At 48.9% G+C, this 57,671-nt stretch carries 52 protein-coding genes (1 of these 52 running past the window's edge); 31 read left to right on the forward strand and 21 right to left on the reverse strand.

Going from position 1 to position 57,671, the window contains the following annotated elements; all coding sequences use genetic code 11:
• From VC28_RS19445 to lolA, 4 genes are all read left to right on the forward strand, one after another.
• Positions 1 to 4,794 (forward strand): putative Ig domain-containing protein (locus tag VC28_RS19445; protein ID WP_197085473.1); only part of this gene is annotated, 4,794 nt, incomplete at its 5' end.
• A 62-nt stretch (positions 4,795 to 4,856) separates the two neighbouring features.
• Entirely contained in the window at positions 4,857 to 6,365 is a 1,509-nt protein-coding gene (locus tag VC28_RS01650) for a sensor domain-containing diguanylate cyclase (protein WP_049629124.1), read from the forward strand.
• A gap of 125 nt (positions 6,366 to 6,490) precedes the next feature.
• Positions 6,491 to 8,860 carry a DNA translocase FtsK gene (locus VC28_RS01655; protein ID WP_369799053.1) on the forward strand — a complete coding sequence of 790 codons (2,370 nt, stop codon included), beginning with the start codon at positions 6,491 to 6,493 and terminating at the stop codon, positions 8,858 to 8,860.
• A 111-nt stretch (positions 8,861 to 8,971) separates the two neighbouring features.
• Positions 8,972 to 9,604 carry an outer membrane lipoprotein periplasmic chaperone LolA gene (gene lolA, locus VC28_RS01660; RefSeq protein ID WP_049629126.1) on the forward strand — a complete coding sequence of 211 codons (633 nt, stop codon included), beginning with the start codon at positions 8,972 to 8,974 and terminating at the stop codon, positions 9,602 to 9,604.
• 74 nt (positions 9,605 to 9,678) lie between these two features.
• Here lolA and VC28_RS01665 read toward each other — a convergent pair whose 3' ends face one another.
• Both VC28_RS01665 and VC28_RS01670 read right to left on the reverse strand, forming a co-directional pair.
• Positions 9,679 to 10,296 carry a hypothetical protein gene (locus tag VC28_RS01665; protein WP_049629127.1) on the reverse strand — a complete coding sequence of 206 codons (618 nt, stop codon included), beginning with the start codon at positions 10,294 to 10,296 and terminating at the stop codon, positions 9,679 to 9,681.
• Positions 10,293 to 14,951 carry an Ig-like domain-containing protein gene (locus VC28_RS01670; protein ID WP_049629128.1) on the reverse strand — a complete coding sequence of 1,553 codons (4,659 nt, stop codon included), beginning with the start codon at positions 14,949 to 14,951 and terminating at the stop codon, positions 10,293 to 10,295. The genes VC28_RS01665 and VC28_RS01670 overlap by 4 nt, the downstream gene beginning before the upstream one ends.
• A 255-nt stretch (positions 14,952 to 15,206) precedes the next feature.
• Between VC28_RS01670 and VC28_RS01675 the strand changes: the two genes are divergently transcribed.
• The 7 genes from VC28_RS01675 (at position 15,207) to cysG (ending at position 20,923) form a co-directional block, all read left to right on the forward strand.
• Positions 15,207 to 16,547 carry a replication-associated recombination protein A gene (locus tag VC28_RS01675; protein ID WP_049629129.1) on the forward strand — a complete coding sequence of 447 codons (1,341 nt, stop codon included), beginning with the start codon at positions 15,207 to 15,209 and terminating at the stop codon, positions 16,545 to 16,547.
• A gap of 14 nt (positions 16,548 to 16,561) precedes the next feature.
• Positions 16,562 to 16,936, forward strand: a complete 375-nt coding sequence (crcB, locus tag VC28_RS01680) for a fluoride efflux transporter CrcB (RefSeq protein WP_049629130.1) — start codon at positions 16,562 to 16,564, stop codon at positions 16,934 to 16,936.
• Between the two features lie 32 nt (positions 16,937 to 16,968).
• The gene (gene serS / locus VC28_RS01685; protein WP_049629131.1) at positions 16,969 to 18,255 is read left to right on the forward strand and encodes a serine--tRNA ligase; all 1,287 of its coding nucleotides are present in this window, start codon (positions 16,969 to 16,971) and stop codon (positions 18,253 to 18,255) included.
• A gap of 30 nt (positions 18,256 to 18,285) precedes the next feature.
• On the forward strand, positions 18,286 to 18,900 hold the full coding sequence (locus VC28_RS01690; protein ID WP_156184262.1) for a hypothetical protein: 615 nt from the start codon (positions 18,286 to 18,288) through the stop codon (positions 18,898 to 18,900).
• 94 nt (positions 18,901 to 18,994) lie between these two features.
• Positions 18,995 to 19,267, forward strand: a complete 273-nt coding sequence (locus VC28_RS01695) for a type II toxin-antitoxin system Phd/YefM family antitoxin (protein ID WP_049629133.1) — start codon at positions 18,995 to 18,997, stop codon at positions 19,265 to 19,267.
• A complete protein-coding gene (locus VC28_RS01700) occupies positions 19,248 to 19,517 on the forward strand; it encodes a Txe/YoeB family addiction module toxin (RefSeq protein ID WP_049629134.1) in 270 nt (89 codons plus the stop codon). The genes VC28_RS01695 and VC28_RS01700 overlap by 20 nt, the downstream gene beginning before the upstream one ends.
• An 8-nt stretch (positions 19,518 to 19,525) precedes the next feature.
• Entirely contained in the window at positions 19,526 to 20,923 is a 1,398-nt protein-coding gene (gene cysG, locus VC28_RS01705) for a siroheme synthase CysG (protein WP_049629135.1), read from the forward strand.
• A gap of 42 nt (positions 20,924 to 20,965) precedes the next feature.
• Here cysG and VC28_RS01710 read toward each other — a convergent pair whose 3' ends face one another.
• Complete coding sequence (locus VC28_RS01710) at positions 20,966 to 22,003, reverse strand: TerC family protein (RefSeq protein WP_082191360.1); 1,038 nt, start codon at positions 22,001 to 22,003, stop codon at positions 20,966 to 20,968.
• A gap of 374 nt (positions 22,004 to 22,377) precedes the next feature.
• On the opposite strand from VC28_RS01710, the gene VC28_RS01715 reads away from it, so the two are divergent.
• On the forward strand, positions 22,378 to 22,644 hold the full coding sequence (locus tag VC28_RS01715) for a hypothetical protein (protein WP_049629136.1): 267 nt from the start codon (positions 22,378 to 22,380) through the stop codon (positions 22,642 to 22,644).
• On the opposite strand, the gene VC28_RS01720 is transcribed toward VC28_RS01715, so the two are convergent.
• Positions 22,637 to 24,844 carry an FdhF/YdeP family oxidoreductase gene (locus tag VC28_RS01720; protein WP_049632084.1) on the reverse strand — a complete coding sequence of 736 codons (2,208 nt, stop codon included), beginning with the start codon at positions 24,842 to 24,844 and terminating at the stop codon, positions 22,637 to 22,639. The two genes, VC28_RS01715 and VC28_RS01720, sit on opposite strands and share 8 nt — an antisense overlap.
• A gap of 191 nt (positions 24,845 to 25,035) precedes the next feature.
• Here VC28_RS01720 and VC28_RS01725 point away from each other — a divergent pair, with 191 nt between their 5' ends.
• Positions 25,036 to 25,638 (forward strand): hypothetical protein, encoded by a 603-nt coding sequence (locus VC28_RS01725; protein WP_049629137.1) that lies wholly within the window; start codon positions 25,036 to 25,038, stop codon positions 25,636 to 25,638.
• A gap of 84 nt (positions 25,639 to 25,722) precedes the next feature.
• Here the strand turns inward: VC28_RS01725 and mgrA are convergent, their stop codons facing one another.
• The 3 genes from mgrA to VC28_RS01740 all read right to left on the reverse strand — a co-directional run bounded on the left by mgrA (position 25,723) and on the right by VC28_RS01740 (position 27,876).
• Positions 25,723 to 26,736, reverse strand: a complete 1,014-nt coding sequence (gene mgrA / locus VC28_RS01730; RefSeq protein WP_049629138.1) for an L-glyceraldehyde 3-phosphate reductase — start codon at positions 26,734 to 26,736, stop codon at positions 25,723 to 25,725.
• 209 nt (positions 26,737 to 26,945) lie between these two features.
• Entirely contained in the window at positions 26,946 to 27,371 is a 426-nt protein-coding gene (locus VC28_RS19250) for a hypothetical protein (RefSeq protein WP_053094141.1), read from the reverse strand.
• 100 nt (positions 27,372 to 27,471) lie between these two features.
• Positions 27,472 to 27,876 (reverse strand): MAPEG family protein, encoded by a 405-nt coding sequence (locus VC28_RS01740; protein ID WP_049629139.1) that lies wholly within the window; start codon positions 27,874 to 27,876, stop codon positions 27,472 to 27,474.
• 183 nt (positions 27,877 to 28,059) lie between these two features.
• Here VC28_RS01740 and fabV point away from each other — a divergent pair, with 183 nt between their 5' ends.
• Both fabV and VC28_RS01750 read left to right on the forward strand, forming a co-directional pair.
• Positions 28,060 to 29,235, forward strand: coding sequence for an enoyl-ACP reductase FabV (gene fabV / locus VC28_RS01745; protein ID WP_049629140.1), 1,176 nt, complete (start codon positions 28,060 to 28,062; stop codon positions 29,233 to 29,235).
• 87 nt (positions 29,236 to 29,322) lie between these two features.
• Positions 29,323 to 29,853, forward strand: a complete 531-nt coding sequence (locus tag VC28_RS01750) for a 5' nucleotidase, NT5C type (RefSeq protein ID WP_049629141.1) — start codon at positions 29,323 to 29,325, stop codon at positions 29,851 to 29,853.
• A gap of 21 nt (positions 29,854 to 29,874) precedes the next feature.
• Here VC28_RS01750 and lepB read toward each other — a convergent pair whose 3' ends face one another.
• Positions 29,875 to 30,504 carry a signal peptidase I gene (lepB, locus tag VC28_RS01755; protein WP_049629142.1) on the reverse strand — a complete coding sequence of 210 codons (630 nt, stop codon included), beginning with the start codon at positions 30,502 to 30,504 and terminating at the stop codon, positions 29,875 to 29,877.
• A 145-nt stretch (positions 30,505 to 30,649) separates the two neighbouring features.
• Here lepB and VC28_RS01760 point away from each other — a divergent pair, with 145 nt between their 5' ends.
• The 4 genes from VC28_RS01760 (at position 30,650) to lpxL (ending at position 33,777) form a co-directional block, all read left to right on the forward strand.
• Positions 30,650 to 31,558, forward strand: a complete 909-nt coding sequence (locus VC28_RS01760) for an acyltransferase (RefSeq protein ID WP_049629143.1) — start codon at positions 30,650 to 30,652, stop codon at positions 31,556 to 31,558.
• Positions 31,559 to 31,645: 87 nt separating this feature from the next.
• Complete coding sequence (locus VC28_RS01765; RefSeq protein ID WP_049629144.1) at positions 31,646 to 31,870, forward strand: DUF2789 domain-containing protein; 225 nt, start codon at positions 31,646 to 31,648, stop codon at positions 31,868 to 31,870.
• Between the two features lie 114 nt (positions 31,871 to 31,984).
• A complete protein-coding gene (locus VC28_RS01770; RefSeq protein WP_049629145.1) occupies positions 31,985 to 32,752 on the forward strand; it encodes a DUF481 domain-containing protein in 768 nt (255 codons plus the stop codon).
• A 107-nt stretch (positions 32,753 to 32,859) separates the two neighbouring features.
• On the forward strand, positions 32,860 to 33,777 hold the full coding sequence (lpxL, locus tag VC28_RS01775) for an LpxL/LpxP family Kdo(2)-lipid IV(A) lauroyl/palmitoleoyl acyltransferase (RefSeq protein ID WP_049632086.1): 918 nt from the start codon (positions 32,860 to 32,862) through the stop codon (positions 33,775 to 33,777).
• Between the two features lies 1 nt (position 33,778).
• On the opposite strand, the gene VC28_RS01780 is transcribed toward lpxL, so the two are convergent.
• Positions 33,779 to 34,969, reverse strand: coding sequence for a CvpA family protein (locus VC28_RS01780; protein WP_049629146.1), 1,191 nt, complete (start codon positions 34,967 to 34,969; stop codon positions 33,779 to 33,781).
• 534 nt (positions 34,970 to 35,503) lie between these two features.
• On the opposite strand from VC28_RS01780, the gene VC28_RS01785 reads away from it, so the two are divergent.
• The 9 genes from VC28_RS01785 (at position 35,504) to VC28_RS01825 (ending at position 45,237) form a co-directional block, all read left to right on the forward strand.
• A complete protein-coding gene (locus VC28_RS01785) occupies positions 35,504 to 36,619 on the forward strand; it encodes a phosphoserine transaminase (RefSeq protein WP_049629147.1) in 1,116 nt (371 codons plus the stop codon).
• Between the two features lie 71 nt (positions 36,620 to 36,690).
• A complete protein-coding gene (locus VC28_RS01790; protein WP_049629148.1) occupies positions 36,691 to 37,866 on the forward strand; it encodes a phosphoglycerate dehydrogenase in 1,176 nt (391 codons plus the stop codon).
• A gap of 31 nt (positions 37,867 to 37,897) precedes the next feature.
• Positions 37,898 to 38,224 carry a YqfO family protein gene (locus VC28_RS01795; protein ID WP_049629149.1) on the forward strand — a complete coding sequence of 109 codons (327 nt, stop codon included), beginning with the start codon at positions 37,898 to 37,900 and terminating at the stop codon, positions 38,222 to 38,224.
• Positions 38,225 to 38,304: 80 nt separating this feature from the next.
• Positions 38,305 to 38,859 (forward strand): NUDIX hydrolase, encoded by a 555-nt coding sequence (locus VC28_RS01800; protein WP_049629150.1) that lies wholly within the window; start codon positions 38,305 to 38,307, stop codon positions 38,857 to 38,859.
• A 189-nt stretch (positions 38,860 to 39,048) separates the two neighbouring features.
• Complete coding sequence (locus VC28_RS01805) at positions 39,049 to 40,836, forward strand: acyl-CoA dehydrogenase C-terminal domain-containing protein (RefSeq protein WP_049629151.1); 1,788 nt, start codon at positions 39,049 to 39,051, stop codon at positions 40,834 to 40,836.
• Between the two features lie 32 nt (positions 40,837 to 40,868).
• Positions 40,869 to 42,500, forward strand: coding sequence for an AMP-binding protein (locus VC28_RS01810; RefSeq protein WP_049629152.1), 1,632 nt, complete (start codon positions 40,869 to 40,871; stop codon positions 42,498 to 42,500).
• Between the two features lie 50 nt (positions 42,501 to 42,550).
• Positions 42,551 to 43,537, forward strand: coding sequence for an SPFH domain-containing protein (locus tag VC28_RS01815; RefSeq protein ID WP_049629153.1), 987 nt, complete (start codon positions 42,551 to 42,553; stop codon positions 43,535 to 43,537).
• 16 nt (positions 43,538 to 43,553) lie between these two features.
• Positions 43,554 to 44,021, forward strand: coding sequence for an NfeD family protein (locus VC28_RS01820; RefSeq protein ID WP_049629154.1), 468 nt, complete (start codon positions 43,554 to 43,556; stop codon positions 44,019 to 44,021).
• Between the two features lie 34 nt (positions 44,022 to 44,055).
• Positions 44,056 to 45,237 carry a patatin-like phospholipase family protein gene (locus tag VC28_RS01825; protein ID WP_049629155.1) on the forward strand — a complete coding sequence of 394 codons (1,182 nt, stop codon included), beginning with the start codon at positions 44,056 to 44,058 and terminating at the stop codon, positions 45,235 to 45,237.
• 80 nt (positions 45,238 to 45,317) lie between these two features.
• Here VC28_RS01825 and VC28_RS01830 read toward each other — a convergent pair whose 3' ends face one another.
• On the reverse strand, positions 45,318 to 45,821 hold the full coding sequence (locus VC28_RS01830; RefSeq protein WP_049629156.1) for a DUF934 domain-containing protein: 504 nt from the start codon (positions 45,819 to 45,821) through the stop codon (positions 45,318 to 45,320).
• Complete coding sequence (locus tag VC28_RS01835; RefSeq protein WP_049629157.1) at positions 45,805 to 47,469, reverse strand: nitrite/sulfite reductase; 1,665 nt, start codon at positions 47,467 to 47,469, stop codon at positions 45,805 to 45,807. Before VC28_RS01835 ends, VC28_RS01830 begins: the two co-directional genes overlap by 17 nt.
• 281 nt (positions 47,470 to 47,750) lie before the next feature.
• Here VC28_RS01835 and VC28_RS01840 point away from each other — a divergent pair, with 281 nt between their 5' ends.
• The 3 genes from VC28_RS01840 (at position 47,751) to VC28_RS01850 (ending at position 50,875) form a co-directional block, all read left to right on the forward strand.
• Positions 47,751 to 48,416: a pseudouridine synthase gene (locus VC28_RS01840; protein WP_049632087.1), complete on the forward strand. Its 666-nt coding sequence runs from the start codon at positions 47,751 to 47,753 to the stop codon at positions 48,414 to 48,416.
• Positions 48,417 to 48,620: 204 nt separating this feature from the next.
• Positions 48,621 to 49,649 (forward strand): glycoside hydrolase family 16 protein, encoded by a 1,029-nt coding sequence (locus tag VC28_RS01845; RefSeq protein WP_231591620.1) that lies wholly within the window; start codon positions 48,621 to 48,623, stop codon positions 49,647 to 49,649.
• A 158-nt stretch (positions 49,650 to 49,807) separates the two neighbouring features.
• Entirely contained in the window at positions 49,808 to 50,875 is a 1,068-nt protein-coding gene (locus tag VC28_RS01850; RefSeq protein ID WP_049629158.1) for a GGDEF domain-containing protein, read from the forward strand.
• A 41-nt stretch (positions 50,876 to 50,916) separates the two neighbouring features.
• Here VC28_RS01850 and VC28_RS01855 read toward each other — a convergent pair whose 3' ends face one another.
• The 10 genes from VC28_RS01855 to VC28_RS01900 all read right to left on the reverse strand — a co-directional run.
• Positions 50,917 to 52,557, reverse strand: coding sequence for a cation acetate symporter (locus VC28_RS01855; RefSeq protein ID WP_156184263.1), 1,641 nt, complete (start codon positions 52,555 to 52,557; stop codon positions 50,917 to 50,919).
• A complete protein-coding gene (locus VC28_RS01860; RefSeq protein ID WP_082191361.1) occupies positions 52,554 to 52,859 on the reverse strand; it encodes a DUF485 domain-containing protein in 306 nt (101 codons plus the stop codon). The genes VC28_RS01855 and VC28_RS01860 overlap by 4 nt, the downstream gene beginning before the upstream one ends.
• Before the next feature lie 102 nt (positions 52,860 to 52,961).
• A complete protein-coding gene (locus VC28_RS01865; protein ID WP_049629159.1) occupies positions 52,962 to 53,558 on the reverse strand; it encodes a response regulator transcription factor in 597 nt (198 codons plus the stop codon).
• Between the two features lie 4 nt (positions 53,559 to 53,562).
• Positions 53,563 to 54,663 carry a sensor histidine kinase gene (locus VC28_RS01870; RefSeq protein WP_082191362.1) on the reverse strand — a complete coding sequence of 367 codons (1,101 nt, stop codon included), beginning with the start codon at positions 54,661 to 54,663 and terminating at the stop codon, positions 53,563 to 53,565.
• A 164-nt stretch (positions 54,664 to 54,827) separates the two neighbouring features.
• Positions 54,828 to 55,442, reverse strand: coding sequence for a DUF2238 domain-containing protein (locus VC28_RS01875; protein ID WP_049629160.1), 615 nt, complete (start codon positions 55,440 to 55,442; stop codon positions 54,828 to 54,830).
• A gap of 46 nt (positions 55,443 to 55,488) precedes the next feature.
• On the reverse strand, positions 55,489 to 56,163 hold the full coding sequence (locus VC28_RS01880; RefSeq protein ID WP_049629161.1) for a hypothetical protein: 675 nt from the start codon (positions 56,161 to 56,163) through the stop codon (positions 55,489 to 55,491).
• Positions 56,164 to 56,211: 48 nt separating this feature from the next.
• Entirely contained in the window at positions 56,212 to 56,742 is a 531-nt protein-coding gene (locus VC28_RS01885; protein WP_049629162.1) for a DUF6942 family protein, read from the reverse strand.
• Positions 56,739 to 57,212, reverse strand: coding sequence for a heme-degrading domain-containing protein (locus VC28_RS01890; RefSeq protein WP_049629163.1), 474 nt, complete (start codon positions 57,210 to 57,212; stop codon positions 56,739 to 56,741). Before VC28_RS01890 ends, VC28_RS01885 begins: the two co-directional genes overlap by 4 nt.
• 92 nt (positions 57,213 to 57,304) lie before the next feature.
• A complete protein-coding gene (locus VC28_RS01895) occupies positions 57,305 to 57,526 on the reverse strand; it encodes a hypothetical protein (protein ID WP_049632092.1) in 222 nt (73 codons plus the stop codon).
• 94 nt (positions 57,527 to 57,620) lie between these two features.
• On the reverse strand, positions 57,621 to 57,671 hold the final stretch of the coding sequence (locus VC28_RS01900; protein WP_156184264.1) for a hypothetical protein. 231 nt of this gene lie beyond the right edge of the window; only the last 51 of its 282 coding nucleotides appear in the window; the start codon falls outside the window, past its right edge; the stop codon is at positions 57,621 to 57,623.

A 57,671-nucleotide genomic window follows, 5' to 3' on the forward strand; every position in this document is an offset into this window, starting at 1 on the left:
TTGGAAGTTACGCTGTCAGTAACCAATGGCACACTGACTCTGGGTGGCACGGGCGGATTGGCATTTACTACCGGCGATGGCACTGCCGATACTACGATGGTATTCACAGGCACACTCGCAGACATCAACACCGCGCTGAATAACCTGACCTTCAACCCGACTGCCAACTTCAATGGCGGGGCGGTCTTGAGTATCACCACCAGTGACCAGGGTAATACCGGTAGTGGCGGCACATTGACCGATACCGATACCGTCAATATCACCGTCAATGCTGCGAATGATGCGCCCACCGTTGCGAACATCATTCCAGACCAAAATGCGACAGAAGATGCTGCGTTTAATTTTCAATTTGCATCCAATACATTTGCGGATGCTGAGCTTGATTCGCTGACATATTCCGCGCAATTAAATGGCGGCGGCGGTTTACCAGCGTGGTTGAGTTTTGATTCCGCTACTCGCACATTCAGCGGCACACCTGCTAATGGTGATGTAGGCACGCTCACAATTGATGTAACCGCGAATGATGGCAACGGTGGAACTGTCACCGATACCTTCACGCTTACTGTCGCAAATGTGAATGACGCGCCCACGGTTGCGAACATCATTCCAGACCAAAATGCGACAGAAGATGTTGCGTTTAATTTTCAATTTGCCGCCAATACGTTTGCCGATGTGGATGCGGGAGCAACACTGACGTACTCAGCACAATTAAACGGTGGCGGTGGTTTACCGGCGTGGCTGAGTTTTGATCCTGTTACACGCACATTCAGCGGTACACCTGCCAACAGTGATGTAGGTACTCTCACGATTGATGTGACCGCCGATGATGGCAACGGTGGAACTGTCACCGACACCTTCACAATTACCGTCGCAAATGTGAATGATGCACCCACCGTTGCGAACATCATTCCCAACCAAAATGCGACAGAAGATGCCGCGTTTAATTTTCAATTTGCATCCAATACATTTGCGGATGCTGAGCTTGATTCGCTGACATATTCCGCGCAATTAAATGGCGGCGGTGGTTTACCTGCGTGGTTGAGTTTTGATTCCGCTACTCGCACATTCAGCGGCACTCCTGCTAACGGTGATGTCGGCACACTCACGATTGATGTAACCGCGAACGATGGCAACGGTGGAACTGTCACCGATACCTTCACAATTACTGTCGCAAATGTGAATGATGCGCCCACGGTTGCGATTCCACTCCCTGATCGTACCGCCACTGAAGCGTCTGCATTTAATTTCCAATTTAATGCGGGCACGTTTGTTGATGCAGATGCAGGCGATACGCTCACCTATTCTGCGCAATTAAATGGTGGCGGTGGCTTGCCTGCGTGGCTGAGTTTTGATCCTGTCACCCGCACCTTTAGCGGTGTTCCGGGTGTGGGCGACATAGGCACCTTAACGATCGATGTGACGGCAGAAGATTCGACTGGCGCAACCGTAACTGACACCTTTACCCTCACCGTCAATCCGGTAGGTGATCTCGAATACATAGACACAGGCGATGGCACCACCCAGCTGCCGCTATCGCCAACGCCGATTGGCCAAAGCTTTTTCTACAACAGCGTGGGCGCGACTTACACCGTCAATGAAGTCGGTTTGTATTTGGCGCGTTTTGCAGATGCTGCAGTGCAAACGATCACGGTAGAGCTGCGCGATGGATGGAATGGTGCGGTACTGGGCACTGCCTCTATTTCATCAACCCAAATCAGTGGGGATGGTTTTGGTTGGCATACCTTCAGTTTTGCCAATGTCTCACTCAATGGCTCCCAGACCTATGTCATTCAGGTAAGCAGTAGCGGCACCGACGACAAAGTGCTGTTCTCGCGCTTACCGGGCAATGTCTTCCCCGATGGAACATTTATCGATAACGGTGTGCCCGATGCAGGGGGCTGGGATCTGGCATTTAAAATCGCCAAAGATGATGGCAGCAATACCGCACCGGTAGTGGATTACCCGATTACCGACCAAACAATCGATGCGGAAGATCCTTTTAATCTGGTGGTTCCGCTCAATACCTTTTCCGACCCCGACCCGAATGACACCATTACTTATCGCGCGCAATTGGCGGGCGGCGGCAGTATGGGCTGGCTGCAGTTTAATGAGGCCACCAGAACCTTCTGGGGAACACCGCATTGGCATCAGGCGGGCACCATCACGGTTGAATTGATTGCCACCGATAACCACGGTGCATCCACCTCTGATTTCTTTGATATCACGGTGATCAACACCAACATCGCGCCAACGGTAAACCAGGCAATTCCTAACCAGACAGTCAACGAAGACTCTGCCTGGAGTTTCCAATTTGATATCAACACCTTTGCCGATGTGGATGCTGGCCAAACTTTTACCTACACCGCTGAGCTCGCCACCTTGGGTGGCATGCCGCCCTGGTTAAGTTTTGATGCCGCAACACGCACCTTTTCCGGCACACCTGCCAATGGTGATGTAGGTACCTGGACGGTTGAAGTGACAGCCAATGACGGGTTTGGCGGTGAAGTGGTTGAGACGTTTGACATTGTGGTCGCCAACACTAACGACGCACCTCTTGTCGCCAATCCCTTGCCTGACCAAAGTGCGACCGAGACTACAGCCTTCACGTTCACATTCAATAGCAACACGTTCAGTGATGAAGATGTAGGCGATGTGCTGACTTACACCGCAACATCCAATTCCGGTGCTTTGCCTGCCTGGCTTAACTTTAACAGCGCTACTCGCACCTTCAGCGGCACTCCGCCTGTAGGTACGGCTGGAACCCTGAATATTGAAATCGCGGCTGATGATGGTGCCGGAGGCTTAATAAGCGATAGTTTTGTTATCACCATCGCCCCGCAACCACCTAACGTATTGCCTGTGGTGCAGAGCCCGATTGCCGATCAGTCAGTGGAAGAGAATCAGGCATTTGGTTTTACGATCCCGGCATCTACCTTTGTTGATCCGGATGGCGATACCCTGAGCTTAAGTGCGCAACTGAGTGGCGGTGGGGCCTTGCCCTCCTGGCTGGTGTTTGATGCGGCCACGGGTAGGTTTAGCGGTACACCCGCGGCGAGCGATATCGGCAGCATCACCGTGCAAGTCACCGCAACCGATAGCCGTAACGGCAGTGTGAGTGACAGTTTTGTCATTACCATCAACAACCTGAATGACGCACCGGTAGTGGCGATTGCGCCTGCCGACCAAACTGCCGTGGCTAACAGCCCATTTAGCGTGACCTTTCCCGCAAATATGTTTACCGATGCCGATGCGGGTACGGTGCTGACCTACACCGCAACCAGAGCGGATGGTTCACCCTTGCCCGATTGGTTGCGATTTAATTCATCGACCTTGAGTTTCAGTGGCACTCCCACCAATGCCGATGCTGGCACCATTGCAATCCATATTGTTGCCAGCGACGGCATTGCCACGGCAACCGCCAGCTTCCAGTTGGGGGTGACCGCTGTTAACGAAGCGCCCCAAACATCGGGCACTGTGGTGATTAACAATCTTGAAGATGCAGCGGGCGATCAGGTTGATTTGTGGGCAGTGTTTAGCGATACCGAAACCGCCAGTAGCGATCTGGTGTATACCGTCATCAGCAACAGCAATCCCTCATTGGTTATCAACGCCAGTATCGATCCTGCTACCGGTAAATTGCAGCTGAACTACGGTGCCAATCAGTTCGGTGTTAGCGAGTTGGTCGTGCGCGCGCAGGACGAGCAGGGTGCCTGGGTGGATAATCTGGTGCGGATCACTCTTGAACCCGTGAATGACACACCCGTATCCACGGGTATTGCTGATATGAAGGTCAATGCGGGCAGTGCACCCCAGCAGATGAATCTGCACAATATCGCCAGCGATATTGAAAACGGCACAAACCTTGTCTGGTCGTTGATCGGTAATACCAACAACAACGTGGCTACCAGCGTTCAGATTGATCCGGCGACCGGGATGATGACCATTTCGTTTGCCTCAGCAACGGGAGGTGAGTCCACTATCACCTTGCGTGCCCAGGATGCAGACGGCGCATGGGTAGATACCCGTTTTAAAGTCACGGTTGCTGCATCAACCGTTGTTCCGCCAGTCGTTCCTCCCGTGACACCACCGGTGGTTGAACCGCCGGTTTCGCCTCCTACAACGCCACCGGTTGTGACACCGCCAACGACACCTCCGACAACTCCCCCTGGGACAGAGGTACCGGGTACTGATCCAGTGCCTGATGGTGGCGGTTCAACAGGGGATGGAGATACCACAATCATCACCCCGCCAGTATTGCCCGATACTGGTCAGGCACCCATCGTGGATTCCGGTGACGAAAGCCTGCGCCCCGATGCCAACCTCAACGACAAATCCAGCCGCGATATAGAGCGCGCGCAGGACATGTTAAAAGCCGATGCCAAACCCCTCACTACCCTGACGGCCTCAACCGCACTGGCGGGTTTGATATCACCGGATTCAGGTTTTGCTCCCTGGGAAGAAGCCGATTTTGATAGTGAAGTCCGCCGCCTGCGCGCGCAGATGGATGAAGCGATGGAAGAAGAGCAAGATCGCCGTGCCATAGTGGCAGGGATTACCTTTTCCATCACAACCGGTTTGCTGGTTTGGTCTTTGCGCGCGAGCAGTCTATTGTTAACCATGATGTCGATGCTGCCGCTCTGGCGTGGGCTTGACCCACTGCCGATTCTGGATGAGGTCAATAAACGCAAAAAAGAATTGGAGCAGCAGCGCAAAGACCGCGAGCGTGAAGACAAGAGTTCCAAAGAAGTGGGCTATTTGTTTGACCATGCCCAACGCAAAGAGCCAGGCCCCTGATCTACCAGCAGGTGTTGTTATGGGTTGTGTGTAGCTAATTATTTAAGGAATCCAGCGAGATAATGTTTGGTTTTACTCCTGCAGTCAGGTTGAGTTTGGGCTTGGTGGTGTTGACGGTGTCTATCCTGATCCTCGCGCAAGCGATAGGTCTAACACCCGGTGCCGAGCGCCAACAACTGGATGTGCGCAAGCGCCTGACAGAAACACTCGCATCGCAAGTGACGGTGGCCATCATGCGTGGCGATGATGTGTTGCTGCAGTATCTGCTGGAATCGACGGTAGAACGCAATCCCGAGATTGAATCGGCCGGTGTGCGCCGTAACGACGGTATTATCGTTACGCAAACCAAATTGCATGCGCAAAAATGGGCAAAGGCAAAACCGCACGAATCCACGCCGACCCATGTGCGTTTTCCACTCATGATCAACGGTGCCAAGCGCGCTGATTTTGAAATCACTTTTGAACCCCTGATGAGCGACAGTCATCCTATTTTCGGGATTCCCACGTTCATCCTGCTGGTTATCTTTGTCTCGCTTAGTGGCTTTGTGGGGTTTTGGTATTACATCAAGCGCGCCTTGAAGCACCTGGACCCCAGTGCGGTCGTACCCGCACGGGTGCGCAATGCATTGAATATTTTGGCGGAAGGCGTGTTGATTCTGGACAGGCGTGAACAAATCGTGCTGGCCAATACCGCGCTGATCGAACATTTAGGGCGCAGCGAGCAGTCGGTTATGGCGAAAAAGGCCAGCAATCTTGGTTGGTTTATCGACCCCAAACAAGAAACACGCGAATATCCCTGGATTACGGCAGTCAGCACTGGCGTGAAACAAACCGGTGTGCGGGTGCTGTTACCGCAGGCCGATGGCAATGAAAAAATCTTCCATGTGAATGCAGTGCCCATTTTGGATGCCAAAGGCTCAAGCCAGGGCACTATTGCTGTATTTGAAGATATTACCGAGCTGGAATCCAAAAGCCGTTTGTTGGAAAACATGATTCAGGAATTGGCGGCGAGTCAGGCAGCAATTGAATCCAAAAACAAAGAGCTGACTTATCTCGCCACGCGCGATCCACTGACTAACTGCTTCAATCGCCGTGCACTGTATGAACATCTCAACGGGAAATTTGATGGCGCGCGCGCGGGCGATACCGAGTTCAGTTGCATCATGGCGGATATCGACTTCTTCAAAAAAGTAAACGATACCTACGGTCATGCGGCGGGTGATGAGGTGATTAAAATGGCCGCCAACAGCCTGCGCGAAGTGGTGCGCGATATGGATATGGTGGCGCGTTTTGGGGGCGAGGAATTCTGCGTCATCCTGCCCGGTGCACCGCTTGAACAGGCGCGCATGATTGCCGAACGTTGCCGCGAAAAAATTGCCCAGGCCGAAACCAACGGCATTAAAGTGACCGGCAGTTTTGGCGTGACCTCCATCCGCATGGGGGCGACTACGCCCAACCAATTAGTCCAACAAGCGGATGAAGCTCTGTACTACTCCAAGCAACACGGCCGCAATCAGGTCACTTGTTGGGCTCCGGGTATGGAATCCATCATTGCTGAAACCCAGCATTAAGCGGTTAATTACCTGTCTATTCCTCACGAGACGATCTTGCCGGTGGTAAATCTGCCGCCAGTAATTACAATAGCCCCATCTGTTATACGTCATTGCGTATCGACCCTATAAAAAGCTAACGGGATATTGTTTTGAAATCAGCCACACCACAACGCCGTGCCCCCGCATCCGAGCAAACATCCAACCTACTGGTTCGCCTGCTGAAAGAAGGGGCCCTGATTGGTTTGGGCGCTATTTGCCTGTATTTGCTGATTGCGATGGTCAGTTACGACCCGAATGACCCGGGCTGGTCAAAAACCGGTGAAAATGCCATCGCCCAGAACGCGGGTGGGGCGTTTGGTGCCTGGATCGCCGATGTGTTTTTCTCGCTGTTTGGTTACCTCGCGTATTTGTTTCCGGTGATGATTGCTTATCGTGCCTGGTTGGTGCTGCGCGACCGCACCCAACAGGACGGAATTGATTGGTTGTTCTTCGGTTTGCGCGCCGTCGGACTGATATTGGTGATGGTGGCGGGTACCGGTATTGCGGCCATGCACTACAGCGATGGCGCATCGGTATTGCCGTATTCAAACGGTGGATTGTTAGGCGCAGCGGTTTCTGACGGCGTATTCAATGCGTTTAATTACACCGGTGGCACAGTGCTGATGTTGTCGATGTTTTTGGTGGGCATGACTATTTTTACTGATCTTTCCTGGCTCAAGCTCAGCGAAGATATCGGCCGTTGGACGCTGGTCGGAATCAATCGCGCACTGGAAAAATGGCAGGTGTATCGCCGCGAGAAAGCGGAAAAGCAAATTGCTGTTAAAGCCCAAGAGCATCGCCGTGAAGTGGTTGAGCAGCACGTAAAACAAGAAGCCAAGCGTGTTGCGCCGGTCATTATTACCGAGCCGCCTAAAAAGAAGCCCGCGCCCAGCCCGCGTATCGAGAAAGAAAAACAGCCTTCGTTGTTTGAATCGCTGGAGCCAGCGGTGGGGCAGCTGCCGCCACTGAGCTTGCTTGACCCTGCCGATAAACGCAGCGACAAGGGCTATTCCAAAGAATCGCTGGAAGCTATGTCGCGCATGTTGGAGTTGAAGCTCAAAGACTTCGGCATCGATATCGAAGTGGTCTCGGTACAGCCGGGGCCGGTAGTTACCCGCTTTGAAATCCAGCCCGCGCCGGGTATCAAGGCCAGCCGTATTTCCGGCCTCGCGAAAGATCTCGCCCGCTCACTTGCGGTCGTGTCGGTGCGTGTGGTGGAAGTTATTCCGGGTAAATCAGTGATGGGGATCGAAATCCCTAACGCGCACCGCGAGATGGTGCGTTTGTCCGAAGTGATCGCTTCCGACGTCTTCGATAACGCCAAATCTCCGCTCACTATGGCGCTAGGGCACGATATTTCCGGTGAGCCGATTGTGTCTGACCTCGCCAAAATGCCGCACTTGCTGGTAGCCGGTACGACCGGTTCGGGGAAATCCGTGGGCGTGAACGTCATGCTGCTCAGCCTGTTGTACAAGTCCACACCCAAAGAAGTGCGCTTGATTCTGGTTGACCCGAAAATGCTGGAATTGTCGGTGTACGAGGGGATTCCCCATTTGCTCACGCCGGTTATCACCGATATGAAAGATGCCTCCAACGGCCTGCGTTGGTGTGTAGGCGAGATGGAGCGCCGCTACAAGCTGATGTCAGCGTTGGGTGTGCGTAACCTCGCCGGTTTTAATCGCAAGGTAGACGATGCAATCAAAGCGGGTGAGCCGATTAAAGACCCGCTGTTCAAGCCAGAAGAAAATTTTGAGCCGGGAGCCGAAGTTGCCACCGCGCCGGATTTGGAAGAGCTGCCGTTTATCGTGGTGGTGATCGACGAATTCGCCGACATGATGATGATCGTCGATAAGAAAAAGGTAGAGCAGCTTATCGCCCGTATTGCGCAGAAAGCACGTGCGGCAGGTATTCACCTGATTCTTGCAACCCAGCGCCCATCGGTAGACATCATTACCGGTTTGATTAAAGCCAACGTGCCCACGCGTATCGCATTCCAGGTTTCCTCCAAAATCGACTCGCGTACCATTTTGGACCAGGGTGGCGCAGAGCAGTTGCTGGGTCACGGGGATATGCTCTATTTGCCATCGGGCACCAGCGTTCCCATTCGTGTTCACGGTGCGTTTGTGGATGACCACGAAGTACATAAAGTCGTGGCGGATTGGAAAAAGCGCGGCGCTCCACAATATATCGACGGCATTACCGACGATGACAACAACTCCATTCCGGTACCGGGATTGCCGAGTGAAGGTGGCGAGGGTGATGATGGTGAAACCGATGCCCTTTACGATGAAGCCGTGCAGTTTGTCATTGAATCGCGCAAAGCCTCTATCTCATCAGTGCAGCGCAAATTGCGCATCGGCTACAACCGCGCTGCACGTCTGATCGAGACCATGGAAGCCGCCGGTGTTGTCTCCTCAGCGGGTCACAACGGCAACCGCGAAGTATTAGTCGGTGGTGGGCGCGATTTTAATTAGCGTTTCTTTGCGGGATTTATCGCGCCCGATTTACCTGCCGTTCATCTACGCCCGATAGGATCGGGCGAGCACCTTTTGAGTGTCGATCACAACTTTACTCTTGGAATTTTTATGAAATTATTCGCCCGAATTTTTACTGGTTTGCTCTGTGCATTTACGCTTTCTGCCCTTGCGTCCGATGACCAAGCCGCTGCGCAATTGCGCAAACAGCTTGATGCCATGGATAGCCTGCAAGGCAATTTTGTGCAGACGACTTACGACAAAGATGGCGTAAAACAAGATGAACCCAGCAGCGGTGAATTTATGCTGATGCGCCCCGGTAAATTTTATTGGAAAACGCTCGATCCTATGCCGCAATTATTGGTCTCCAATAATAAAACGATTTGGTTGTACGACCCTGATCTGGAAACCGTCACCGTGCGTGAATTTACCGATGACCTGCGCGAAACCCCGGCACTTTTATTGAGCGCTGATGCAGAACAATTGCGCAAACAATTTTCCGTTACGCGCGATGCCAGCAATACATCTGCCGATGCGTTTACGCTCACGCCCAAAGTGACTGAAGGCATGTTTCAACATTTAACGCTGGTATTCAAAGCTGGCCAATTAAGTGAATTTGCAATTAAAGACAGCTTGGGGCAGGTGACTCGCTGCGTACTCAGTAACGTTCAACGCAATAAGCCGCTTGCCGAAGAAAAATTCTTCTTCCAAATACCGGAAGGCGTTGAGGTGTTGAAAGACTGATTCCCAACGGAATCAGTCTTGTTGTGTGTATATCGCTTTAACTTGAGAAGCAGAGCCAGTGGGCGTGTGGTGGATTAAAAAGCCAACCTTGCGCCCACGCTGAAATCCGTCACTGGCTCTGGCAATTGGTATTGGCGTACAGCGGCTTGCAGTGCCCAGCGGCTATCCAATTGGTAAATCAACTTTGCCCCTATAAATACATCATTCCCCTTTTGTTCGCTCTTCAGTGTGCGGTTGTTTGCACTGCTGTTAATGGTGTTTTCCCAGCTGAAGATTCCCGCATCGGCCACCAGTGACCAGGCCTGTTTTTGTACCAGCTCATAGCCCGCGCCCACTAACCAGCCTGCCCCTAAAATAGGGGTAACTTCCGCTAGCGCCTGATGATATTGCTCTGGCGTTAGGCTATCGCCGCGGATACTGGCGCTACCTTCTCCCAGGTCGCTATAACCCAACAACCAATAGCCTTTTCCCTTCCATGACTCCTTGTTATCCCCCCAGCTGTAGTTGAGCTCGATTGCCCAGCTGGTATCGGAATCTTTACTGGTCACTATCGCGGTATTTTGCCCTGGCAGATTGTCAGGCAGGGCGGGTGTTGCAGTGTTGCTTTTACCAAGTTGCAGGCCAACCCGCACGTCTGCCGATAATGCAGGCAGGGCGAAGAATAAACTGCCAATGAGGATTATTTTTTTCATTGAATGCGATCCTTGTGGAGCCTGTAAGAGTAGGGAGCCAGTAAGCCCAGTAGTAGCAACAGAAGAATGGAGCCCGTACTGCCGCCGCCAGAGGAGGACTGGTTACTGATGCTGGTGGTTTGGTATGCATTGACTCTAACACTGGCAGTCCCCTGAGCCTGACCGCCATTGCCGTCATCGACTTGATAGGCAATCTGATCCACACCATCGAACCCTGGTTTAGGGGTGTAGGTGAGGGTTTGATCGCTATTGATAATCAGGGTGCCATGCTGGGCTGTCGCCGAGACGATGCTGAGGGTATGACCATCGGCATCGGTATCGTTGGCCAGAGCGTTCAGGGTGATAGGGGTGCGATCATCGGTACTGGCCTGATCGGCTTGCGTCACCGGAAGGCTATTCGTTATCACGGTGAGGTTGACCCTTGCGGAGCTAATGCCACCACGGCCATCGCTCACGGAATAGTCAATCCAGGTGTTGCCGCCAAAGTTAGTTGGCGGGGCATAGCTCAGGCGAGTCCGGTCGATGACAACGACTTGTCCCAGCGGAGAGGATGCACTCACTACACTAAGGTTATCGCCATCGGGGTCACTGTCGTTGGCCAATACATCCAGCTCGACGGTGCGATTCCACAGACTTTGCAGGGTTTCACTCACTGCAAGCGGTGGCCGGTTGTCGCTCAACATCACTGCCACGCCACCCGGGTCCAGAATCGCGCGATTGGCCTCTCCGTCTGCATCGTTGGGGCCGCCATCTTCAATCAATAATTGCACACAGTGGTCGCCCTCGGTTAATCCGGGTTGCCAGAGCGAATCGCCCGGTGGAGGGCAGAATCCGGGTTCACCGCGTGTGCTGAATAGCTGATTGCGCTCATTTTGGATGAAAAATTGCCATTGCTCATTGAGCAGTTTGCGATAGACCGCTTGTGCGGGAATGGGTTGGCGTTGGGGCAGCACCAGATTGTAGCTTTGCCCCGCTTGTGGGAGGCCGTAGGCGATAAAGCTGAACAACCCGCCGATATTGTGTGCGGCCTCATCGGCAATCTGGACGGTGTTAACCAACAATCCGCCTGATGGATTTGCTGCTGAATCTGTTGTCAGATAGGCATTTTTACGCAGGCAGACACCCGGATCACCTTCGGCAAGGTACTCGACCGATGTCTGCAACGTTTCTTGCATGACGTTGCAGTCGCTAATGGCATCCAGATAGTCAGGTATGCCATCGCCGTCAGCATCGGCATAACCTTCAATGGCATCGGGAATCAGGTCACCATCGGTATCTTCGTCACCCAACACTGCCAATTGCGGCAGAACCTCCACATAGGCTTGAACGCGGCTGCTCAAGCCTCCTGCATCGGTTACTGTGAGCGCGAGAGGATAAACCCCCGCAGCGAGCGACTTGGGGTCAAATTGGAAGTGATCGGGGCGGGTGGAAAAGTTAGCCAAAGAGCCCCCATCCCACACTAATGTTAAAGCGTCATCGGGGTTGGCATCACTCACCTTGGCTTGCGCAGTAACCAGCCCTTCCTGTTGGCTCACTGTCAGGCGATTCTGGCCATTTTGGGTGACCTCGATGCGCCCTTCAGGCGCAATATTGGCTTCGCTGATTGTTATCCGTGAGGATGATTTTGCGCCCAGATTTAACGAAGGCGACAGGCTGATCACCAGCTCTTCATCGGAATCTGCACGGCCATCTTCCAGCAGATGAACCTGGATGCTTGCCTCTGTACCGCTGGTGATGGTGACTGAACCGCTGCGCAAGTCGTGGTCATTGTTATCGGCGCTTCCACCGACGCTGAACGGAATCACCAGTGGATAAACCGGGCTGACACCATTCAAATGCACCTTAAGAGTCACTTGGGTACCTTCACTGGCCGTTTGATCCTTGCCCAGGGAAACCAGCGGATGGACACTGACTTTTTGGCTGGCCAGCGCTTGGTTGCCGTTGCTGTCGGTTGCCTGCCAATAGGCTTGGTAAACCCCGGGAGGATACAGGGAGGTGCCGTCCACCAGTGATACCGCTATGGGGCGATTGTTGGTATCTACCGCCGAGGCTTGCCCCAAATCTACTTTGGTATAGAGCGCGGTGGCATTCACTTCCACATCTGCCGGTGGCGTAATAATGGGTGTTGCCGCATTGCTTTCGCCCGTAATCAGCAGCACAACATCCGCTTGGGCTGTAGCACCCGAAGGGTCGCGGATGGTGTAGCTGAGATTGACCTGACCGCGGAAGCCGGCAGGTGCCATATATCTCAGCCCTCCGGTCTCCATACTGACTTGTCCAAGGGGTGCTCGCGCCTGCATCAGCTGGAGTGGGTCGCCATCCATATCTTCGTCGTTAGCCAACACATCCAGCAGGTACTGGTTGTTGCTATTGGCGGTCATAGAAAAACGGTCTGCTTTGGCAACCGGAGCGTCATTACTATTTATGACTTCCAGGTTAAAAGCTGGCAGCGCGGTGCTTGCAACACCATCGGTCACACTGATTTGTATGGCGTTATAAACACCCACATCCGCATTGGTTGGAGTACCACTCAAGCGGCCTGTTGCAGGGTCAAACAGTGCCCATGCAGGCTTATTGGCGATGGTAAAACCCAGCAGGTCTCCCGTATCGACATCACTGGCACCGGGTGTGAAGGTGTAGGGGCTGTCTTCACTGACACGGGTGGCCGGTGTACCAGTGATGACAGGCGCATCGTTGATCGGAGTGATGGTGATATTCACCCGGATAGTATCGGTGAGGGCACCATCGCTGACCTGGACGACAAAGCTGTCGTTACCGTTGTAGTCAGCACGAGGGCTGTAACTCGGGCTAATGCTGCCCCCGCTACCACTGGCATTGGCGGTTCCCTGTGCTGGGGCAGATATTAGGCTCCAGGTGAGTGTATCGCCATTGGCATCCGTGGCGGAAAGGCTAAGTGCGAAAGATTGGGGTGTGCCATCTTCACTCATAGTGACATTGGTGCTGTCCCCTTGGGTAATGACTGGTGGCAGTGCATATTGCTTCAGCACAGTGGCCGTCACATCGCTGGCGACATTGCCCAACGGGTCTGTCAGGACGAGGGTGAGCGTGAGTGTTCCCTCGCCCAGAGCGGTAACATCCAGGTTGCTGATCAACTGGCTGGCACTGCTGATCGTGCCCGAACCGGTGACTGCTGTGCCGCCGCCGCTGCTGGTAATCGTAAACGTGTAACTGGCACCTACTTCACCGCTGTTGATGGTGAAGCTGAGGGCGTTTTCGTTTGCTGTGTTAATTACAGCCTGATTTATCATCAGGCTGTGACCGCTGGGTGCAGTAAGGTCAAGGTTCAACTCATTGTTGGTAGCGTCCTGGCCTGAGTTACCGGCAATGTCGGTAGCGGTGGCCTGTACGTCAAGCACGCCGGGAGTGAGTGTGCTCAGGCTATTATCGGCAAGGCTCCAGTTGCCACTCCCCGAGTTGGTTGCAGCAAGGGTTTGGCCCGCCACCGTCACACTGACGCTGGCGTTGGCATCATTCACAGTACCGGACAAAGGCGGTGTGGTGTCTTTGGTAGTAAGGGTATTTACCGTCACTGCCGGAGCAGTGGTATCGATAACAACGGTGAGCGGGGCACTGGAAATACCGGTGTTGTTCCCTGCATCGGTTGCCTTGGCAGTGATCTTATGGGTGCCTGCGGTCAGGGCGCTACTGGGGGTGATACTCCAATTGCCGCTGCCATCCACCGCTGCTGTCCCCAGATCGCCATCAATATCGGAGCTGAGTGTAACGGTGGTGCTCACATCCGCTGTGCCGGAAAAAACGGGCTGGACAATCTTGGTGATATTGTCGCTATTGGAGGTTCCCGAATCACTGGCGGCTTGCATATCGGGAGTAGTGGACATGGGCAGGCCGGAAGGGCCTTCAGCCCCTTCTGCTAACGCCAGTACCTCTGCTGCGGTTAATGCCCTTTTATAGATACGCAGTTCATCGATATAACCTTTGTAATAAGGGTCGCCCCAGTTACTTTTGCCGATGTAGTTATTTATCCGGGTTAAGTTCAACGGAACATTGCCCATCTGGTCTGCATCCAGCACGCCATCTACGTAAATCCGGGTTCGTCCGGGCGTGGCTGAATCTGCGCCTTCAACCGTCACTGTGTAGTAGTGCCACTCATTGAGTTTGATGGGTGTAGCGCCATTCACCTTGATGGTGCTGCTGCCGTTATAAGCTTCGTAGTAAAAAAATTGAGAGTTGCCATTTCTGGCAATGATGATGTTGTCGCTCGATGCACCATTACCAAAGTCAAAAAAACGCCCCCATTCTTTCAACTCAGTAGGGTGAGCCCAAAGGGTGATGGTCATACCCGTGCGGAAATCGGCAAATCCATCCGGCAAATCCAGATAGTCATCATCTCCATCAAAATACAGGCTGGCGGCGTTGGGGAAGTCAGTGGGCGCTTTTATTGTGGTGTTGGGTTGGGGCATGTTTTGTGCCCCGCCAGCACCTGTAGGTGTGCCTGGATAACCTGTGCCCGAACTGTCTGCGGCTTGGGTTCCAGCGACAGTCTCATCAAACTTCCAATAAGCGACCAAATCCCCCGCATGGGCTTGGGTAGCACCACAGAAGATTGTCAGGGTGAATAGGTGGGCCAGGTATGTGCGCCCCCCGTTTTTTTGGCGATTAAATGAGCGAGTCAATAGCTACACCTCAGATCTGGATTACTGTTAGTTGTTATTAAAATTGGTAGGGCTTTTTTGTTGATCGATCTATTGGTTAGGGACTACTTAATCAAAATCCTATTGAGTAAAGATAGAACAGAATAAAAAGCTCGTACATTATATTGGTTTTGACTCTATCTATATGAGATTGATGATCTCGCGACTTATAATGGCTGCACTCCCATTTCTTACTCAAATGCCGAAAGGTGTTGAACAACGATTTTCGAGCATCGCATGGATTTATTCGGATCACCCACACCCGCGTATCAACCGCTTGCCGCGCGCATGCGCCCGCGCAATTTGGATGACTACATAGGTCAGGAGCATCTTCTGGCAGCGGGCAAACCCCTGCGTGAAGCGATTACCCGTGGGCAATTGCATTCAATGATCCTGTGGGGGCCACCCGGCGTGGGCAAAACCTCGCTCGCTAAGTTATTTGCCGAGCAGGCCGATGCCTGTTTTGAAACCCTCTCTGCAGTACTATCCGGTGTAAAAGAAATTCGCGCGGCGGTGGTGGCGGCGCAGCAGGAGCGAATCTCAACTCGTCGCAAAACCATTTTGTTTGTCGATGAAGTCCATCGTTTTAATAAATCCCAGCAAGATGCATTTTTGCCTTACGTGGAAGATGGCACTTTTATTTTTATCGGTGCGACGACTGAAAACCCTTCGTTTGAATTAAATAATGCGTTGCTCTCGCGCTGCCGCGTGTATGTGTTGCGCGGCTTGCAGCCGGAGCAATTGAAAGACGTATTGCTGCAAGCACTCAATGACAAAGAGCGCGGCTTGGGCGCGCAGCAGATCAGTATCGACGACGATACCCTGATGACGCTCGCACAAGCCGCCGATGGTGATGCACGTAAATCGCTTAACCTGTTGGAAATTGCCGCTGATCTGGCCGATGAAGACGGCGATAAAAAAGTGATCAATGAACAGGTCGTTGCTGAAGTACTTGCCAGCGATGTGCGCAGGTTTGATAAAGGCGGCGATATTTTTTATGAGCAAATTTCTGCGCTGCATAAATCTGTGCGCGGCTCATCACCCGACGGTGCTTTGTATTGGCTTGCCAGAATGCTCGATGGTGGCTGCGATCCGCTTTACATCGCCCGCCGCGTAGTGCGTATGGCCAGTGAAGATATAGGCAACGCCGACCCGCGCGCGCTGCCGTTGTGTTTATCCGCGTGGGATGTGCAGGAGCGTTTAGGTAGCCCGGAAGGGCAGCTGGCCATAGCCCAAGCCGTTGTCTACTTAGCCTGCGCCCCTAAAAGCAATGCTGTGTATAATGCGTTCAATCAAGTGATGGCCGATGTGCGCAACCAGCCGGCCTACGATGTTCCCCTGCATTTACGCAATGCCCCCACCAAACTCATGAAAAATATGGATTATGGTGCGGAATATCGCTACGCCCACGATGAGCCTGGCGCTTATGCAGCGGGTGAAAATTATCTGCCGGAAGAGATCGCACAAGCCCGTTACTATCAACCGGTGGAACGTGGGCTGGAATTAAAAATTCAGGAAAAGCTCGCGCATTTGCGCGAGCTGGACAAACAAAGTAAAAAGCAACGCTACAAAAAATAGACCAGGAAAAGACAATGCAGTGGTTAGCAATTGCAGCAGGTGGCGCACTCGGATCTGTACTCAGATTCGCGGCAGTCAGCTATCTAACTCCACTGCTGGGTATTCGCTTTCCGTTAGGCACATTTATCGTGAATATTCTCGGGTCGTTTTTAATCGGTGTCGCTTATGTGCTGCTGGTTGAGAAAACGGCTTTATCTACTGAGTGGCGCTTGTTTTTTATCACCGGTGTCTTGGGTGGTTTCACAACCTTCTCCGCGTTTTCGCTGGAAATATTGCAGTTGTGGCAGAGCGGTTATGTATTGAATGCGCTTATTTATGCAAGCAGTTCGGTAATTGTAGGATTGTTAATGGCATTTTCTGGAATGGCGTTAACCCAAAAATTTTTTTAATACTTTTAACTTCATATAGATAATTACTCATCATGTTAGATTCAAAATTACTTCGTACCGCTACCGAAGAAGTAGCACAGGGTTTGGCAAAACGCGGCTACCAACTGGATGTTGCCAAAATTCAAGCCTTAGAAGAAAAACGCAAAGAGATTCAGGTAAAAACTGAAAACCTGCAAGCCGAGCGCAACTCCATTTCCAAAGGTATCGGCAAAGCCAAACAAGCCGGTGAAGATGTCGCGCCTATGATGCAAGCGGTGGAAAACATCAAGCAACAATTGGTCGGTGCAGAAGCAGAGTTAGCAACCATTCAAGCTGAATGGGATGAGTTTGTTAAAGCAATCCCCAACGTGCCTGCTAATGAAGTGCCTGAAGGTAAAAGCGATGAAGACAACGTAGAAGTGCGCCGCTGGGGCATGCCGCGCAGTTTTCATTTCCCTATTAAGGATCATGTTGATCTGGGTGCTGAACTGGGCGGTTTGGATTTTGAAGTCGCCACCAAAATCACCGGTACCCGCTTTGCGGTATTGCGTGGCGGCGTAGCGCGTCTGCATCGTGCGCTCGCACAATTTATGCTGGACACCCACATCAACCAACACGGTTACGAAGAAGTGAACGTGCCTTTTATCGTGAACCGCGATTCATTATTCGGCACCGGCCAGCTACCTAAATTTGAAGAAGATTTATTCAAATTAACCGACGACCGCGAATTTTATTTGATCCCTACCGCTGAAGTACCGGTGACCAATATTTATCGCGATGAAATTGTCGATGAAACCCAACTGCCGATTAAATTAGTGTGCCATTCACCTTGCTTCCGCTCCGAAGCAGGCAGCTACGGTCGCGATACTCGCGGCATGATTCGCCAGCATCAATTTGAAAAAGTCGAGTTGGTAAAATTTGTACGCCCGGAAGAATCAGATGCGGCACTTGAAGCGCTGGTTGGTCACGCTGAAACTATTTTGCAAAAACTCGGCTTGCCACACCGCACAGTGATTTTGTGCGGTGGCGATATTGGTTTCTCATCCGCCAAAACGTACGACATCGAAGTCTGGGTACCATCGCAAGATAAATACCGCGAAATTTCCTCTTGCAGCAGCTTCCGCGACTTCCAGGCCCGCCGCATGATGGCGCGCTACCGCAACAAAGAAACCGGCAAACCCGAATTGCTACACACCCTTAACGGTTCCGGCTTGGCGATTGGCCGCACTCTGCTGGCAGTGTTGGAAAACTACCAACAAGAAGACGGTAGCGTCATTATTCCTGAAGTGTTGCGCCCTTATATGGGTGGCACTGAAGTGTTGGTGCCAGTTAAAAAGTAATTGCACTATTCACTCATGTGGAATTGTAGGGTGGGTGGAGCGCAAGCGATACCCACAACAATGAAGATGGTGGTGATCATGGATGCGTTGGTGTTGTTTATAGAAAAACTTTTTAATTTATTCGGGTTCGCTTATTTTGACTCATTAATTAATAAGTGGAGAATGCTGTCGGAAGCAAAAAAGATCAAGGATATGGAGCAAGGTGTTATAAGTCGGTTGAATACACAATTTGTAGTGGCATGTAAAATTATTTATGGAAAAGTGCCCTATGACACTCCCGCATCCAATAGAAAACAATTGGATTTAGTTGATTTTTTTACTTACGCAGAAAAAGCGAAACCAAGATTAAATGCTGACTTACGGTCAGCTATTAAAGCGTTAGAGAGTACTGCAGCAGAATTTTTTGATGCATACAACCGTTTGGATTTAGAGCTTCGAGGGAATGATATTCGCATGGACCCATTTTATTATTTGCGTGTTTTGGATGCCTCTATGAAAATTTGGTATCAGCTATCTCGCATTACTGGAGATGAGTTTCAGTACACTCCACCGCAGAGCTTCAATTCAGCCAATGACTACATTATATCTCTTCGCAGTTATTTCAATGTAAATCCCAATTTCAAACAGAATGCTGGTGTTGAATAGCGCTGCCTATAAATTGTTTCTATTTAACTCCTAGTTGTTTCTTCGATTCCTATTGCGATATTATGTACGGAAATCCCGTACATTTAGGTGCTTTATGGAAACGGTAAGCGTCAATCGCTTTCGCGATAATTTGAAAGTGCTGGTTGAGGATGTTATCCACAATCATGAGCCTTTGAAGGTCACTCGCCGTGCCGGTGAAGACTTTGTGGTCGTTAGCGCTGCAGACTGGGAGAGGGAGCAGGAAACCCTGCATGTTTTGCAGTCCAGTGACTTGATGCGGCAGATAGCCGTTTCGCTGAAAACCCACAGCCAAAGCTCCGGTTACCAACCCACGGAAGGGGAACTCAATGAAATCACTGGTGTTTGAGGGCGAAACCTGGGCGGCTTATGAAAATATGCGCGAGCGCGACAAAGCACTGCATAAAGCCCTGTGTAAAGTGTTGAAGGAGTTATTGCGCTCTAAAGATCCAACCAAAGGAATTGGTAAGCCTGAAGCGCTCAAGCACAATCTCTCTGGTTTTTGGTCGCGACGTATTTCTCACAAAGACCGCCTCATTTATAAGTTTGATGACCACTCGATTTATGTTTTCGCCATCGGTGGTCATTACGATCAGTAGATACCTCTATGGATTATTTCCCTGTCTTTCTCGATTTAAAAAACCGCCTCTGCTTGTTGGTGGGCGGAGGTGAAGTGGCAACTCGCAAAGGGCGTATGCTTGCTAAAGCGGGCGCGCGTTTGCGTATTGTGGCACCGGAGATTTCTGCTGAGCTGCGCAGTTTGGTGGCGGAGAATAATGGCGAGCTGCATGAGCGCGAATATCACACCAGTGATTTGAAAGGTTGTGTGTTGGCGATTGCGGCAACGGATATTGAAGCCTTGAATGAAAAAATTTCTGCGGATGCCCAAGCCCTGAATTTGCCGGTAAATGTGGTAGATACACCGGCGCTTTGCACTTACATCACCCCTGCAATTATCGATCGCTCGCCGCTGGTGATTGCGGTGTCCAGTGGTGGTGAAGCGCCAGTTCTTGCGCGTTTGGTGCGTGCAAAATTGGAGGCCTTAATTCCAGCGAGTTATGGAAAATTAGCGCAGTTGGCCAGTTCATGGCGTGATCGTGTGAAAGCGCGTTTTAGCGATGGCGATAGCCGCCGAAAATTTTGGGAAAAAATTCTGCAAGGCCCTGCTGCTGAATTAACGTTTAATGGGCAACAAGCGGCGGCGGATGAATTAATTGCGCGTGAATTAACGGGCGATCAAACTCAGCTGACTCAAGGTGAAGTCTATTTGGTGGGCGGCGGCCCCGGTGATCCTGAACTCTTAACCCTGCGCGCGTTGCGTTTGATGCAGCAGGCGGATGTCGTGCTCTACGACCGTTTAGTATCAGACGGTGTGATGGAATTAGTGCGCCGCGATGCCGAGCGTATTTATGTGGGCAAGCGCCGCAATGAACACACTATGCAGCAGGAAAATATTAATCAGTTGCTGGTGGATTTGGCCAAAGAGGGCAAGCGCGTATTGCGTTTAAAAGGCGGCGATCCATTTATTTTTGGTCGCGGCGGTGAAGAAATTGAATTGCTGGCGCAGAATAAAATTCCATTTCAGGTTGTGCCGGGTATTACTGCTGCATCCGGTTGTGCTGCTTATGCGGGTATTCCATTAACCCATCGCGATTATGCCCAGTCTGTGCGTTTTGTTACTGGGCATCTGAAATCAGACGATACTAATTTACAGTGGCCAGAGTTGGCGAATCCAACCCAGACACTGGTGTTTTACATGGGGCTGGTAGGGTTAAAAGAAATTTGTGAATCCCTGATTGCACATGGCCGTGCGGCCAATACTCCGGTTGCTTTGATTGAAAAAGGTACCACGCAGCAGCAGCGTGTTCTTGTATCGGATTTAACATCTATCGCTGATGTTGTTGCAGCCAATGATGTACATGCACCCACATTATTTATTGTTGGTGAAGTGGTGCAGTTGCATGAAAGTTTATGCTGGTTTACACCGCAAATAAACAACACCTGATTACTCAGGCGTTGTTTATTTTCTAGTTCTTAATCTTAAAAATTAAGTGTTCGATTTTTCCTTGGTTTTTGCCAATGAGATGAGTACCGAACTACCTATTAATGTAGCTACTACCGCCAAGGAAATTCCGACAGGAATTTTATAGATATCAATCATCATCATTTTAATACCGATAAAGACCAGCACCAGCGCTAAACCGTATTTCAGGTAACTGAATCTATCCGCCATATCCGCTAATAAAAAGTACATGGCACGCAGACCCAAAATAGCGAATATATTCGACGTTAAAATAATAAAAGGGTCAGAAGTAATCGCAAAAATAGCGGGGATTGAGTCAACGGCAAAAATCACATCCGATATTTCTACCATCACCAAGGCTAGAAACAGTGGGGTCATCATGCGTATGCCATTTTCCGTAACAAAGAAACGCTCGCCCCTGAGTTCGGTAGTGACAGGGTAGTGGTTTCTAATCCATTTGATGAGCGGGTTATTTTCCAAATGTACTTCTTTGTCGGCCATCCACCACATTTTGATACCGGTGAATAACAAAAAGGCACCGAACAAATACAGCATCCAATGGAATTGTTCAATCAGCCACACACCGGCAAAAATCATAATGGTGCGCATCACAATCGCACCCAACACACCGTAGGTGAGCACACGTTTTTGCAGTTCAAATGGGATGGCAAAAAAGTTAAATAGCATTAGCCAGACAAAAACGTTATCCACGGCGAGTGATTTTTCTACCAAATAGCCCGTCAGGTATTCCAGTACTTTGGTGTTTGCCAATTCGCGGGTGTAGTGATGATCCAGGTACCACCAAAGTCCGGCACCAAACAGCATGGCCAGTGTTATCCAAATCAACGACCAGGTACCGGCTTCTTTGAGTGAAACCCGGTGTTGTTTGCCGCCGCCCACAAACACCAGATCAATTAACAAAACAACAATCACCAGCCCAAAAAAAATCGCCCAGAGCAATGGAGTTCCAACGCTGATGTTTTGGCTGACAGGGGTGATGGTTTCTGCAGAAGCAATTGCCGGAAGTAGCAAAAGCAAGAGAGGAGTGACTAATTTACGCATGATAGCTCCGTCATTAATGGATTGAAAACGCAATGACGGAAGGAAAACGAACATAAAAGGAAGCCTTTGTCATTGCGACAAAGGTCTCGTTCACAAGGTGTTACCACTTACCTTGCCCGCGCGGCCGGAGCTAAACGACTCGTATTGACGACATGCGCGGCGGGAACTACTCCCCTTCGTTCGGCCAGTATAAAAGTTGTTATCCAAGGGTCAAGCCCATAGTGATTTCTCATGGTGAATCAGGAGAAACGATTGATATTAGCTGTCTAAAATGTGATCTGGATGTCGGAAATATGTTGAGACGGGTTTTAAGGTTAAAGCGATTGGATTTTCTGCCGATAAATTGACTGTAACGTGTGAAATCAGGTGCAACTATGGTTTATCTAGGTCCAATAAATCCCAGGCCACAGTCAGTCAAGACTCCCTTGCGGCCGTCCAGTGTTACCGCTGTGCGCGCTTATGCGAGTGATGCCCATGGTGCCGGGGTGGATGCAGCTCCTGTTGTCGGAGTTGGGCCTCCTGGTGGCGTTGAGCGACGAAAACAGGACAGACGCAGCAAATCGGGCGAGCATTTGGTGGAAACCCGTGCAGGCAAAGATCGTCGTAAAGCTTCACAGGCGAGCGTGAATATCTCTATCTAGTTTTTTCTATCTGCACTGGCACAGATTTAAATGCGGGTGTTTTGCTGCGTGGGTCATGCGTGGTGCTAATCAGCACGTTGGCTTCGGGGTAATAAGCCATCACATTACCGCGCGGCACATCAAACGCGAATACTTTTACCGCATGCATTTCACCTTGTGGCGATTTGATATTCACAGCGTCGCCAACGTGTATATCCAGATCTTCAATATCCTCTTTGTTCATCAGTATCGACCAGCGCGTATCAGTTCCCCGATATGAATCATTTTCTTCGTAAATAATCGAATTGAACTGGCCTTCGCTGCGAATACTGGCCAACAGAAACGGATACTCATCATTAATCATTGCGGCGGGTAGCGTATTGATCTGAAATTGTGCTTTACCGTTGTGAGTATTGAACACCGGGTTATCAAGCAACCGGTTGGCGATGGTAAATTCCTGTTTGGTATGCGCAATATCTTTTAATTCTGAAAGCCCCGGAATAGTTGCTGCAATCGCGGCGCGGATCGAATCATGTTGTTTGAATTTTTGGAAATCCAGTGCGCTATTAGGTAATAAGCGTTTGCCAAATTCACAGAGTATTTCCACTTCGGGTTTTACATTGTGCAAACGGTCAATACCGCCATCACTTAGTCGCACATAATTAAACATGGATTCTTGCGTGGTGGGTTGCCATTCTTCATCGCGCGCGGTGACAGGTAAAATTAATGCTTCGCTTGTCTCCATGCCGGTGACATGCCCTTGGTTTAAGGTCGTTGTTAAATAGACTTTAAATGGAACTTTATCCAATGCGGCTTGTGCCCATTGGCTATTGGGAGTGGCAGAAAATAAATTGCCGCCCATGATTAACGCGGCATCGATTTTTCCTTCATATGCTGCGCTTAAGCAGGCAAGTGTATCCATGCCGGGTGTGCGCGGCAGTTGTGCCCCGGTGTGTTGTTCCAGTTGCAATAAAACATCTTCTGCCAATACCGGTTTTACCCCCATGGTTCCTATTCCTTGCACATTGCTGTGGCCGCGCAAGGGTAATAAACCTGCCGCTGGTTTGCCCAGCATGCCGCGTAGTAACGCAAGATTGGCAATCGCCTCGACATTTTCTACGCCGTGATGGTGATGGGTAATACCCATTCCCCATGCAAAAATAGCGCGTTCAGATTTTGCGTAGGCATCGGCAAGCGAAAGTATTTTTTCTTTGCTGATATCACACAATGTAGTGATGGATTTCCATTCTGTTGTTTCTATATCTTGTTTGAATTGCAGGAAATTCTCTGTGTGCTGTGAAATAAAATGTGCATCAATTTGCTGTGTTTCCAATAGCGCTTTTGCAATTCCTTTGAATAGCGCAAGATCGCTGCCGATTTTCGGTTGCACATATTCTGATGCAATCCAGGTTCCGCCGCTCAGCATGGACTTGGCGCTTTTAGGTACAGCAAAGCGCACCAGACCCGGTTCTTTGGCGGGGTTGATGATAATCACTTGTCCGCCGCGCTCGCGACAGTTTTTTAATTGATGAACAAAACGTGGATGATTGGATGAGGGGTTGGCACCAATCACAAAAATGCAATCGCAATTGCCGACATCTTCCAATGATACTGTTGCAGTGCCAGTGCCGATCACATTGTATAAACCAACACCGGTTGCTTGATGACAATAGTAAGAACAATTATTGACGTTGTTGGTACCGTATAAGCGAGCCAATAATTGCAAAACAAAACCCGCTTCATTGGATGAGCGGCCAGACGAATAAAAAAAACTGCGCGATGGATCAGCCGCAGTAAACGCGCGAGTCATTTTATCCAGTGCAAATTCCCAGCTGACGGGAGCATATTTATTACCGTCAGCTGATTTGAACAAAGGTGTATTTAATCTGCCTAAATGTTCAATCTCATAGGCACTGAGCTGTTTAAAATCATCCAATGTGTGAGTAAATAAATCCTCTGGAATCGGCAATTGGATATCGGTTGATTGTGCCTGGATACTTTTGTTGCACACAGAGGGAAATTCATCTTTCTCGTTGGTCATGCCGCCGCGCTGGCCGCCCATCCCCAAGCCACAAGCTTTACAAGTATTTTTACTGTTGAGCGCTTTGGCTGAATTCAATAAACCGATACGAGCTACGGTTTTTAAGGTGTAAAGAACCTTTTTGGGGCCGCCACCAACAATATTGATGGGCTCTGCAGGAGTGGAGTTTTTATTGGACATGGCGTGATCAACCATTGAACAGTGAGTTGCAAGAGGTTAGGGGGGAATCCCTATGAATGCAATACGTTAAATACCCCTGTTACTGGTTGTGGCTACAAATAATTACATCCATGAAAGAAGGAACAAAATAAAATGCGCCGCCAACGGTTATGGCTATCGTTTTTTGATCCTGTTTTTGTTGAGTTTATGTGATGTTTAATTTACTGAAGATGTTGTGCCTCACGGCACTGTTGTCATTGATGGGGTGCAAGGATGTACTGAATCAGCCTTTATCGACCGTGGACAGACCAACTGATCCGGATTCTTTGGATGGGCGCTGGATGACGGAGTCCAAAGAAGAACAATTGGATATTATCAAAACCAATCAGGAGGACTGGTATCAATTTAAATGGCAGCAAAAAAATAAAGTAACGGAAGGACGGTTTGTTGTTTCTTACTTTAAGCTCAAACGTGTACTGAATATCGATCTGGCCAGTATCAAAATCAACGATAAGCCTGTGGTTGAATCATCCCAATCTGCTTTCTTGTTGGCAGCCGCTTTCTTGGATGATGAGGAATTGACCTTGATTCCTGCGGATATGGAAAAATTTGAAAAGCATTTTTCTAAATATTTTTATGCCTCTCCGATTATGGTCGGCAGCCTGTGCGTAGAAAAACACTCTGAATGTACTGAAACCTTTACATCAGGCAATGTCTTGATGTCAAAACGAATGAAAAAGTTTAACGATGAGTTTGTCAAAAAATATCGCTCTGTATTTCCAGGTAAACACAAAGTACGTTATTACCGCTCGTAGTGGTTACGTGGCTGCAAAATAAAAAGGGTTAGCGTATAAGCGCTAACCCTTTTTATTTTTAGCATGTTTTACTAGTAGATCTTCTTATTTAAGAATAGCTTCAATCTGCGCTAATTCGCTGCTACTGAAAGCAAGATTATTCAATGCCGCAACAGAGTCATCAATTTGCGCTGGGCGGCTTGCACCAATCAGGCAGGTAGTAACAGCATCATTGTGCAATGTCCAGGCGATGGCCATTTGTGCAAGCGATTGACCGCGCGCCTCTGCCAGCGCATTCAACGCTTTCACTTTTTCCAGTTTTTCGGGTGTGATGTCTTTGTTATTTAAATAAATCAATTCCGGGCGCGCAGCGCGCGAATCAGCAGGGATTCCATTGAGATATTTGTTAGTGAGCACACCTTGCGCAAGCGGTGAGAACACAATCGAACCTACACCTTCTTCTTTCAATACATCAGTCAAACCATTTTCAATCCAGCGATCAAACATATTGTAGCGCGGTTGATGGATTAACAGTGGTGTGCCCAGTTCACGCAGAATACGCGCCGCTTCTTTGGTTTGTGCGGGTTGGTAATTGGAGATTCCCACGTAAAGCGCGCGGCCGGAGCGCACAATAAAATCCAGCGCCTGCATGGTTTCTTCCAGCGGTGTTTCCGGGTCCATGCAGTGGTGATAAAAAATATCGAAATAATCAAGGCCGGTACGTTTCAAACTTTGGTCGCAACTGCTCACCAAATATTTGCGTGAACCACCAAGACCGTAAGGGCCTGGCCACATGTCGTAACCTGCTTTGCTAGAGATAATTAATTCATCGCGGTAGGGCGCGAAATCCTGTTTAAAAATTGCGCCGAAGGTGGATTCAGCAGAGCCATAATTGGGGCCGTAGTTGTTTGCCAAATCAAAATGCGTTATTCCCAAATCAAATGCACGGTGCAACATGGCGCGCGCGTTGGCTTGTGAATCGACTGCGCCGAAGTTTTGCCATAAACCCAATGACAAGCGCGACAAACGCAGCCCGCTTTTGCCGCAGCGTTGGTATTTCATGGTTTTATAGCGGTCAGGGTGTGCAACGTAAATCGGGTTGGGTTCGTGGGTAATCATTTTTTATCCTGATAGTAAAAATCTGATATTTAAATGGGATGTTAAATCGGGAGTCGCTGAAAAACGCAACATTTTACCTGAAAAGGAGGATTGTCTAACTTGGGGGAATGTAAAGAAAAGTAGCTTCGGGGAAAGGTATCCGCAGGTGATAATTGAACGGATTAGCGCATCAAAAAATCCCTGCCCGATACAGGGCAGGGATTGTGAAATTAATGTCTGTCGTGTTTCTTACCGTTGCCTTTCTCTTTGCTGCCCTTACGGTCCGATTTTTTGTGCTCGTGATCATGCTGATGTTCACGTTGGTAGTTATCGTCGTACTCCATGGATTTGATGAAATACACTGGGCGTTCGCATGCATGGTATTTGTGACAATGCTTCCCCCAGTTTTTGGCATGGCCGGGAGGTACGTGTAAATAAACAGGTTTGTACGATGCGTAACGTGAGTTTTTGGCAACCACGACAGGTTGCGGATAGTAAATATCTGGATGTGAGTCATTCCCCAGTTCCACTCTTCCGTAGACGCCGGGAGAAACTTCACCTTCCAGGATAACCTTGATGCCCAAGTCATCTGCCCAGCTAGGCATACTGGCCATTACTGTAGCGAATAAAAATAAGCTTGCGATTCGGTTGTTCATACATGCACCTCATTTGATAAACACGCGGATAGCATAGCCTTTGGTATTTCCCTATTCAGTGCGGTAGTGCATATAGTGCAAATTTGGGCGTCAATTGTGGTTAGCGGGTTGAATAACTGATCACCACCAGAATCCACATAAGCACAACACAAATATTGCCCAGCATATAAGCGCGCATGCGGTGGATGACGTTGTTTCCGTGTAAATGGATCCAGCTATGAATGATCCGCGCAACAACGAAAAGCCATGCAGTGGCCACCAATCCCAAGGTTTGCAAATCCAGGGTAATCGCCAGGGTTCCTGCAGCGTAAAACAGTACAGGTACTTCAAACAGATTGGTGTAATTGCGTGATGCCTGCGCAATGGCGTCTGGTGTTTCGCCCGTGTTTAGCCTGAATTGGCTCAGGCGTATTTCTCCGCTTTTAACTGCTTTTACACGCAAGCGAAACAGATGTATGGCAACCGCACACGTCAGCAAGACCATTGCAAACATAGGGTAAAGCATAGGATTAGTCCTTAAATCAGGGGTTTTGGGGAATACAGACTATAGCGTATCAAGTCTGTCGTCGCAGGGGACATTCCCTGATTCAGGCACTATAATGGCCGCCTTTTCGCGTCGGGAGCCGGCGTGCTTCAGTCTTTCATCCGGTTCTTACAAACCATCATAAGCCACTAACAAGGTAGATCCATGATTATCAAACCTAAAGTCCGCGGTTTCATTTGTACTAATGCGCACCCACAAGGCTGTGCTGCCAATGTTCAGGAGCAAATCGCTTTTACTAAAGCCAAAGGCCCGGTTGCTGGCGCACCGAAGAAAGTCCTGGTTTTGGGATGTTCTACCGGTTTTGGTTTGTCATCGCGTATTACCGCGGCATTTGGCGGCGGTGCAGATACTTTGGGTGTGTGCTTTGAGAAAGAGCCTAGCGAATCCAAAACCGCAACGGCTGGCTACTACAATACTTCAGCTTTTCACGATGCAGCCAAAGCGGCAGGCCTCTACGCTGAAACGATCAACGGCGATGCATTTTCGGATGCCTGTAAAGACAAGGTGATCGAAACCCTGAAAAATGGCATCGGGAAAGTAGATCTGGTGATCTATAGCCTGGCATCACCACGCCGCACTGACCCTAAAACCGGTGAAGTCTACAACTCGGTATTGAAGCCAATTGGTAAGTCGTACACCTCTAAAAACCTGAATACCGATACCTTGAAAATCTCTGATGTCACCATCGAGCCAGCATCGGATGAAGAAATTGCCAATACCGTAAAAGTGATGGGCGGCGAAGATTGGGAAATGTGGATCGATGCACTTAAGGGTGCAGATTTACTGTCTGATAATTTCCAAACCGTTGCCTACACCTATCTTGGCGATAAATTGACCTGGCCAATCTACGGCAAAGCGACCATCGGTAAAGCCAAAGAAGATTTGGATCGCGCCGCCAAAACCCTCAGTGCCAAACACGGTGGCAATGCACGTGTTGCGGTATTGAAAGCGGTGGTGACCCAGGCAAGCTCTGCTATTCCGGTCATGCCGTTGTATTTGGCCATCCTGTTTAAAGTGATGAAAGCACAGGGCACTCATGAAGGTTGTATCGAACAAATCCAACGTTTGTTCAAAGAATGTTTGTATTCCGATAATCCACGTTTGGATGATGCCAACCGCTACCGTGTAGACGAGTTGGAACTCGACTCATCGGTGCAGCGCAAAGTGGAAGAAATCTGGGATCAAGTCACCGAAGAAAACTTGTTTGAGTTGACCGATTTTGAAGGCTACAAAACCGAATTTTTGCGTTTGTTCGGTTTCGGTTTGAAGTCAGTTGATTACGATGCAGAAACGACACCGCTGGTGCAAACCAACTTTTAAGTCGTTATAAAATCCCCGCCTTGAGCGGGGATTTTTTTTGACGCTAATTTTTACTACATTTTTCCTTTTATCGATTAAGGATTGGTAATGCGTAAACGAATTGCGATTGATATGGACGAGACTATCTGCGATACCATGGCTCGTCATCTTGACTGGTACAACACCGAGTTTCAGCAAAATCTCACCAAAGCCGATTTGCGTGGCAAAAAGATTTATCACATGGTGCCCGAAGAACATCAGGCTCGCGTGCGTGCTTACCCTGACATTCCTGCATTTTTTGAAGAAATACCGCCTTATCCACATGCTATCGAGGTTATCGCTGAATTACATGAGCGTTATGATATTTTGATTGCCACGGCCGCGATGGAGCATCCAACTTCGTTTACGCCCAAGTACGAATGGCTGCGCAAATACTTACCTTTTTTATCGCCGATGAATTTTATTTTTTGCGGCAAGAAAAATGTGGTGCAAGCGGATTTTCTGATCGACGATAGCTCGCGTCATTTTGATGGATTTGTAGGGCAGGGAATTTTGTTTTCGGCTCCGCACAATCTGCTCGAACCAGCTGATGTGCGCGTAAACAATTGGCAGGAAGTGCGCGATTATTTCAGGGAATAATCGCGCCGGGTACAAGGTACGTTATTTTAAGTCTTTTAAAAAACGGTCACTGCGGGGTAAAAAGTAATTGTCGTAGTCCAATGACAATACTACCCCGCGCGAACGGCCTACAAATTCACTGCGTGGCACGAACCCAATAACGCGCGAATCCGCACTGTGGTCGCGATTATCGCCAAGCATTAAATAGTGGTCAGCAGGGACGGTAACCGCATCAAAACTGGCGAAAGATGATGTGGTTGTATCGGTTCGCAGTAAATGGGTTTTGCCCGGCAGCTGCTCCAACTGGTCGCCCAGCATCAGAGGCTGATAATTGACGGCCTCGCCGTTGATGAAAAGACGGTTGTTTTTCATGGCAACGGTATCGCCGGGTACACCAATCACACGTTTTACCAAGCGCTTGCCTGCGGCTTTGGATTCAAAAACAGCAATATCACCGCGCGCAGGATCGGCAATTTTATACAGCGAAACGGTAGTGAATGGGATGCGCAAGTCATAGGCCATCTTGTTGACACTGATCCTGTCGCCCTCAATCAAGGTGGGTTTCATAGAGCCGCTGGGCACATCATTCCAATCGGCAATTGCGCTGCGAAAGCAAAACATCAGTAACAAAAAAACGAAAAATGTACGGTTTTCTTTCCAAAAAATTTTCATCGAGCTGTTCCTTGAAAGGGGGCTTGGCGTAGCGGCCTTGAGTTGTCATTGGGTTGAACTAGGCTTGGGAATACACAAAAATGTGCAGTTGTTATGGCGCATCTTTATGACACTGGGGTCATGTGCGAGTTCACAGGTTAAGTCGATGGGTTTACTGAATAATTTGCGTGGCGTTTTGCTCACCGCCATTTTTTCGATCACTATCAGCATGGTTGCCGTGCCTGTGGTGTTTTTTGCACTGGTCAAACTATTGCTACCTGTGCCAGCGCTAAGGCGTGCTATTGACCGGCTATTGGATGCGATTTCCAACCTCTGGATTATTTTCAATACATGGCAGCAGGGCTATACCTTACCCACTCGGGTTGAGGTAGAAGGGCTAGGCGATTTGAGCCGGGATGAGTGGTATATGCTGGTTGCTAACCATCAATCCTGGACGGATATATTGGTGCTGGTGCGTGCGTTTAATGCCCGCATTCCAGGCGTGAAGTTTTTCTTCAAGCAGAGCTTACTCTGGGTGCCGGTGTTGGGTTTGGCGCTCTGGGGGCTGGACTTTCCTTACATGCGCCGTTACTCCAAAGCCAAGCTGGCGCGGCACCCAGAGCTTAAAGGAAAAGATGTTGAACAGACCCGTAAGGCCTGCGAGCGTTTCCGCCATCATCCGGTAACGATTATTAACTTTATGGAAGGCACAAGGTTTACGCCTGAAAAACATCAACAGCAGCAATCCCCCTATCGTCATTTATTGATGCCCAGAGCGGGTGGTTTGGCGTTTACCCTGGCGGCAATGGATGGCCAATTGCATCGTTTATTGGATGTCACCATTCTCTACCCGGAAGGTATTCCCACCTATTGGGATTATGCCTGTGGGCGGGTCAAGCAAATCAAGGTACATATCCGCCAGCGTCCTATCCCTGCGGAGTTAATTGGGGATTACAGCGAAGATGCGCAATTTCGCACACAGTTCCAGCAATGGGTAAATGAACTGTGGCAGCAAAAAGATGATCAGATTGAATCGATGAAAGTTGAATCCATGAAAAAGGTGCTTAAAAATTAAGCTAGGAAAGACGTCGTTGTTGACGTTATTCTAAGTATCGGAACCGCGTAGACCGCTCGTGGTTCCATCACATCACAGGAGGGCTGCATGTTTTACACACTGAGTGATCTCTTTGCCAAGCTAGGCCTGCCTAATTCTCCCGCTGCGATAGAGGCTTTTATTGAAAAGCATCGCCCGCTACCCCAAGCCGAGCCTTTGGCCGGTGCCTCCTTTTGGACTGCCGAACAAGCGGCATTCCTGCGTGAAGCCCGTCAGGATTACTCTGACTGGGCAGAAGTTGTGGATGAGTTGAACTGCTTGTTGCGCGACTAGGATCTTCCTGTCTTGATACTGACGACCGGCCTTTGCGCCGGTCGTTTTCATTTGGCAGTCAGCTTTTCTATGTTATGGTTCGGCTCTCCAAATGAAGACGTAACAGGACATATTATGCATAAATTGACGCTACTACTGACGATGACTGCTCTGGCGACTGCCAGCTATGCCGATGAAAAAAAGCAGCCTTGGGATGTCGAAGTGGATGTGGGGGCAATCGCAACCTCGGGCAACACGGAAACGACCAGCATCCAATTTAAAGTAGATGCCAAACAAAATCTGGAAAAGTGGGAAAATCAATACGTATTCAACTCGCTGTTCAAAGAGGATGAAGTCTCTCAGGATGATGGCACCAGTAACACAGAAAAAACGGCTGAAAAATATTTTGGTTCAGCAAAATTTGCTTATTTATTGGGCGTAGAAAAATCCTATCTCTTTGGTTTTGGCTCTTACACCGATGACAAGTTTGGTGCCTATCGCACCTATACGACCCTGGCGCTCGGTTATGGTGATTGGTTGTATTCGAGCCCTCGATTTAATTGGTTTGTGGAAGCGGGTCCCGGTTATTTTGAAGGCGAAAAAGTGATCGAAAGTGCGGATGAAAACCTGCCCGATACCATCAGCAACGAGAGCGGTGCAATCCTGCGTGCGGCAACTGCACTGGAGTGGAAAATCACCGACAATGCAGAATTTAAACAAACGGTCAGTGTTGAATCCGGTGCGGACAATACCCGTACCGTCAGTGAAACTTCATTGGCGACGTCTATTAACGGCAGTATGAAAATGAAAGTCGGTTTTACGGTTGCTAACGATACTGACGTAGCGCCGGGTAAAGAAAAAACTGATACGACTACCTTTATCAATCTGGTTTATTCGTTTTAACGTTTGCCCCCCCTCATTGCTCGTGTTTGCGCCTGATGGTTTTTCTGTTAGGCGCGCATTGTCCGGATCGTTATAATCACATCTACATTCAAATTTTTGTAATTACTATGGCATCAGCTCATTTTCCTACAGCACTGCTTTCACCACGCCATTGGCTGACATGGATCGGTATAGGTATTTGGTTTTTCATTGCGCAATTGCCTTATTCCTGGCAGATGTCTATGGCGCGCAGCTTGGCACCTTTGTTAAATCTGAATAAAAAGCGTGTGAATATGGCACGCATCAATTTGCAGTTATGTTTTCCGGAAAAGTCTGCAGAAGAAATTGAAACCCTGTTGAGAAAAAATATTGAATCAACCGCAATCGCCATGTTTGAAACAGGCATTGGGTTTTTCTGGGCTAAGTCCCGGTTGCGCAAATTATTTACCATCACCGGTGTTGAACATGTAGAGAAAGCAAATGCGGAAGGGCAGGGGGCCATGTTGCTCAGTTTACATTTCACGACGCTGGACATTGGCAGTGCAATGCTGGGTATTTATGTCAATTACGATGGCATGTATACCCCGCATAAAAATCCCGTCTTTGACTACGTACAAAAAGTGCGGCGCGAAGCTTATGCGCCAGGCGGGATAGCGTTTGCGCGTGACAATGTGCGCGCGATGATTTCGCAGCTGCGCAAAGGGCGCATGATTTGGTATGCGCCTGACCGTGATCTTGGGGCAAAGGTATCTGTTTTTGTTCCTTTTTTTGGCGTGCCTGCAGCCACTGTCACGGCGACCGCCCAATTTGCGCGTATGGGGCGCGCCAAAATTATTCCTTTCTCACAGTATCGCCTTGACGATAACAAAGGGTATCAAGTGGTGATCCATCCCCCGTTTGAGGATTATCCAACCGGTGATGAACTGGCAGATACTCGTCGCATTAATGAATATTTTGAGCAGGAAATTTTAAAGCACCCGGAGCAATATCTTTGGGCGCAGCCACGTTTTAAAACGCGGCCAGAAGGTGAGCCGAAAGTGTATTGAGTTATTTGGGCTTGTCTGAATAGTGGACTTGCCCTTTATCGTCAGTCCATCGATAAATAGTGGTTGCCGGCTTTTTTTCTTCTTCGGTACCGCTTGTCGTTGTTGAAGGCGTATTTTCGTTTACATCCTGTATTTCATAACTACCCATACCATTTGCGGCGATAGTATTGTTATCGAAAATAATGGTGGCTAATTGGTTGAGTTTCGGGTTCGCCAGTAAAGGCAACTTGTTGTTTGAGTTCAGTTGCTGTTGAAACTCAGGGTCGTTGATGATTGCGATAACACGCGGGTCATGTTTAATCATCTGCGCACGCCTCCAAGCGGCCACCATTTTTTCTGCTGCCGCTTCTGAACCTTCATCGCTGGTGACATCAGACTGCGACAAGAGTGCCTGTACACTGGGATTGCTCATCATTTCTTTGAAGCCCGGGTCGCGCATAAGTGCGTGAGTATCGCCCGTGGTAAGAATGGATTGGATTTTCTCATCGGCAATGAGATTTTTCATTTGTCCATTATTGGCCACTTGCTGAACATGCGAGAGCATGGATTGTGGGTCTTGTACAAAGGCTTTGGTAATTTGTGTTGTGGTTTGGTCGTGCAGAGCCAAATCCACGGCAGTGGCCGCTGCCGAACCAATTAATTTCTTGGCACTGGCTTCAATAAACGAATCATTATGTTGGGCAAGATCCTGAATGCGCGGAACATTATTTGCCGCTGTTTGATTATTCATGTGTGGCGCTGCATCGGTAGCAGACGAATAGTCTGTATCGCCATCTAATTGCTGTACAGGGAGTACCTGTGCTTTGGGTGTGAGCACCAGCCCGAGAAGATAAACAGCTAATAAACCAACCAATGCCCCCATCAATACCCCGACACTGGCACCACCGATTTTAGAGCCCGCGTTGATGGCTTCGCTTTCGGGAATCAAACGTGCAATACCCCCTAATAACACACTTACCGCCAGACTGACGATTAAAAAAATACTGGCTCCGGCGATGAAATACACAATCAGTCCATCCAGCGCTGTGTGCTGTACCAGCAGCCCCGCAACAGGCTTGGTAAATACAATTGCCGCAGGGTAGGCCACTATCCAGCCCAAAATACGAGTGATAGATCCAATAAATCCTTTCCTGTAGCCGCGCCAGGTAAAAAAGGCGAGCAGGCCAAAAAAGACGATAGTGGTGATAGACATGTCCAGTTCCTTATTGGGTGTGCAGAAGCTAAAGAATGATTTATGCAGATTATTGTGCATTCTCACACTGACACGGTAGCGGAGAGCGCCAGATTCGTTAACCCGTTTCATGGGTGTTTTTTCGCTATTGGGTGAAGGCTGACTAATAAATGTTCTAAAGGCGTATTGAAATTATTTGACAGCGCTGTCATTAGAGCTTACATTATTAATCATTGATCACGCGTACTTTCCCGGAGTGCAGTCTGGGGAGCGCAAATGGTTAATGGTCTCTCACCGTCGATGTCTGGTTGATGCATCGACGTCTCCCTGCGCCTTCTGGATTCCAGAAGGCTTTTTTTTGCCTTCCGATCCTTGTGTGGTGCGCTTTTTACGGGCGATTAGCTTGTTGCTGGCTAGGTTATTTGATGCGTAGCTGGCATAATCGGCACCCCGATTTTTCCGGGTTTGCCTTAGTGAGCATCCAAGGCGAGCCCTGTGTGGCGGGCACTGTCAGTCAACTGGCGGCCCGCTTTTCCTGTCAGCTAGAGGATTACCATGAAGCCAGCAGTAAAACCCCGCAATCCCAACTTTTCGTCTGGTCCTTGCAGCAAGCGCCCCGGTTACAGTTTGGATCAATTAGATGTATCTACTTTGGGGCGCTCGCACCGTTCCACTATCGGTAAAGCGGCATTGCAACGCGCATGTGAAGATACTGCGGAGTTGCTTGGTTTGCCGGAGGGCTACCGTGTTGGTGTTGTTCCTGGCTCTGACACTGGCGCAGTAGAGATGGCCATGTGGTCGCTGCTCGGCCAACGCGGAGTGGATATTCTGCAATGGGAATCCTTCGGGAAAGGCTGGCTGAGCGATGCCACCAAAGAATTAAAGTTAACGGTAAATGCGCACGAAGCGGATTACGGTTTGCTACCTGATTTGTCTAAAGTGAATTTCGATAACGACGTTATCTTCACCTGGAACGGTACGACCTCGGGCGTGAAAGTGCCTAACGGTGACTGGATTCCTGCTGATCGCAAAGGTTTGACCATCTGTGATGCAACCTCTGCTGTATTTGCGATGGACATGCCTTGGGACAAACTCGACGTTGTTACCTACAGCTGGCAGAAAGTGTTGGGCGGTGAAGGTGCGCACGGCATGTTGATTTTGAGCCCGCGTGCTGTTGAGCGTTTGGAAACGTATAAGCCAAGCTGGCCAATGCCAAAACTGTTCCGCATGACCAGCGGCGGTAAATTGCAAGAAGGTATTTTTAAAGGCGATACCATTAATACACCTTCTATGTTGGCAGTGGCCGATTATCTGGATGCGCTGGATTGGGTGCGTGCAATCGGCGGCGTTAAAGAAACTATCGCCCGTTCCAATGCCAATTTGGATGTATTGAAAAAATTTGTCGCAGCGAATGATTGGATTGATTTCCTGGCGCAAACGCCGGAAACCCTGTCAAACACGTCTGTATGCTTCACCTTGAAAGCAACACCGGATCAGGTAAAAGCCATGATCAAGCTGCTCGATAAAGAAGGTGTTGCCTATGACATTGGTGCATACCGCGATGCACCACCGGGCTTGCGTATCTGGTGTGGTGCTACTGTTGATACCGCCGATCTTGAAGCAGTGCTGCCCTGGCTGACCTGGGCTTACAACGAAGCCACCGCTGCTTGATACATTGATATTGATCGAATCAGGCCGTGTTTTTACACGGCCTTTTTGTTCGCCGACTTGAGGAAGAGACCATGTTTAAAATAAAAACCTACAACGCTATTTCAGTAAAAGGCTTAAACCGTTTTCCGCGCGAAAAATACGAAGTCGCCAGCGATATTGGTGCACCGGATGCCTACATCCTGCGCAGCCACAAATTACACGGCGAGCCGCTGCCCGAATCCGTAAAAGCCGTTGCGCGTGCAGGTGCGGGTACCAACAATGTGCCAGTCGAGGAGTACACCAAAAAAGGTGTAGTGGTATTCAATTCTCCCGGTGCCAATGCGAACGCGGTGAAAGAATTGGTGCTTGCCGGTATGTTGCTCGGCTCACGTGGAATTGTGTCGGGTATGCAGTATGTGAATGGTTTGACACACATGACTGATGCCGACGAAATGTCTAAGTTGTTGGAAAAAGAAAAATCCAATTTTGCCGGTATGGAAATTCAGGGTAAAACCCTGGGTATCGTTGGTTTGGGTGCGATTGGTTCATTGATTGCCGATGCCGCACTTGCGTTAGGTATGAATGTTGTTGGTTTTGACCCGGCATTATCCGTTGAAGCGGCGTGGCGTTTGCCAAATCAGGTTGGTCGTATGGAGAACCTGCAATCGCTGCTGGCGCGTTCTGATTTCATCACCTTGCATGTACCAGCTATTCCGCAAACCAAACACCTTATCAATGCCGATACATTAAAAGTGTGTAAGAAAGGTGCAGTGCTGTTGAATTTTGCACGCGAAGCTATTGTGGATGCACACGCAGTCGTCGAAAGTCTGAATGCAGGGCACTTGGGTAAATACATTTGCGATTTCCCTGAGCCGATTTTGTTGAACCGCCCGGATGTATTGGCGATGCCGCACATAGGTGCGAGCACCGAAGAAGCGGAAGAGAACTGCGCGATCATGGCGGCAGATCAATTGGTAGATTATCTTGAAAATGGCAACATCAAAAATTCGGTCAATTTCCCGGCAGTGGCAATGGATCGCAATCAAGGCATAGGTTCACGCATTACTTTCTCGAATGAGAATGTGTCGGGTGTGTTGGGCCATGTGCTGTCTGTATTGGCCGACCACAAAGTCAACGTGATCGATATGGTTAACAAAAGCCGCGGTGATGTTGCTTACAATATTATCGATGTGGAGCAAGTAGCGTCACCCGCAGTGGTTGATGCGCTGACCAAAGTCGAGCACGTGATAGCGGTGCGGGTAATTTAATTTTTATTATCAAAATGATGGGGCAGAGTAGATGTACAAACTGGTCTTCTTTGTCCCTGAACCTCACCTTGAGCTGGTAAAAGCGGCAGTGTTTGCCGCTGGTGCCGGCCGTATCGGCAACTACGACCAATGCTGTTGGCAAGTCTGCGGACAAGGGCAATTTCGTCCCCTGGATGGTTCATCCCCACATATAGGGCAACTCAACACGCTGGAACGTCTACCTGAATATCGGGTTGAAATGGTCTGTGCTGACGACTACATTCAACAGGCAGTACTTGCATTGCGTGCGGCACATCCTTATGAAGAGCCTGCATTTGATGTGTGGCGTTTGGCCGATTTCCAAGTCCAGTCCAGTTAAGCCAAGTAGTTAAACCAAGTAGTTAAACCCAGACCAGTTAAATTCAGTTCAGTGGTGCAACGATAAGCCCGGTAGGTGCAATGATGTTTGATGTTCTTGCACAGAAGTTACATCCCACCCCCCAAGCTGCCATAGATATTCCCCAGGCGGCGGTGCTGATCCTGATTAGTCGAGGCGAAAGCCCATCTATCCTTTACACCAAGCGAGCCATGCATTTGCGTAATCACCCGGGAGAAGTCTGCTTTCCTGGCGGTATGTGGGAGCCCGGTGATCGGGATTTATCCGTCACCGCCCTGCGTGAGACTTGTGAAGAAATTGGCTTGCCCGCATCAGAAACCCGTTTGTTGGGTTGTCTTCCGCAGCTTCATACGCGCGCCGGTACACCGGTAACGCCATTTATCGCCAGTTTTGATCACTCATTCGCGCTGAGTCCATGTGAAGCAGAGTTGGACAGTATTTTTATGGTTCCGCTGGCAGATTTTCGTCGTGGTATCCAAGTCAGGATGGATAGGTTTGAGCGGCATGGTAGAGTATTTGAAGCGCCGGCTTATCATTATCAAGGGTATGAGATTTGGGGATTTACAGCCGCCGTCACTGCGCAATTGCTGCATTTGCTAGCAGGTCTTGATAGCTAGGCATCGCAGATTGTGCTTGATGCACCAAACTTTCCGTTCTCGAATGGCTGAAAAATGCAACTATTTGACATAACGCTTATATCTGCCAAGATGGCAAACATAACAAGATAACTCGCCAAAGCGACAAACTGCACAATTTGTTGCTTTTATATTACTCACATCTCAATGGCTGTTGCCGGGTGATTAAGGATGAATACTTATAAAACCCCGTTGCGCGATATTGATTTCACCCTGTTTGAATTATTCGATTATTCCCATCACTGCCGGGCTATAGGCCAGGGTTCTCTCGACCAAGGCCTAGTCAATGCACTGTTTGACGAAGCGGCCAGATTTGCCGAAGAGGTCATCGCTCCCTTGAGGGCTGTCGGCGATGAGATAGGTTGCGAGATGAACGGCGGTGTTGTTAACACTCCGCCGGGCTTCAAAGAAGCCTATGCGGATTATTGTTCAGCTGGCTGGCCAAGTTTATCGCGGGCGTTGGCCTATGGTGGTCAGGGGCTACCGCAATCATTGGGGGTGATCCTCAGCGAGATTATGGGCACGCCTAACTGGGCGTGGGGAATGTATGCCGGTCTTTCCCAGGGGGCCATGCATACCATCGAAACCCATGGTACTGATGAACAAAAACAGCGCTACTTGCCGTCATTAATTTCCGGCCGCTGGACAGGAACCATGTGTTTGACAGAAGCTCATGCGGGCAGTGATTTAGGTTTGTTGCGCACGCGCGCAGTACCTCAGCAGGATGGTAGCTACCGCATTACGGGCACCAAGATTTTTATCTCATCCGGCGATCATGATCTCACCGACAATATCATCCATATTGTCCTCGCCAGACTTCCGGATGCACCGACGGGAACCAGAGGCATCTCTTTATTTATTGTCCCCAAAATGCTGACATCTGATGATGGTTCGGTCACGGAGAGCAATGCCGTCAGTTGTGGTGCGCTTGAAGCCAAAATGGGCATTCACGGCAATGCGACCTGCTTATTGAATTTTGATGGCGCGCAAGGCTGGTTGTTGGGAGAGGTGAACAAAGGCCTCAACCATATGTTCACTTTCATGAATTTGGCGCGTATTGGCTCGGGCTTGCAGGGGCTCGCCCATGCGGAGCTTGGATACCAAGTCGCTCGTCGCTATGCCCGCGAACGCTTGCAAATGCGCTCCCTGAGTGGCGTCAAGAACCCGCAAGCGGAGGCAGATCCAATCATTGTTCATCCTGATGTGCGCCGTATGTTGTTTACCCAGAAATCCTTGGTGGAAGGGCTGCGTATGCTGGGGTATTTTGCCAGTATCACGATGGATCTCAGCCAGCATGCCGCCAGTGCTGAGGAGCGGCAAAAAGCGGCCGATCTTTTAGGGTTGCTGACTCCCATCGTGAAAGCATTCAGTACCGAAGCAGGGTTTGAGTCAGCTAACCTTGCCCTCCAATGTTTGGGGGGGCATGGGTATATCCGTGAGTGGGGGCTTGAACAAAACCTGCGTGATTGCCGTATTGCAACACTTTATGAAGGAACTACGGGCATTCAGGCATTGGATTTACTGGCGCGTAAAATTTTGGGCGGCGGGCAAGGCATTGAAACACTGACTGATGAGATTAATCGCCTCTGTCTCTCGTGTAATGGCGATGATCAATTGGCTGCACATGCGGAACAATTAGCTACACTCAGCTTAGAGTGGCAAACAATAAATCAAATGATAGGTGCGCGTGCACAGGTGAATCCGGATGAGATAGGTGCTGCTGCGGTAGATTATCTAATGTATTCGGGCTATCTTGTGCTGGCATTTTTGTGGCTCAAAGCGGAGCGCGTAGCCGTACAGCAATTAACAGAGCCTGTGGCTGATGCAGGGTTTTATCACGCAAAAGTAGCAACGGCTCATTTTTATTTCGCGCGCATCTTGCCGCGCACACTCAGTTTGGTGAAGGCGATAGAGTCAGGTGCAGGTAATCTAATGACTCTTGCTGGCGATAATTTTTAATATTGCACAATAACAATAGTGGAGACTTTTCAATGTCACTGAATTACAACAGAACTCTTACTGATGTGTTTTCGGAATCCTGTAAAAAATTCGCTGACAAGAGTGCATTTACTTGCATGGATCACACATTGACTTACGCTGAGTTGGATCAGTTGTCTGCGCGTTTTGCGGCTTATCTTCAACAATTCACCCAATTGAAACCCGGTGACCGGATTGCGGTGCAGCTGCCCAACATTTTGCAATATCCCGTTGTGGTATTCGGCGCGTTACGTGCGGGTATGGTGGTGGTAAATACCAATCCACTTTACACCCCTCACGAAATAAAACATCAGCTCAATGACTCGGGTGCAAAAGCATTAGTGGTATTGGCAAATATCGCCAAAAATGCGGCGGCCATTATCGCTGAAACAGGTGTTGAACAAGTCATAGTGACAGAACTTGCAGACTTACATAAACCATTCAAACGCATGCTGGTCAATTTTGTAGTCAAGCATGTTAAAAAAATGGTTCCTCCTTTTTATTTTCCTAAACAAATTGCGTTCAATAAAGCGCTGGCATTAGCTACCGGGCCTGCAAAAACAGTCAGCCAGTCACCTGATGATATTGCCGTTTTACAGTATACCGGCGGCACTACCGGCGTTGCGAAGGGAGCAATGCTTACGCATCGCAATCTTGTGGCCAATATGGCCCAATTAAATGAGCGGATGAAAAATGTATTCCGCCCATCGCAAGAGCTTTATGTTGCTCCGCTACCGCTGTATCACATTTACTCATTTACGATTCATTGCACCTCTGCTGTTGCGTTGGGCAATCATAGTCTGTTGATTCCTAATCCGCGTGATATTCCCGCTTTCGTCAAAACCCTTAAGGGAAAACCATTTACGTTTTTTGTTGGTTTGAATACGTTATTTAATGCGCTGTTACGCAATAGTGATTTTCGGCAATTGGATTTCAGTCATTTGCGGCTCACCTGTTCTGGTGGCATGGCGCTAACTGCAGAGACAACCAAAAACTGGACTGAGTTGACCAAAGCACCTATCAGCGAAGGTTATGGTTTGACGGAAACATCGCCAGTAGTTTCCAATAATCCACTTGAGAGTGTGCAATACGGAACAGTAGGTTTACCGTTGATTGATACTGAGTGCAAAGTGGTTGACGATGCAGGCACCAGTTTGCCAGCGGGCGAATCGGGTGAGTTATGTGTGCGTGGCCCGCAAGTGATGAAAGGTTATTGGCAGCGTCCTGAAGCAACTGCAGAGGTAATGGATGCGGAGGGCTGGTTTAAAACCGGTGATATTGCACAGTTGCAGCCCGACGGCTACATCAAAATTGTTGACCGTAAAAAAGACATGATCAACGTCAGCGGATTTAAGGTGTTTCCTAATGAAGTTGAAGATGCATTAAGCGCTCACCCGGATATTGTAGAAGTTGCGGTAATCGGTGTTCCTGATGGTGAAGGTAGTGAAACGGTAAAAGCTTTTATCGTCACCGCCAATGAAAACTTAAGCGTCGATGATGTGCGTAAGTTTGCCAAAGGAACACTGACTGCTTACAAAGTGCCTCATCTCATAGAGTTCCGTAAAGAGTTACCGAAAACAAATGTCGGTAAAATTTTGCGCCGTGAATTGCGCGATCAGGAAATAGCAAAAACCAAACAACAATAACCAAACAACAATAACGTACGCAATCTGCCGTTAACTAATAGGAAAATAGTATGGAAATTCTCTTGGGGATTGTTACCAGTCCTGCATTTTGGATTGCAGTGGTGTTGCTTTATACCTTAAAAAAAGGCATTCACTTTGTACCCCAGAACAGAGGCTATGTTATTTATCGTTTTGGTAAGTACACCAAAACCTTAAGTTCAGGATTAAATTTTATCGTGCCGTTTGTTGAGTCTGTCGAGGCGGATCGCAACTTAAAAGAGCAGACATTATTAATTCCCCAACAGTCGGCAATTACCAAAGATAACATTGCCATCATGATCGATGGTGTGTTGTTTATTAAAGTGATTGATGCGGCCGCCGCAACCAACAATATCACCGATTACAAACTCGCTTGCACACAACTAGCAATGACCTCTATGCGTAATGCAATCGGCTCAATGGAATTGGATGACTGTTTCCAGAATCGCTCAGCAATCAACGCAAAAATTCAGGACGCTATGCAATCGGCAACCCAGCCTTGGGGTTTGATTGTATTGCGTTTTGAGTTGTTGGAAATTGCTATTCCACCGTCAATTAAAGAAGACATGGAAAAACAAATGACGGCAGAACGTCAAAAACGCTCTGCAATTCTGACCGCGGAAGGTGAAAAAATTGCGGCCATCACCACCGCAGAAGGTCAAAAGCAAGCGCGTGTACTGGATGCAGAAGCTGCAAAGGCAGAGCAAGTTCTTGCCGCAGAGGCGAGCAAAGAAGCACAAATTCTTGAAGCGGCAGGCAAAGCGGAAGCCATTCGTTTAGTGGCTATTGCAGAAGCAGAAGCCTTGACCACAATTGGGAAATCCGCGGCTACAGAAGAAGGGCAAAAAGCCGTTATGTTAAACCTCGCACAGGGTGCTATTGCCGCACACAAAGCGATTGCACATGAGAGTACTGTGGTGTTATCGGATGGGAAAACCAGTGAAAACATTGTAAGTACTGTTGCACAGGCAATGGCAGTGTCTTCTGCGGTCAACCTCACGCACGCACCGCGCGCGTGAAGGTGAGGGGATTAATATGAGTGGGTTGGTTGATTACTTTATTCAAAATCAGGATTTTCTTCTTTATTCGATTGCCGGTGTCTGTCTTGTGCTGGAGTTAGGTGTACTCGGTATGAGTGGACCTTTATTATTTCTCGCACTTGGCTGTTTTTTAACAGGAGTATTGGTTTCGCTGGGTGCGATCACCGGTTGGGAGTTACAAGTGCTCAGCGTTGGATTGCTCTCTGCAATAGCAGCTGTGCTGTTATGGAAACCATTAAAAAAATTCCAGAATGCAGGCTCAGGTCGCGATACGAGTAGCGACATGATCGGAAAAATTTTGCCCGTAACCCACTCTATTACGCGTGATCAGGGAAGTGTCAGTTATTCAGGTATTGATTGGGCGGCACGCCTGGATGCTGGGTACACTCAAACCATCGATCCCGGTCAGCGCGCTTGTGTTGTTGCTGTTGATGGTTCGTTATTGTTAGTCAAACCAGAATAATGTTTATTCGCTGTTTGGAACGCTTGCCGCATTTATGAAAACAGCTCTTATCTTATCCGGTGGTGGTGCGCGCGCCGCTTATCAGGTGGGCGTACTTCAGGCGCTTGCAGAAATATTGCCTGACGATTGTGAAAATCCATTTCCGATTATTTGTGGAACTTCTGCCGGTGCCATCAATGCCTTGGCGATTGCTGCGCACAATGGCAATTTTAAATCAGCCGCCAATGCCCTCGCACACATGTGGAAAAATCTGGATATAGGCCAGGTGTATTTGCATGGTTGGAGCGATATATTCAAAGGTTTGGCGTACGTAGGTTTGTCGTTATTCAATGAAGGTATTGGTCGCCGTCGGCCTTTATCATTGCTGGATAATGGGCCTTTATGGAATTTGTTAGGGTCTAAAATCCGCTTTGAAAATATCCAGCCAACAATCGACAGTGGAAAATTACTGGCAGTGAGTGTATCGGCGATGGGATATACATCGGGGCATTCAGTTAGTTTTTTTCAGGGGCATCCTGATTTGCACGGGTGGTCGCGCTACAGACGCAGCGGAGTGGCAACCCAATTGCGTTTGGAGCATTTGCTTGCATCATCGGCCATTCCCACTATTTTTCCTGCTGTGCGGATTAACCGTGAATATTTTGGCGATGGCGCGTTGCGTCAACTTGCCCCCTTGAGTTCGGCACTACATCTTGGTGCAGAATCTTTATTTGTTGTTGGCGTGAGTGGTAACCGTAGTTCTGCAAAAGCGAATCGCCGGGTGCCTCATCGCCATTCTCCATCTATGGGGCAAATCGTCGGGCATTTATTTAATAGTGCGTTTGTGGATGCGCTTGAAGGTGATCTGGAGCATATGCAGCGTATGAATGATCTATTGAAATTGATCCCTGATGAAACGCTGAAAGAAAATGGTATTTATTTGCGCCCTGTGAACAACATGACGATTTCACCCAGTTTGCCTATCGATGGAATCGCAGGGCGTAATGTTCGTTACCTGCCCAAAAGCTTGCGCTTTTTCTTGCGGGCTATTGGTGCAACAGCAAAAGGTGGCGGTGCAACCGCCGCCAGTTATTTATTGTTTTCCAACGAATTTATTTGTGAGCTGATTGAGCTGGGTAGGCAAGATACTTTGGCAGAGGCTGAGAACATACTGACTTTTTTTGCACCGGAATCGACTTGTGCAAAAGAATCGTCTTGCGCAAAAGAAGCGACATAAACCGCAATAAAAAACGCCGCTGTTTTTATCGCAGCGGCGTTGCTTGAACGATCATTTGGCTGTTTCGCGTTCGATAACGCTTAAGCCCTGCGGCGAAATAGCGGCAGCGGTTGGTCAACAGATGCTTGATAGTACTCCTGAAAATCAGTAAGTGATTTCACAGCTTCTTCCAGGTTCGCATCCGGATTTGCAAACGCAAAGGCGTTCACACCACAGCGGCGCAAGTAGCATAATTGGTCGCGGATAAAATTACCCACTGCACGCAATTCACCGGTAAAACCATAGCGCTCACGTAACAAGCGTGCAGTAGAAAATGCGCGGCCATCCATAAACAGCGGAAAGTTCACTCCGATCACCGCAAAACGGTTGGCATCATTACCAATCAATTCTGCGCCTTCGTCGCTATCCAACCACACGCCGATATCAGTACGGTTTTGCAATTGTTCTTTTTGCGCATTCCATACAGATGCAGGAACGATTACTTGCCCTGCAGGTACTTCTACTGCTGCGGCATCGCCTTCTGCTTTGGCAAGCAATGTCCAGGTGTTTTCGACGATAGAGCCGTCTTTAATTAGCTTTGGCATAAACTTTCTCCTTGAAGGGAGCTGCGCCTATACGGCGATAGGTATCGATAAATAATTCTTCATCGGTGCGGTTAGCAACGTAAACATCCACGATTTTCTGAATCACAGAGGGCATGTCATCAGCGCCGAAGGATGGACCGAGTACATCACCGAGCGAGGCATCGTTGCTCGCATTACCGCCTAATTGCACTTGATAGAATTCTTTACCGGATTTATCCACACCTAAAATACCGATGTGGCCTACATGGTGATGGCCGCAGGCATTCATACAACCGGAAATGTTCAGGTCGATATCACCCAGATCGTAAACATAATCCAAGTCTTCAAATTGGCGCTGGATGGCTTCTGCAATCGGGATGGATTTTGCATTGGCCAGCGAGCAGAAATCGCCGCCGGGGCAGCAAATAATATCGGTAATGGTGCCGATATTGGGTGTCGCAAAACCTGCAGCTTTACACGCTTGCCAGAGTGCAAACAGCTCGGTTTTTTTCACATCAGCCAACACAATATTTTGTTCGTGTGTGGTGCGTGCTTCACCAAAACTGAATTGGTCAGCAAGGTCGGCAATCACTTCCAATTGGCTATCGGTAATGTCACCGGGTGCAACACCGGTTGGCTTGAGCGATAAGGTTACTGCTGCGTAACCCGGAATTTTGTGCTCACGCACATTGCGTTGTAGCCATTTACTGAAGGCAACGCTATCGGCTGCCTGGGCATCCACAGTCGCTTGTGCAGCAGCATTATCGATGGTTTCGTAAGCGGGGGCAGTGAAGAAACTTTTCGCGCGCTCAATTTCTGCTTGCGTCAGTTTGTTATTGCCGTCTTTCAAATGTTGCCATTCGTCTTCCACTTTTTGGGCGAACACTTCTGGCGTTAAGGCACGCACCAAAATTTTGATACGCGCTTTGTATTTGTTATCGCGGCGACCATACAGGTTGTACACGCGCAAAATCGCTTCCAGATAAGACAGCAAATCGGCTTCGGGCAAATAATCGCGTATGGCTACACCAATCACCGGCGTACGGCCCAAACCGCCACCCACATACACTTTAAAGCCGACCTCGCCTTTATCGTTCAATACCAACTGCAAGCCAATATCATGCACTTGCACCGCAGCGCGATCTTGCTTTGAGCCGGTTACTGCGATTTTGAATTTACGCGGCAGGAAGGCGAATTCCGGGTGGAAGCTTGACCATTGGCGAATAATTTCGCAGTAGGGGCGCGGGTCGATGATTTCATCAGGAGCGACACCGGCAAACTGATCCGAAGTGGTATTGCGAATGCAGTTACCGCTGGATTGGGTGCCGTGCATACCGACATCAGCCAGTTCCGACAAAATATCGGGCACTTCAGTTAAGTCTGGCCAGTTGTATTGAATGTTCTGGCGAGTACTGACATGGCAGTAGCCCTTGTCGTAATGACGGGCAATATGAGCCAATTTACGCAGTTGTTTGGAGTTAACCATGCCGTAAGGCACGTTAATCCGCAGCATGGGAGCCAAACGTTGGACGTAAAGGCCGTTCTGCAAACGCAGAGGAAGAAATTGTTCCGGCGGCAGCTCTCCTGCAAGAAAGCGTTCCGTTTGTCCACGGAATTGGGCGATGCGCTGGCGCAATATGCTGTTGTCGTACTCGTCGTAGATATACATTAAGTTAGATACCTATCATGTAATAAAAACATTTAATAAAAAAACATCGGGTAAAAAGCCACCACGGAATGGCTCTGTAGGCTAAAAATAAGGCGCGCAGGATACAGGAAAAGCCCCGTTCCGGCGAGTTTTGCGGCGGCAAAATAGCAGTAGGTAGTGCCGATGTGAACGATCCTTTCAGACTAAGATTGTTCCTTTAGGTTATGACGCGCAAGGATATTGTCGTTCTACTGGTATCATGCTGCTATTCATTTTTTGTCTATCTATTATCTATTTCATTTATGCAAGCAGACATTGACCAGCTGTTCATCCTTCCCCCCTGCGAAGGGCAGATTGCAGTATTGCAAGAAGAGCAGGATTTTCTGCTGATTAATAAGCCCACACGCCTGCTCAGCGTACCGGGGCGGCACCCGCAAAATCGCGATTCGGTCATCAGCCGGTTGGAGGTGGACTACCCGGGGGTGAGCATTGTCCATCGTCTGGATTTTGATACCTCGGGCGTAATGGTGATTCCGCGCAACAAGCGGGCGTTGTCTGATATCAGCAAGCAATTCCAGGCGCGCAGTGTCAGCAAGCATTACACCGCGGTAGTGGCGGGGTTGATGGCGCAAGATAAAGGGGTAATTGATTTGCCAATCGCCGCAGGCGAGGGGCCGAAATACAAAATTTGCCAGCAAACCGGCAAACCATCATTAACGGAATACCAGGTACTCGCGCGCGATGAAAAGGCCCAGACAACACGCGTGTTCCTGCATCCTATTACCGGGCGCTCACATCAATTGCGCCTGCACTTGCAGGCGGTAGGGCACCCGATCCTTGGCTGCGAGTTTTACGCCGGGGAGTTTGCCAAGGCGGCGAGCCGGTTATTACTGCATGCGACGGATTTGTCGTTCACCCATCCCGTTACTGGTGAGCCAGTATTTATATCCAGCCAGCCGGAGTTTTAATCCACCGTCGGCATTTTCAGTGCAGATAGCCAAAGGGTGAAAACGACAATTTCACTTTCCATCAACTTTTGTTAACCCCGAGTAAAGGTTACTGTCTTTCTTTTGGACAACGTTGTCCTTTGTGTAAAACTGTTGTTTAACGCAACCATCACGCGTTCTTACAATAATCACAGAGAGCTAACCATAAATCACAGAGGGTTAAGTATGAAAACCAGTAATACAAGAAGAAAGATAGGGGTATTGGTCAGCACGGTAACGCTGGGGCTTGGGTTGGGCGCTTGCAGTAAAGATCCGCAACCGGAAGCGCAAGTAAGCGCTCCTGCAGTGTCATCAACTGCGGCAAGTGTGACGGCATCCAGCGCAGAGGCAGCAGTGACGGAGGTCTTTTTCGACGACTTCAATTATCAAACCATCGATGCCTTTTACGGTAATGGCTGGAAAGCCCGCACAGAAACTGGCCATCCGGGAATCAAAGGTGCGGCTTGGTCAGCTGAAGGCTTGTCATTCCACAGCGATATTCCCGATACCCAAAATGGCGCGGTGCGCATGAGTTCTGTGACTAACGGCACTGGCGAAAAAACCCGTCACACGCAATTCTGCCATGCACGTAAATATCGCGAAGGCACCTATGCGGCGCGGGTATTTTTCCGCGATGAGCCAAGCTATGGCCCCGATGGTGATGAAGTCATCCAAACCTTCTACACCATCAGTCCGTTAAAAGCGCCAATGGATAAAAATTACAGCGAAGCTGATTTTGAATACTTGCCCAACGGTGGCTGGGGTGAAAATGTGAATCCGGCGATGTGGACTACCACTTGGGATACATTCCAATTGGAGCCTTGGACCAAAGTAAATGAATTTAGTCGCAAAGAAGGCAGTTACGCCGGTTGGCGCACATTGGTGCTAACCGTGGCTGATAACAAAGTGACTTACTATGTGGATGGTGAGTTATTTTCCGAGCACACCAGCGCGGTGTATCCGGAAGATTTTATGTCGATCAACTTCAATTTATGGTTTATGCCCAAGGGCGCAGACGGTTCATTAGGCCCAGTGGATTCACCGGAAATGCGTGAATATCAGGAGGATATTGACTGGGTATTCTTCCAAAAAGACGTAGCGCTGAGCACTGCCGATGTTGAAGCAAAAATCAGTGAGTTGCGTGGTAAGCAAGTAACCTATATAGACCATGTACAAGAACAAAATCCAGCTTTGCCTTCACCCTGCGGGCTCTAATAACTGCTGTGGAATCGGACAGGGACTTGTCCGATTAGCGATAGACAAGCGCTTGTCATTTTGCCTTGAAGCTTTAAGATACGGCACTTCACTCAACATGTGCCCGGTACTTTGCAATCACGCATCTGTCGCAGGGTAACGGCTTACACAGGGAATAAATGCAACAGCTACCGATTGATGAGCGCGCGTTTTATCGTGGAGTGCTCACGCTGCTTTTGCTGACGGCGTTTATCGCGTCAGCCACAAGTGTCTTACACTACCTCGAGCCAGAACCGGAATTGATGGATTTAGTGGTGCCGCCTGTTGCGGCACTTATCAATATAGGGCTCGTGATTTGGCTGCGCTATCGCCCTAGAAGTATTTTGTCTGTCATCTATTCGGCGGTGAGTGTCGGTATTGTCGCGCTTTCATTGCCCGCGTGGCATTACAGCTTGCGCGCATTCAATTCCCCTAATGTTTTGCTCATCGATATATTCCCCCCTATATCTTCCCTGATTATTGTTTTGATTGTGCTGGTGATGATCATGTTGCCACCGCGCAGGGCATTTCTACTTATGCTACTGGCGTGGGGATTGAATGCCATTCCGATATTAAGCTATCTACTTTCGCATCAAGACGAGCTCTGGACACCGCGCGGTCAGGAAATGTTTATGAGTTACGGTTTGGTGATTTTGCTGTTATTGGTTTTATTGCCATTTCAGCAACGCGCCCGCTTGCAAATAGAACGGTTGCAAAATGATAACTCGCACATGCATAGCTTGGTCGAGCGCGATGCATTAACGCAGCAATATAATCGTTGGGGTGGACAGCAACTGCTTGATGATTTTATGCGCAGTGAAAGCCGCGGTAGCATCATCATGTTGGATATAGACCACTTCAAGTTAATCAACGACACCCATGGGCATTTGATTGGCGATAGCGTATTGAAACAATTTGCTGCGCGCGTCAGTGGCGCATTGCGTAGCGATGGTCATTTAATTCGCTGGGGTGGGGAGGAGTTTCTGGTCTTGATTCGCGGTATTGAGGCGCGCGATGCCTATACCGTTGCGGAGCGTCTGCGTTCGGCCATCAATGGCGATGTGTTTCCACCTGCGGGTAAAATTACAGCATCAGCTGGTGTGAGCTCACGCAGAGACGGCGACACCTTGGAGGTGTTACTTGCTCGTGTTGATAAGGCACTGTACGAAGCGAAATTAAATGGCCGCGACCAAGTGGTCTATCAATAAATGTGTGAATGCATCCTGCAGGATGCATTCACAGTTTCACGTTAATGTTGTGACGCTTCCGCAGCACCAATACCGGTTTGCGAGCGAACAAATTGCGCATCAAATGCGGCTTGTTCACTTGCAGCAGTTGCAGATTTATCGGTGATAGAGAAAAACCAGATGCCGATAAAGGCGATGCTCACCGAAAAGATTGCGGGATATTTGTAAGGGAATATCGCCTCGGTAAATCCAAATGCATCTACCCACACGGTTGGGCCGAGTACAACTAACACAACGGCGGTAAATAATCCCAAACCGCCGCCAATCACTGCACCGCGTGTGGTGAGTTTGCGCCAATACATGCTGAGCAACAAAATAGGGAAGTTAGCACTGGCAGCAACGCAGAAGGCAAGGCCAACCATGAAGGCGACATTTTGTTTTTCAAACACAATGCCAAGCAACACCGCAATCACGCCCAAACAAATAGTGGCGATACGCGATGCACGGATTTCTTTTTTCTCATCGCGCTCGCCTTTTAATACCAGCGTTGCATAAAGGTCATGGGAGATTGCGCTTGAACCTGCCAGCGTTAAACCCGATACCACCGCAAGAATAGTCGCAAACGCCACGGCGGAAATAAAGCCGAGCAATACATCGCCCCCCAGCGCTTGCGATAAATGAATAGCGGCCATGTTGGCACCACCGATCAAAGCACCATCAGTAAAATAGGCGGGGTTTTTGAGCAATAAAATAATCGCACCAAAACCGATAATAAATGTGAGGATGTAGAAGTAACCGATAAATCCGGTTGCATAGAACACTGAGCGGCGCGCTTGTACGGCATCTTTCACAGTGAAGAAGCGCATCAAAATATGCGGCAAACCAGCGGTGCCGAACATTAAGGCGATGCCGAGGGAGATAGCAGAAATAGGATCGCTGACCAGCGTGCCGGGTGCCATGATGGCATTGGCTTTTGAGTGGACTTTTACCGCTTCAGCGAATAAATTTTCAAAACTGAAACCGAATTGATACATCACCAAAAACGCCATGAGTGATGCGCCGGACAATAATAAAATGGCTTTGATTAATTGCACCCAAGTGGTTGCAATCATACCGCCGAAGGTAACGTACAGTGTCATCAGCACGCCGACGATAATAACGGCAACTTCGTAAGGCAAACCAAACAGCAATTCAATCAGTTTTCCTGCGCCCACCATTTGCGCGATCAAATAAAAAATCACGGTGACGAGCGAGCCGCTTGCCGCGAGTATGCGAATGGGTTTTTGTTGCAAACGGAAAGAGGCAACATCGGCAAAGGTATATTTGCCTAAATTGCGCAAGGGTTCGGCGATCAATACCAACACAATTGGCCAACCGACTAAAAATCCGATCGCGTAAATCAAACCATCAAAACCGGATGTATACACCAAACCGGCAATGCCGAGAAAAGACGCAGCAGACATATAATCGCCTGCAATCGCCAACCCATTTTGAAAGCCGGTAATACCGCCACCAGCGGCGTAAAAATCGCTGGCGGTTTTTGTGCGGCGCGCAGCCCAGTAAGTAATACCCAGCGTCACGGCGACAAACGCCAAAAACATTAGAACAGCGGTGACGTTAACGCTGCTTGAGCCAGTCGCTTGCGCCCATGCGCAAGTCGTCATTGCCGAAAGAATCAGTGCGAGAGGGGCGTTGTATTTCACGAAGCGCCTCCTGCTTTTTTTACGATGGCTTGTGTAAGCGGTTCCAACACGCGGTTTGCGTAATACACATAGATGCCTGTGATTAACAAACAAAACACAATGACCCCTAAACCCAGCACCATGCCGATAGAGGTAACACCGTCACCAATCGGTTGGCCTAGTGTAGTGGGATGGAAGGCGATGGTCAGGATAAGTGCGAAGTACGCGATGATCGTAGCCAATGATAAAGGCCACATAATTTTTTTGCGGGCGCGGGTAAGCGCTGCGTATTCCGGCAATTGCCGGATAGTCTCAGTCTGCATGTCAGGTTCCCCTTGTTATTGTTAATGTGCGGGGGTGATTAAATGCTTAAGGTGTAGGCATGGTCAAGTAAATAATGGTCAATTGAAGTTGGGGTGTGGATATTAAATCCACCCCTTTTGGCGGGCGATACGCGCGGCATCCACGCGGTTGACCGCATGGAGTTTTGCAATCGCCTCCGAGAGATAATTTCGCACAGTGCCTTCTGACAAACACAAAACAGTGGCAATTTCTGCCGTAGTTTTTCCTTCCGCCGCCAGGCGCAGTGCGCGCCGTTCTTTATCGTTGAGCGGATCACTTTCACCTAACGCCATCATCGCCAGTTCACCATCAATCACACGCTTGCCATCCATGACTTTGTAAATGGCCTGAATCAATTGTTCCGATGGTGCATCTTTCAATAAAAAACCTGCAACGCCCATATCAATAGCGCGACGGATATAACCTGCACGGCCAAAGGTGGTAATGATGATCGTTTTGGTCGGCAATTTTTGCTGCAGTACCCATTGCGCCAGTTCAAGGCCGGAGCGGCCGGGCATTTCAATATCAGTGAGTAAAATATCGTAGCTGTGTTGCTTCATCAGCAACCACGCGCGGTCGCCATCTTCCGCTTGGGTGATTTCAAAACCATTTTCCATGCTGAGCAATGCAGCCAATGCTCCGCGCACCATGGATTGATCTTCTGCTAATAATATTTTCATGGTGTTATGACCCTTGCTGTTGCAGCTCATTGCGCGGTAACGAGATGATAAATTCACAACCTTTGTTAACCGATGATTGCAAGTCGCCCATCAGCGCATACAGGCGTTCTTGTATGCCTTGTAATCCGTTGCCGGGAACCAGCGTTTTCACTTCGCCGTTGTCGCGCATGCTGACTAAAATTTTATCGCCCTGTTGGCTGAATTCGATCTGGCAATGGTTGCCATTGCTGTGGCGCAACACATTAGTGGTCAGTTCTGTCAGGGCTAAAATAAGTGCTGTTTCTGCACGCGGAGTCAGCTGGGGAATATCACCTTGTAAATCCACTAAAAAACCTTTTTGCCGCAGTTTTTCGCACAGCTCCATTACCTCACCGGAAAGCCCACGGTGTTTATAACCGGATACTGTCTGGCGCACGAGGCTCAAACTATTGCGCGCAATTTGGTGCAATTCAGATAAATGTTGCTGTACCTGTTCGTGCTTTTCTTGCGATAAAAGTTTTTCAGCCAATTCCGCTTTCAGGGCGATGCTTGAGAGTGTGTGCCCAAGAATATCGTGCAGGTCGCGCGCAATACGCTCGCGCTCGGCAATCACCGCAAGCTGTTCAATTTCCTGATAACTTTTTTGTTGGCTGATGCGAGCTTCCAAGCGCAATTTTTCAACATAGCCGATGATCCCGATAGTAATGAGACCGGAGAGTGCAGGAAATGCGAAATAGGGCAGCGGGTACTTAAAATAAAAGTGCATTCCTATAATCATGAATGTCAGGAAGGCGGTAACTGCTAACCAAATTTTAGTGCGGTACGAGAATCCAACCAGAAATCCGACGTAAGAGAAAAAGGTGCCTGAACCCGGAGTGTAAGGTGTGATCGCCAGCGCGAGCAGCGAAATGCCAAGTATGGGTTTCCACACCTGTTGGGCGTTTAGTGTAATGGCCCATAAATACAGCGAAACAAATAAAAGATACGCACCGACCAACAGGGTTTTGCCGAACGGTGTCATCGGCATGTAATACACAGGAAAAAAATACCAGAGACTAAAGACCAGCCAAACCCAGGATTTAGCTGAATAAATAGAACCTGCGCAATGTTCAGGATGGTTGGCCATAAGGGATCCGTGCAGATGCTGTGTAACAGAAAACAGAATATTACCAGTTTGGTTCGGGAATAGCGGTTCTGCCAGCAGGAAAGTCACCAGTGTGCGGTGACAATTGTCAGCGCCATACCGTCACTCCGGCAGGGCGCTTTTGATATGCAGTTAGCGATGCGCGATCAAGCGAGCTTGCGCAATTGGGAATCGTGCAAGCGGGTAAAAAAGGCGAGGGCACACAGGCTGCCGATCAGTGCCATAAACATATCCGATTGGGTATCCCACTGGTCGCCTTGGGTGCCCAGGAATTCATCAGCTCCTTGCCCCATAGCTAACGCTGCTGCCCATTCAATCAACTCATAGGTTGCGCTAATCGCCAACACAACACACACAATAATAAAAGCCAGCATTTTTGCGCCTTTTACTATTTGATGGCGAACCAGAATTTCCCGCGCAACCAGTGCAGGCGCAAAGCCTTGGAAAAAATGCCCGAGTTTATCGTAAGGGTTGCGCGATAAATCAAACCATTCCTGCACCATAAAACCAACCGGTACACGCGCATAGGTATAAGCGCCACCCAGAATTAGAATTAATCCGTGTAAAAAAATGCACCAGTAGAGCAATGTGGTTAATGGAAATTTTTTATAACTTGCCCAAAGGATGGGAATCGCAATTAACACGGGCAATACTTCCATAAACCAGGTGGCCCGGTCATAAGGTTGCCAGCCGGATAACACCAGCGCAGTCGCGGTTGCTGCCAGCATAAAAACAAGTAATGGTGTTTGGCTGTGTGTCATTGCGTGTTCCCAATATCGAAAATAAAAAAGCAGTATTTGATAATTGTTAATCGGTAAAGCTTTTCAGGTTATTGATTTGCAAGGATAGGATATTCCCCTGCGGGTCTATTGTATAAGTCGTCGTCTCATCAATAATGTTAGCTTCCGGATCGAGTGTTTGGGTGCGCACAATAAAATTCAGGTTGCCTTTGTCGGCTTTTTCCGTGCGCCAACTTCCTGCAGAAAATGCAATATTGTTATCGCAACTAAAGCCAGGCATGGAATCTTTATCGCCTAACTTTACTTGGTTGGGTAAATGATAGGGTGACAGCGACGTGCATATAATTCGTGGCCCCATACCGCTGCGAGTGACCGATAACTGGAATGAAATTAAATTTTTAGTTGCGGTATCAAAATAGCTGGTGGATTCCCATGTCGGTGCAGCCATAGTGCTGCTACCAAAACGCGATTCTTTTACGACAAAGTGACGGTACTGAGGAGTTACCAGAACGCCATTAACGACGGTCTCTTGCTGGTTTTTGATGTAAAGATCCGCAAATCCGGTCTTGTCGGATTCCATGAGCTCTGTTGCGTATACTTTGCCAGCCGTCAGACTGGTCACGTTCTCCAGACTAAAAGAGGTGTTGGTGTAACCATCGTCTTTTGGCGGATCATTTTTCTTGTCTCCCCCTCCACCGCAACCTATTAATAATAGCGGGATTAAAAAAACACTTTTATTCATTTCCTTTCTCCATGTGATGGATCAACCGATTGCCAATATAGGCTTTGGTTAGGTGCTTTGCAATTCGCTCCAGCCCGATTCTGAATGCATAATGGCTATGAGTTTTTCTATTCGTTCATTAGAGAGTTGTCGGTAATCCGGATAGGGCGCAACAATGAGACGTAGCTCTTTATTGATAGCAAAATAGTTATCAAGCCACACCAAGGGCGGTAAATTTAAGTAAGCGGCGTAGGTTTTTCCGGCAATGATGTGAATGGTTTTTGTATTGCGATTTAATTCAGGCGCACTAAATAAAAGCGCCTCCTGTGAATGTGACTGAAATAATTCAAGATCACGATAAGCTTGCCATGTGTTAGGCAAATCTTTGCGGCCTTGCCTTTTATGCCAATCAAACAATAACTTTGCATACACATTAAATGCTTTGCGCCAGTGATTGCTGGTGTGTTTCACAATGTGCGCCAGCTCGCCTGCAGCTAAACCACGCAGCTCGTTCATCACCGGATAATCGTCTAGCGGCGGGCGGTTGGCGATGTAGAAATTGATGTTGCTGCTGGTTGAGCCGAGCCCGATTGGTTTCATTTTGTTTGTTGGCGAACAATGTCACGCATGGCATCAACCGCGAGTTGATGATCGGTTTCCTGTGGTAAACCGGATACTGTCACTGCGCCAATAATTCCACCGTTTTTAATACGGATGGGAAACGAACCGCCGTGTGCGCAATATTCTTTGGGGTCTAAATAAGGGATGGCTTCAAAGTCACGGTTTTTGGCAGCATTGTATTGCCCCAGATAATAAGAACTGTTACCAAAGCGCATAACGGCTTGCCGCTTGCGGCGTATCCAATCTTGCTGATCTTTCGATGTTCCCGGCATGGCATAACTAAAAACCACTTGTTCAAATGCGTAGACTTCAATCGATACCGATGCAGAAATTTTGTCCGCACCCAGCCTGATTAAATTACCCAACTCCCACGCCGTAGCATTATTAAAGTGGTGAAGTTGCAGTTCATCTTCCTGTGCTAAAAGTGCTTTTAGAATTTCATTATTCATAATCTGTTGGTTCCGGATCGTTTTACAGGCTGCGCCGCGCTGGTCATTATGCCCAACGTCTGCGTTTAATAACCAATTAGAAGAGACTGGTATTAATAAGAAGAGTTCGGCGTGATGTCGGGATTAATTTCACCATACACTTCTTCCGGGTCTATCCCGCTCATGAGTAATGTTTCGCGCACGGTTTGAATATGGTCGAGCACGGTTTGGTATCTATCACCGTATTCGTATTTATTTACCTCAATGGCTTTAGGCATATAACAAAACGCAATCTTTAAGGCTTCGATCAGCTCGTCATGTGTTGCTTCAGTCATGGCGTTCTCCAAATATTGGTTTGTCGTAGGTTGCGGCGGGCCGCGCAGGCTAAGGAACGAACCGCAACAGCGGTTTTTCAGTGTGGTAAAATACTTATTGATCCCAATTTTTAAAAGCAGCATACATGACTCCAATCCCGAATAG

The sequence above is a fragment of the Cellvibrio sp. pealriver genome (assembly GCF_001183545.1).
In the GTDB taxonomy this organism is placed as follows: Bacteria; Pseudomonadota; Gammaproteobacteria; order Pseudomonadales; family Cellvibrionaceae; genus Cellvibrio.

Coding starts and splice junctions, on each gene's coding strand:
- VC28_RS01795 (WP_049629149.1), top strand. CDS start 37,898: ATGTACAAACTGGTCTTCTTTGTCCCTGAACCTCACCTTGAGCTGGTA.
- lepB (WP_049629142.1), bottom strand. CDS start 30,504: ATGAAAATTTTTTGGAAAGAAAACCGTACATTTTTCGTTTTTTTGTTA.
- VC28_RS01780 (WP_049629146.1), bottom strand. CDS start 34,969: ATGTCTATCACCACTATCGTCTTTTTTGGCCTGCTCGCCTTTTTTACC.
- VC28_RS01790 (WP_049629148.1), top strand. CDS start 36,691: ATGTTTAAAATAAAAACCTACAACGCTATTTCAGTAAAAGGCTTAAAC.
- VC28_RS01665 (WP_049629127.1), bottom strand. CDS start 10,296: ATGAAAAAAATAATCCTCATTGGCAGTTTATTCTTCGCCCTGCCTGCA.
- VC28_RS01885 (WP_049629162.1), bottom strand. CDS start 56,742: ATGAAACCAATCGGGCTCGGCTCAACCAGCAGCAACATCAATTTCTAC.
- VC28_RS01725 (WP_049629137.1), top strand. CDS start 25,036: ATGTTTAATTTACTGAAGATGTTGTGCCTCACGGCACTGTTGTCATTG.
- VC28_RS01840 (WP_049632087.1), top strand. CDS start 47,751: ATGCAAGCAGACATTGACCAGCTGTTCATCCTTCCCCCCTGCGAAGGG.
- VC28_RS01895 (WP_049632092.1), bottom strand. CDS start 57,526: ATGACTGAAGCAACACATGACGAGCTGATCGAAGCCTTAAAGATTGCG.
- VC28_RS01720 (WP_049632084.1), bottom strand. CDS start 24,844: ATGTCCAATAAAAACTCCACTCCTGCAGAGCCCATCAATATTGTTGGT.
- VC28_RS01700 (WP_049629134.1), top strand. CDS start 19,248: ATGAAATCACTGGTGTTTGAGGGCGAAACCTGGGCGGCTTATGAAAAT.
- VC28_RS01695 (WP_049629133.1), top strand. CDS start 18,995: ATGGAAACGGTAAGCGTCAATCGCTTTCGCGATAATTTGAAAGTGCTG.
- crcB (WP_049629130.1), top strand. CDS start 16,562: ATGCAGTGGTTAGCAATTGCAGCAGGTGGCGCACTCGGATCTGTACTC.
- VC28_RS01850 (WP_049629158.1), top strand. CDS start 49,808: ATGCAACAGCTACCGATTGATGAGCGCGCGTTTTATCGTGGAGTGCTC.
- VC28_RS01750 (WP_049629141.1), top strand. CDS start 29,323: ATGCGTAAACGAATTGCGATTGATATGGACGAGACTATCTGCGATACC.
- VC28_RS01785 (WP_049629147.1), top strand. CDS start 35,504: ATGAAGCCAGCAGTAAAACCCCGCAATCCCAACTTTTCGTCTGGTCCT.
- VC28_RS01770 (WP_049629145.1), top strand. CDS start 31,985: ATGCATAAATTGACGCTACTACTGACGATGACTGCTCTGGCGACTGCC.
- VC28_RS01860 (WP_082191361.1), bottom strand. CDS start 52,859: ATGCAGACTGAGACTATCCGGCAATTGCCGGAATACGCAGCGCTTACC.
- VC28_RS01805 (WP_049629151.1), top strand. CDS start 39,049: ATGAATACTTATAAAACCCCGTTGCGCGATATTGATTTCACCCTGTTT.
- VC28_RS01710 (WP_082191360.1), bottom strand. CDS start 22,003: ATGCGTAAATTAGTCACTCCTCTCTTGCTTTTGCTACTTCCGGCAATT.
- VC28_RS01875 (WP_049629160.1), bottom strand. CDS start 55,442: ATGACACACAGCCAAACACCATTACTTGTTTTTATGCTGGCAGCAACC.
- VC28_RS01880 (WP_049629161.1), bottom strand. CDS start 56,163: ATGAATAAAAGTGTTTTTTTAATCCCGCTATTATTAATAGGTTGCGGT.
- VC28_RS01865 (WP_049629159.1), bottom strand. CDS start 53,558: ATGAAAATATTATTAGCAGAAGATCAATCCATGGTGCGCGGAGCATTG.
- cysG (WP_049629135.1), top strand. CDS start 19,526: ATGGATTATTTCCCTGTCTTTCTCGATTTAAAAAACCGCCTCTGCTTG.
- VC28_RS01870 (WP_082191362.1), bottom strand. CDS start 54,663: ATGGCCAACCATCCTGAACATTGCGCAGGTTCTATTTATTCAGCTAAA.
- VC28_RS01820 (WP_049629154.1), top strand. CDS start 43,554: ATGAGTGGGTTGGTTGATTACTTTATTCAAAATCAGGATTTTCTTCTT.
- VC28_RS01890 (WP_049629163.1), bottom strand. CDS start 57,212: ATGAATAATGAAATTCTAAAAGCACTTTTAGCACAGGAAGATGAACTG.
- fabV (WP_049629140.1), top strand. CDS start 28,060: ATGATTATCAAACCTAAAGTCCGCGGTTTCATTTGTACTAATGCGCAC.
- VC28_RS01760 (WP_049629143.1), top strand. CDS start 30,650: ATGGGTTTACTGAATAATTTGCGTGGCGTTTTGCTCACCGCCATTTTT.
- mgrA (WP_049629138.1), bottom strand. CDS start 26,736: ATGATTACCCACGAACCCAACCCGATTTACGTTGCACACCCTGACCGC.
- VC28_RS01715 (WP_049629136.1), top strand. CDS start 22,378: ATGGTTTATCTAGGTCCAATAAATCCCAGGCCACAGTCAGTCAAGACT.
- VC28_RS01740 (WP_049629139.1), bottom strand. CDS start 27,876: ATGCTTTACCCTATGTTTGCAATGGTCTTGCTGACGTGTGCGGTTGCC.
- VC28_RS01845 (WP_231591620.1), top strand. CDS start 48,621: ATGAAAACCAGTAATACAAGAAGAAAGATAGGGGTATTGGTCAGCACG.
- VC28_RS01825 (WP_049629155.1), top strand. CDS start 44,056: ATGAAAACAGCTCTTATCTTATCCGGTGGTGGTGCGCGCGCCGCTTAT.
- VC28_RS01810 (WP_049629152.1), top strand. CDS start 40,869: ATGTCACTGAATTACAACAGAACTCTTACTGATGTGTTTTCGGAATCC.
- VC28_RS01675 (WP_049629129.1), top strand. CDS start 15,207: ATGGATTTATTCGGATCACCCACACCCGCGTATCAACCGCTTGCCGCG.
- VC28_RS01830 (WP_049629156.1), bottom strand. CDS start 45,821: ATGCCAAAGCTAATTAAAGACGGCTCTATCGTCGAAAACACCTGGACA.
- lpxL (WP_049632086.1), top strand. CDS start 32,860: ATGGCATCAGCTCATTTTCCTACAGCACTGCTTTCACCACGCCATTGG.
- lolA (WP_049629126.1), top strand. CDS start 8,972: ATGAAATTATTCGCCCGAATTTTTACTGGTTTGCTCTGTGCATTTACG.
- VC28_RS01800 (WP_049629150.1), top strand. CDS start 38,305: ATGATGTTTGATGTTCTTGCACAGAAGTTACATCCCACCCCCCAAGCT.
- VC28_RS01815 (WP_049629153.1), top strand. CDS start 42,551: ATGGAAATTCTCTTGGGGATTGTTACCAGTCCTGCATTTTGGATTGCA.
- VC28_RS01765 (WP_049629144.1), top strand. CDS start 31,646: ATGTTTTACACACTGAGTGATCTCTTTGCCAAGCTAGGCCTGCCTAAT.
- VC28_RS01835 (WP_049629157.1), bottom strand. CDS start 47,469: ATGTATATCTACGACGAGTACGACAACAGCATATTGCGCCAGCGCATC.
- VC28_RS19250 (WP_053094141.1), bottom strand. CDS start 27,371: ATGAACAACCGAATCGCAAGCTTATTTTTATTCGCTACAGTAATGGCC.
- serS (WP_049629131.1), top strand. CDS start 16,969: ATGTTAGATTCAAAATTACTTCGTACCGCTACCGAAGAAGTAGCACAG.
- VC28_RS01650 (WP_049629124.1), top strand. CDS start 4,857: ATGTTTGGTTTTACTCCTGCAGTCAGGTTGAGTTTGGGCTTGGTGGTG.